This window comes from Prosthecobacter sp., assembly GCF_044227185.1.
GTDB lineage: Bacteria > Verrucomicrobiota > Verrucomicrobiia > Verrucomicrobiales > Verrucomicrobiaceae > Prosthecobacter.
Genome location: NZ_JBGAFO010000018.1, coordinates 57288 through 113766 on the forward strand (window position 1 = coordinate 57288; position 56479 = coordinate 113766).

Below are 56479 nucleotides of genomic sequence, written 5' to 3' on the forward strand. Positions count from 1 at the left end.
AGGCGCAGCAGGACGGATGACTGTGAAGAAAAGGCCAGCAGCGCCGCGGTGATGATTCCCGAGCCCAGCACCAGCAGCAGAAGCGCGACGGCTTCCCGCAGGATCTCCACGCCGCCGAAAAAGTAACGCGCCACCATGTAGGGCAGGATGGAGCCCGCCACCAGCAGCGACTGGCTGAAGAGGGCGAGCCACTTGCCATAAAGGATGCGGAAGGAGGCGATGGAGGTCAGCGTGAGCATGTCCAGCGTGCCATCGGCAGCCTCGCCATGCAGGGCGGAAAAACCGCGCAGGGGCAGGACCACCAGCAGCATGAGACCCGCGATGCCCCAGAAGATGCCGTTTACGACCTCCACGGGCGAGCCAAAGGTCACCGTGACGAGCAGGAGGATGATGAGCGTGTGAAAGAGGATGAGCGACGAAGTGAAAAAGCGGGTGCGCAGGCCCTGGCGCAGCTCCTTGACCACGATGGGGCTGAAGCGGTCGCTGAAATCACGCAGCATGGGCAGGGCGGCATTCATGTCAGGCGGCGGCGCCTCCTTTGGAATGGTGAGTGATGCGCCAGCCCTCCTGCCGTACCGCGCGTGCGCGGCGCCAGGCCGGGACAGCAGCGATCAGCAGCAGCACCGGCCAGACGCCGGCCGCGAGCATGCCGAACTCCAGCAGCGCGGCCTTGTCCCCCGGCGCGGCCGCGGCATATCCGGAAGGCAGGAGCTGCGGCAGCACACAGCTAAACCAGGCGGTGTCGTGCTTGAGAGTGAAGGGCATCAGCAGCAGGCTGCCAAGGACGCCGACAAGCACGTGGACGATGAGCCAGAAAATGATGAAGGGCGGCAGCAGATCCCGTGATCTGCGCGTGGAAAAGAGCTGCACCAGGACGGCGATCAGCCAGACTCCCGCGGCACTCACCAAGGCCAGCTCCGCCTCCTCCACGCTGCGGAACCATGCCACGTATGCCGCCGCCAGCCCCACGAGCAGCGCGGAATAAAGCAGCCCCGTGACCCAGCCCGGCGCCAGCAGCCACATGGCCAGGCGGCCGGGCCAGCCGCGCTGGTAAAATGCGGCATACACGGAAGGCACTTCGTTCACCCTCTCGGTGAGGCAGTCGATCATGAGCAGGAAGACCACACTGGGAATCGTCACCGCCATGGAGGCCCCCGAGCCCGTGAGCCAGCCCAGCAGCATCAACGCGACGAGGCCAGCCAGATGCACGGAACGTTTGACCACACTGAGGAGCGAGGCTGCGGGCGCGATGCGCGTGGCCGCCAGGCTGAGGAAGAAGAAAACGGCCCAGGCCGCCATGACCAAGGTCAGAAGGATGGAACCTCCGCCGGACGCCGCTGCCAGGCCATAGGACAGGACGCTGGAGGACGCGCCGCCGCTCACGCGTGCCATCATGAGGAAAGAGGCCGCGCCACAGCCGCCGATGAGGAGCGGCAGGAACACAAGAACGGCCCGCAGCCAGAACTGGCGCTGTGTGGAGAGCGCCACGATCACCGCCGCCAGGACCACCCCGAACAGCCATTTGTAGAACAGGGCCAGCACCTCGCCAAAGAGATCCAGCCCGCCAAAGACGAAACGCGCCACCACATACGGCAGCATGCTGAACATGAGCAGCAGCGACTGCGAGGCGATGGCGGCCCATTTGCCAAAGACGATGCGCCCGGCCGAAAGGCGGGTGAGCGCCAGCATGTCCAGCGTGCCGGACTTCAACTCGTCCGCCACGGCGGAGAACCCGCGCAAGGGCATGATGACGCAGAGCACGAGGGTGATGATGCCGTCAAACCATCCGCTGACCACCGCCGCATTTTCCGCGCCGCCGCTCATGAGCGTGAAGCCGACGAGCAGCAGATGCAGCACCAGCAGCACACCGGCGAAGAGCCGCGTGCGCAGCCCCTGCCGCAGCTCCTTCACCACCATGGGGGAGAGACGGTCGGGGAAATCCGTGATGGAGAAGGAGGAAGTCATGCGCACCGTCATTCGGCGTTTTTCGGCGGCGCAGCCTTGAGCGTGCCTTTGTCGATCTGCCCAAGCATGTCGATGAAGGCGTCTTCGAGGCGGCGTTCTTCGCGGTGGTAGTCCAGGACGGGCAGGCCGTCCTGGATCATGCGGCGGAGGACTCCGGAGAGAGTCTCTTCATCGGTGGCCTGGATGCGGAGGCGGGCGCCGCGCTTGGTTTCCTCCTCGATCTTGATCATGGGAGCGGTGAGCGCCCATTCGATGAGCCTGGAGGGCTCGCCGGCGAGCTGCACGTTCACAAGAGTCTCGCCCGCGGTCTCGGTGCCGCGCACCATGCTTTCAGCATCGCCATGATGAACGATGCGCCCTTTGTCGATGAAGAGGAGGCTGTCGCACATCTCGCCGAGTTCGCTGAGGATGTGGGAGCTGATGAGGATGGTCTTGCCTTCCTGCGCGAGAATGCGGATGAGGTTTTTTAATTCCACGCGCGCCTTGGGATCGAGACCCGCGGCAGGCTCGTCGAGAATCAGAATCTGCGGATCGTGCAGGAGCGCGCGGCCCAGGCAGAGGCGCTGGGTCTGTCCCTTGGACATCTTGTTGCTCATGCGGTCGGCCAGGGGCGTGAGATCGGTAAAGTCCATCACCTCCTGGATGCGGCGCACGCGGTCCGCGCCTTTGAATCCGAGCGCGCGCGCGTAGAAGTCGAGGTATTCGAGCACGGTCATGTGCTCATAGGTGCCGAAGCTGTCCGGCATCCAGCCGAGCAGGCGGCGCACCTTCGCGGGATGATGCACCACATTGTGCCCGCCGATGCGGACCTGGCCGCTGCCGGGAGAATCAAGCGTGGCCATGATGCGCATGGTGGTGGTCTTGCCCGCGCCGTTTGCGCCGACGAAGCCGACCACGCGACCGTGATCAATCTGGAAGGAGACGCCATCCACCGCCTTCAGGGCGCCGAAGCTGCGGTGCAGATCATCCACGACGACCGCGGGCTGGCTGCGGTCCATCTCGGGAAGGGCTGCGGATTTGGAAACGGACGATGACATGAAAATCGAAGGGCGGAGTTCAAGGCTGCGTCACCGGGCCGAAGACGACGATGCGATCATTCTCCCAGCGGATGGAGGACAGGGTGTCGAGGGTGAAATCCGGGGCCTGGCGGGCCTTTGCCACGAAAAACGGGCGCCGGTCGGTGGTGGCGCGGATGAGCGACGTCTTCAGTGAGCTCACGGCGGGATCGAAGGCCGCCTCCCGCCACAGGCGCTGAGCGCTGTCATCTGCTTTGAGAAGGGTGGCGCTCTGGCCGGTGCCCAGGGGTTTTTCCAGCCGCCAGTGCGCGCCGGCGGCATCGGTGTAGAAGAGTTCCTCCACCGTGAAACCGAGCGCGGAGATCAAGGTGGGCGGGGCATCCGGCGCGGCGCCCGCCTTGAGCTCCATGCGGGCGCGGGTGGAGACGGCGGCACGCAGCGCCTGGCCCTGCTCCGCGCGGCTCTGGAAGAAATTTCCGCGGCGTTCGCGTCCGTCCTGAGTCAGGTCCGCGGGCTGCACATTGACGGAGTTTTTCAGCTTGGCCCAGGGTGTGTCCGGCATGGACAGGGGCTCGATGAGCACGGGCTGCTTCATTTCAAAAGCGGCGCCGAGCAGCACGCCCGTGCGGGAGACCTGCTCCTGCGTGACGTAGGCCGCGGCTTCCTCAGGCTCCAGATTGATGGCGAGAAAACGCCTGCCCGTGCCGCCGGTGCCGTCTTGAAAGAGGATGAGCACCACCATCACGAGGCTGGCGCCGATGGAGAGCAGCGGCGTGGTGACGAAGAGCTTGTGCCGCCTGCCCGCGGGAGCCAGCACGAAGAGATTCACCGGGCCCACCAGCATGCCGAAGACGACGAGGAACACGATGACCTGCCATGAGGCAAAGCTGCGCGTGCCCAGCAGCGACAGCAACGGCCATGAGCCCGAGGCGGCATGATCAGTCCTGAGACTTTCCAGGCGCGGCCGTTCACCCCAGTAGCGGCTGATCGTCTCCCCCGCAGGCAGGGTCTTGCCATCCCAGCCAAAGAACGCGATTCGCCCCAGCGAGACCACCTTTGATCCCGCATCCGTCACCCCCGGCAGCCCCAGCGAAGCAGCCAGCGAACCCGGCGAAAGATAGACATGCAGCGTGCCGCCCAGCCGCACCCATTCCAGCAGCGCGCGCTTCACCCCCGGCTTCAGCTTCTGGCAGTCGGTGCTGCTGAGGAGAATGAAGTCAAAGCCGCTGTAGCCCAGCCAGGAGTCCGGGAGGTCCGACACGTCAAAGCGGCTGCCAAAGGCCACGGGGCCGCCGTAGTAGCCGCCGCTGCTGGAGCGGAGCCTGGACTCCATCTCCTTGTTAAGCTGGGTGATGCTGAATTCCGCCAGCGTCTCGCTCAGGGCGAGCGCCGCGCGATGAGTGACGCGGTTTTCATGCTCGTATTTTGACCCCACATCAAAACCCGTGCCTGAGAAATCCACGCGCAGCACGTGGCCGGACGTCCCCCCGGAGGTTCTGTCCCCGTAGTCCACGGCCAGCGGCACCATGAACAACGCCGACTGGGTGGAGCGCGCGGGCACATCGAGCGCAAAGCTGCTGCGGTGCTCGTTTTGCTGCCGGTAGTACTGGGTCTGCGAATGAAAATCAAAACCCCAGCGAGCGTTCCGACCCGTGCCGTTCGTGGCCACGACGCGCACCGGCGCATAGCCCGAAGGCGGCACCGGATCAAACACGCTGCGCACCTGCAGGCGGGTGCCAGAGGCCGGGTCCAGCTCTTCATTGGCGATGTTTTTCTGCGCGTGGGCCGTTGCCGCGCCCAGCAGTGCGATCCCCAGCAGCAGGCGGTGAAACGATTTCATGCCGCCTCCTTCAGGGTGCGGGGTGTGGCGAGATTTTGCACCGGCACCTCCGCCAGGATGGCGCGCACCACGCCGGCGCTGGTTTTGCCATCCATGCGGGCGGTGTAGTCCAGCAGCACGCGGTGATTGAGCACCGGCAGGGCCAGGGCCTGCACATCTTCAAAGCTCGCATTGGGGCGGCCATGCATCAGAGCGCGCGCCTTGGAAGCGGCGGCCAGGCTCAAGGCCGCGCGCGGGCTGGCGCCGAAGCGCACGCCCTGCGCCGCCTGCGACTGGCCGGGGTGCGTGGCATCCACGATGCGTGCGATGTAGTCCGCCACGATCTCGGGCAGGTAGATGCGCCGTGCGGTGGCCTGGATCTGCGCGAAGGCCTCGCGTGTGACCACCGAAGCCACCTGCGGCTCCACGCCGAGTTCCCGCTGGGTCACGATCTTGGCCAGCGTCTCGGCCGAATTGCGCAGCACTTCGAGCTTGAAGAGAAAGCGGTCCACCTGCGCCTCCGGCAGCGGGTAGGTGCCCTCAAGCTCGATGGGGTTCTGGGTGGCGAGCACGAAGAAGGGGTCTGGCAGCGAGTGGGTCTGCCCCAGCACCGTGACACGGCGCTCCTGCATGGCTTCCAGCAGTGCGGACTGCGTCTTCGGCGAGGCGCGGTTGATTTCGTCCGCCAGGAGGAGGTTTGTAAAAACGGGCCCGGGCTGAAACACGAACTCGCGCCTGCCATCCACCTCCTGCAGAACGGGATTGCCGGTGATGTCTCCAGGCAGCAGATCCGGGGTGAACTGCACGCGGCGCGTGGTGAGGCCGAGCGCCTTTGACAGGCCTTTGACCAGCTCCGTTTTGCCAAGCCCGGGCAGGCCCTCCAGCAGCACATGGCCGCGGGCGATGACGCCGCAAAGCACCAGTTCCACGAGCTCGGCCTGCCCAAAGAGCACCTCGTTCAACGTTCGTCGCAGATCAGCAACGGGTAGGGATGCCGACTGAATTTCTGAGGCGGAAGCGTAGGCGTCTGTCATTCATCCGACTAAAACAAGAACGAACGCGTGGTGTCGAGATGAAAACTTCACTTCACACACATTTCACAAAAACACGTGGAACAGGTGGCGGCGGCGATTACTTGAACACGCGTTTCAGCACGGCTTTTTCTTCAGGCGTCAATGATTCACGCCACACCTGCTCGCCGCCCTGACCGGCGTTTTGAATGGTGCCGGCGGCCTGGGGGCCTCTGGCGGTTTTGTCCACCTCGTGCCTGCCATTTTGCAGCGCCAGCATGTTGCCGACCTGGGCGCGGGACATGTCGGTGTTTGAAACGGCTTCGTTTTTGTTCGTGCCGAAGTCGTTTTCTTCGTCGGACAGCGTCAGCGGCGCCGTGCCCGGGCCGCGGGTGACGCCGCCATTTCCGGGCCCCTCTCCATCCAGGCCCAGGCCCTGACCTTGCTTTTTCAGCAGCCCCAAGGCCTCGGCCAGTTCATCGTCCTCGCCTTCGCCATCGCCGAGGAAGCCGGGATTTTTGCACATGCCATTGCAGGCGCCGGCTTTCTTTTTCATCGACTCGCGCAGTTGTTTCATCTGTTCCTTGGAGAGTCCCTGCAGGTTTTTGGGTTCGATGCCCTCAAGCGCCTTCAGCAGCGAGGGGTCCAGCTCAAGCGCGCTCGATTTCATGTCTGCGAGGGCCTGATCGAAGTCCTTGAGGAGCTGCTCCTTGGCCTCCACCGAAAGCTGGTCGGCATAGTTTTTCAGCGCGTTAAGACTGCGCTCGGCGGTGGTGAGGTTTTGCGCGAGCTGTTTGATGTCGCGCTGGAGCTGCTCCTTGAGCGTGTCTCCGGCGTTCAGGCTTTCATGGCTGAACCACTTCTCCGGCGGCTGCTCGCGCAGCTCCGAGATCTTCGCGAGCTGCTCTTGTTTTTCCTCTTCGGTGACGATCTGATCTTCCTTGAGCTTTTCCAGCCAGTCCTCCATCTGCGCCCAGGCCTGGGGCTCGACGGTGGGACCTTTCGCCTCGGCGTCCTGCGCGACTGGCAGCAGGATGGCGAGGGCGAGGCTGGCGGCAAACGCCACAACGGGACCGCCAACCGCGCGCCAGCGCCAGCGCCAGCCGTCATCGGCCGCAGAGACCAACGCCGGCCACACGCCGCGGCCTGCCGATGCTGTGGTGAGTGCGTTGTGCAAATGCAGCTCGGACTCCAGCCGGACCAGGGCCTGGGAGGTGGAAACGAACTGCTGCCGCGCGAGAAGCCAGCCTGTGATGAGCAAGAGCGCGAAGCCGGAGGCCACCCACGGCCAGACATGGTGCCAGCCGAGCTCCATGCCACGTGAACGCAGGACAAAAATGACGATGAAGCCGAGGACGCCGCCGATGACCAGAAGCGGCATGGCCCGCGCGAGCCACCAGCCGAGGTTCACCTTGCGCCGGGTGCGGCGCGCCTGCCTCAACCAGGCGGTGGAGAGCTGAACTTGGTCCGTCATGGCGGGAGTCATACGCGATCCCGCGGCAGATGACTAGGACAATAATTGGCGCAGGCCGGTCCAGCGCTTGCGGCTTTCCTGTTTGCTGACGGCGAGCGAGAGGGCGCGCTCATCGCCGACGAGGACGCAGAGTTTTTTGGCGCGGGTGATGGCGGTGTAGATGAGGCTGCGCTCCAGCAGGACGTAGTGCTGGGTGCTGACGGGGATGATGACGCAGGGGAACTCGCTGCCCTGGCTTTTGTGAATGCTGAGGGCGTAGGCGAGCTGGAGTTCATCGAGCTCTCCGGGCTCGTAAGCGACGAGGCGGTCGGCATCGTAGCGGACGTGGATTTTCACCGGGTCGGGATCGATGGTGACGATGTGGCCGATGTCGCCATTGAAGACTTCCTTGTCGTAGTTGTTGTGCGTCTGGATGACCTTGTCGCCAACGCGGAAGGTGATGCCGAAGCGCTCGATTTCGAACTTGAGTTCGTTGGGCGGATTCAGCGCGAGCTGCAGGGACTGATTGAGCGAGAGGGTGCCGAGGAGATTGCGGTTCATCGGCGTGAGCACCTGGATGTCGCGGATGGGATCAAGGCCGTACTTGGCGGCAAGGCGGGTGTGGGCGAGTTCGACGAGGGTGTGCTTGATCTCCTCGGGCTCGGATTCCTGGAGGAAGAAGAAGTCGCTGCTGCGTGAGGTTTTCAAGTCGGGGACCTGGCCGCGATTGATGGCGTGAGCGCTGGTGATGATGCGGCTGCTGGCGGCCTGGCGGAAGATCTCGGTGAGCTTGACGCAGGGGACCTTTTCGCTGGCGATGAGATCGTAGAGCACCATGCCGGGGCCGACGGAGGGGAGCTGATCAGCATCGCCGACAATGAGGAGGTGGGCGCCGTCTGGCAGGGCGGCGAGGAACTGCGCCATGAGCGGGGCATCGATCATGGAGGCTTCATCGACGACGAAGAGATCGCCCACGAGCGGCTTGCCGCGATGGCGGCCCCACTGGCCTTCGCCCTGATATTCGAGAAGGCGGTGCAGGGTCTTGGCTTCAAGGCCGGTGCTTTCGGTGAGGCGCTTTGCGGCGCGGCCGGTGGGTGCGGCGAGGACGAGCTTCACCTGCTTGCTCTGGAGAATGAGGAGGATGCTGCGGAGGATGGTGGTCTTGCCGACGCCGGGGCCGCCGGTGATGATGAGGAGACGATGACGCAGGGCCTCGCGCACGGCGCGCTGCTGGCTTTCGGCAAGCTCCTTGCCCGTCTTCTTCATCACCCAGGCGAGGGCGGCGTCTTCGTCGATAGCTGGGTAAGAGGAAGGGAGGGAGGCAAGGGAGCGGATGTTTGCGGCGATGCTTTGCTCTGCGGCGCGGAGATAGGGAAGATATAAAAACTCGGCGTGGCGCTCGACTTTGTCCCCGGTGATGAGGGCTTCGATTTGTGGGGCGATGAGGGTTTCGACGCCGAGGAGTTCGGCGGCCTTTTTGATCACTTCGGTTTCCGGCAGGCAGCAGTGGCCGCTGCCGGCGGCGGTTTCGAGGACGTGGAGGATGCCTGCCCTGATGCGCTCGGGTGCGTCTTCGGCGACGCCGAGCTGATAGGCGATATCGTCGGCGGTCTTGAAGCCGACGCCGCGGATGTCCTGCGCGAGGCGGTAGGGGTTCTCTTTGAGCACGGCCTGCGCTTCCTCGCCGTACGTTTTATAGATGCGCAGGGCGCGGGAGGAGCTGATGCCGTGCTGATGCAGGAAGAGCATGATGCCATGGATGGACTTCTGCTTCATCCATGACTCGCGGATTTCAGTGCGACGTTTTTTACCGACGCCCTCGACGTCCTCGAGTTTTTTGGATTCGTTTTCGATGATGTCGAAGATCTTGGGCCCGAATTTTTCGACCATGCGTTTGGCATACTTGGGCCCGATGCCCTCGATCAGGCCGCTGCCAAGATAACGCTCGATGCCGGCGAGAGAATCGGGGCGTTTCAGCTTTAACTCGTCTGCTTTGAACTGCGGGCCGAAGTCGCGGTTGGGCTCCCAGACGCCGCGGGCTTCGAACTCTTCGCCGGCGACGACGCGCGGCGCTTTGCCGATGAGGCTGACGACTTCCTGGCGGCCTGCGGGGACGATTTTCAGGATGCAGTAGCCGTTGTCCTCATTGTGGAACACCACGCGGTCCACGAGTCCGCGCAGGACTTCGGGTTTGGCGGTGGTGCGTGGCGGCGGCATGGGTGAGAAGGCTAGCACTGCGGAAATGTGATTGCCAACGGCGATGCTTGGACACGGCGCGGTCAATCATGTGTCACCAACAGGCGTTTGCTCACGTAACTGTTGGAATTTCATTCCCGTACCGATGCCTGCCTTGATGCCCAGTTACCGACTGCTGCTGCGCGATCAGCTTCCTGTGATCCTGCGCCCGCTGACGCCGGATGACCGGGAACGGATCACGGATGCCTTCAGGAGGCTCTCGCCGGAGTCCACGTATTTCAGGTTCTGGACGCGGGTGCAGGGGGCGAACCCGAAATTCATCGAGCGGCTGTGCACGGATGACGGCGGCCAGCACCGGACGTGGGTGATCGTGATCGAAAACAATGACGACATTCCGGGCCTGGGTGGCGGCTCCTACTGGCGCCTGGACCACCCTGCGGAGAGTGCGGAGGTCTCCTTTACGGTGGCGGATGAGTTTCAAGGGCAGGGCGTGGGCACGCTGCTGCTGGCAGTCTTGTGGGCGGAGGCGCGGGAGGCCGGCATCCGGCAGTTTGTGGCGAACGTGATGGATGAAAATCATGTGATGCTCACGTGGTGGGCCAGCCTGGGTGCGGAGCATGTGAGGCAGTCCCATGGCGGATGGGAGCTAACGCTGAAGCTGGATGAATCCCTGCTGCCAGAAACAACGGCCGCGGGCAGCCTGCGACGGAGGCTGGAATTGATCCGCGCGGGAAAATGAATGGCCTCAGCCGTGATGCCTGCGGCGAAACTCCCTGGGTGTCATGCCGGTGCGTTTGCGGAACTGCTGGGTGAAGGCGCTCTGATCGCAGAAGCCGTGATCGAGTGCGATCTGGATGATGGGCGTGGAGGTTTTCGCCAAAGCCTCGGCCGCTGACTGGATGCGGGTGCGCAACAGCAGCTCGTAGGGGCTGAGGCCGAGGGCGGCGCGGAGCTTGCGGTGGAGGTGGCGCTCTGAAACGCCAGCGGCGCGGGCGAGCTCGGCGGTGGTGGCGACTTCATGGCAGTGCTCACTGGCGTATTGCATAGCGGCGGCCACCTCCCGCACATCGTGCTGACGCATGCGGTCTTCATCGCGGCGGGTGATGCCCATGACGCCGATGACTTTGCCGCGGCTGTCGCGCACGGGGAGCTTGGTGCAGAGGAACCAGTTCAGATTGCGCTGCTCGTCATACCAGACTTCGAGGCGGTTGATGAGGGGCTTCCCGCTGCGGATGACTTTCTGGTCGTCTTCGCGGTAGGCTTTGGCGACTTCGGGCGGGAAGAATTTTTCATCCATGGCGCCGACGAGTTCGCGCTCACTTTTGATGCCGAAGCGTTCGAAGGTGGCGCTGTTCGCAGCGATGTGCCTGCCCTGCTCGTCCTTCATGAAGAAGAACACACCGGGCATGTGCTCGAAAACGGCGCGCACGCCCTGGGGATCGGCGATCCGGGAGAAAAACTCGGCCTGGAGACGTGGCAGCGGCATGGCCGGATTTTAACAAAGATTGGCGGTCTGTCACCAAAGGAGCGCAGAGCGGCGGAAGTATGTTAACATGCGATTTTACCAACTCCGTCCGTCATGCACCTCCGCCTCCTCCCCATCCTCGCGCTTGCAGGCTCCGCTGCGTTTGCGCAAACGAAGCCGACCTACACCTTTCCCATCAAGGCGCTGACCGCCGAGGAGGAGCTGAAGACGATCCAGCTGCCGAACGGCTACTCGCTGGAGCTGGTGCTGAGTGATCCGCTGATCAAGGAGCCGACGGCGATCGTCTTTGACGGCAACGGCAAGATGTACGTGGTGGAGATGCGGACCTACATGCAGGACATCGACGGCACGGATGAGCTGACGCCGAAGAGCCGCATCTCGCTGCATGAATCCACGAAGGGTGACGGCGTGTACGACAAGCACAGCGTGTATCTGGACAACATTTTGCTGCCGCGCATGGTGCTGCCACTGGATGACCGGGTGCTGGTGGGCATCACGGACACAAATGACATCACGATGCACCGCGATGCGAATGGTGACGGAGTGGCCGATGAGCAGTCCGCATGGTATGTGGGCGGGCCGCGCGGCGGCAACATGGAGCATCAGCCGAGCGGGCTGGTGTGGGGCCTGGACAACTGGATTTACACGACCTACAACAGCTACCGCCTGCGCTGGAACGGCAAGGATGCGCCGCTGAAGGAAAACACCGCTTCGAATGGCGGGCAGTGGGGGCTGGCGCAGGATGACTACGGCAAGATGTGGTGGAGCAATGCGGGCGGTGAGAAGGGCCTGTGGAACTACCAGGCGCCGATCCTCTACGCGGCGATCAATGTGCCGCAGCAGAAGAGCGAGAAGTTCGACACGGTGTGGCCGATCGTGGCGCTGGGAGATTTCCAAGGCGGGCCGGGGCGCTTTCATTCGCCAGAGGATCTGCGTTTGAACCACTTCACCGGCTGTGCCGGACAGACGATCTATCGTGGTGACCGCCTGCCGAAGGAGCTGTATGGCAATGTGTTTCTTCCCGAGCCGGTGGGCCGCCTGATCCGCCGTGCGATTGTGGATGTGAAGGACGGCATCACCACGGTGACGAATCCGTATGAGGCGGAGATGACCGAGTTCATCCGCAGCAGCGATCCCAACTTCCGCCCGCTGAACATGACGACGGGCCCCGACGGCTGCCTGTACATTGTGGACGCATATCGCGGCATCATTCAGGAAGGCAACTGGGTGAAGCCGGGCAGCTTTCTGCGCGGTGCCATCGAGCCCACCGGCATGCAGCACGTGACCGGCCACGGCCGTGTGTGGCGCCTGGTGCACAAGGACTTCAAGCCGGGGCCGCAGCCGAAGATGATCGGTGAGACCCCTGCGCAGCTCGTGGCGCATCTCACGCATCCGAACGGGTTCTGGCGTGATACCGCGCAGCGCATGCTGGTGGTGAAGAATGACAAGACCGTGGTGCCCGCGCTGATTGAGATGGCGGCGAAGAACGAAAACCACCTCGCGCGACTGCACGCTCTGTGGACGCTTGAGGGGCTGGATGCCGTGACGCCTGAAATCGTCCGCATGGCGATGAAGGATGAGCACCCGCAGCTCCGCGCGAATGCGATTCGTGTGGCGGAGAGCCTGCTGAAGAAAGGCGACACTGCGCTGATCGCGGACATCAAGGCCTTGCGTGCTGACAAGGACCCGACGGTGGTGCTGCAGACGCTCTACACCAGCCGCCTGTTCAACTGGCCGAACTGGAAGCTGGAAGCGCAGATGGCGCTCATGACCTCGCCCAGCATCGGCGTGAGGGAGATCGGCGCGCAGCTTCTGGTGGAGGCGCCGAAGATCAGCGGCAGCTTCAGCAAGGATGAGAAGAAGCAGTTGGAGCGCGGGCAGGAAATCTTCCGCTCGCTCTGCTTCGCCTGCCATGGCTTTGATGGCAACGGCATGCCCATCGCCGGACGTGAAGGGGCCACGCTGGCGCCGCCGCTCGCCGGATCCAAAACAGCGGTGCAGGGAGACGCAATCGTGCGCGTGATGATGAACGGCCTCGCTGGTCCGATCAACGGCAGGACCTACGAAGCACAAATGGTGCCGATGGCGACGAACAACGACCAGTGGATCGCCGATGTGACGAGCTACATCCGCAAGGCTTTTGGCAACAACGGCAAGCTGGTGCAGAAGAAGGAAGTGGAGAAGCTGCGCAAGGAACTCGCCAAGCGCACTACGCCCTGGACCATCGAAGAGCTGCAGGCGCTGTATCCGCAGCCGCTGAAGAACCGCAGTGCGTGGAAGCTCAGCGCGAGCCATGGCGCGAAGGAGGTTGGCAAAGCCGTCGATGGAGACATCGCAACGCGCTGGGACACCCACAAGCCGCAGACTCCGGACATGTGGTTTCAAATTGATCTGCCCGAAGCCACCGAAATCTCCGGCCTGATTCTCGACACCGGCAAGTCTCACAACGACTACCCGCGGCAGTACAAGATCGAGCTCTCACTCAACGGAACCGAATGGGAAAAGCCGGTACTGCAAGGGAAGGGCGAGGCTGGCGCTGTAGAATACCTTTTCCCCAAGCCAACGAAGGCCAGGGCGATCCGCATCTCGCAGACAGGCGAGGTGAAAGGGACCTACTGGTCCATTCATGAGCTGGAGGTGCTGGGGGTGGTGAAGAAGTGAGCCACTCTCAAGAAAAGAAGTGCCGGCCTGTGGAACCTGCCGCAGTAGCGCAATCGACCTCCCAGTAGATGTCGGTCATGATTGCGGCAGGGGGAAGGCGCGGGCTCGTCCTGGCAAACTCCGCCGCCGCCCGGGCTTCAGCGAAAGCTGCCGCTTTGATGCGCTTCAGGCCTTCTTGATCCATCAAATTTTCGCTCTCCAATTGTGCCGCCCATAGCCGCAACGGATCGTGATTCTGCTGCCTGTCTTCGACCTCCAACCTCGTGCGATACTTGAACTTGTTGGCATCGGCGATGGCGAACCCTTCGAACCGATAGGTGGAAAGCTCCAGCACGGTGGGGCGGTGCTCATGATAAGCACGCTCAATCGCGGGCTGCAGCTTGGCGCGGATTTCATAGACGCTGTCGCCATTGATGAGGTCCCAGTCGATCTTATAGCCCGCTGCACGCCGGGCCAGCGAGCCGTTGATGGCGGAAGAGCGCTTCACCGAGGTGCCCATGGCATAGCCGTTGTTTTCGATGAGATAGATCACCGGCAGGCTGAAGAGGGAGGCGAGATTGAGCGACTCGTGAAAAGTTCCCTGATTCACCGCTCCGTCGCCAAGAAAGCAGAACACCGCGCCGGTTTTGCCTTGGTACTTGAGTCCAAAGGCCAGTCCAGCGGCCAGAGCCGTCTGCGTGGCGGCATAGCCATGACCGCCCCAGTGGCGATGCTGAGGCGCATAGAAGCCGAATTGCCCTCCCTTGCCCTTGGAGCAGCCGGTCGCCTTGCCAAACAGCTCCGCCATTCCTTCGCGCATGCTCATTCCCGACACGATGGCGGTGCCCATGCCGCGCAGGCTGCAGATGCTGTGATCGTCCGGTCCCATCAGAGAACGTACGGCCACGGGAATGGCCTCCTGCCCAACCTGGAGAATGAGGAAGCCGCCCATGCGACCGGCCTGGTAATGTTGCACAGCCACGTTTTCGAAGGCCCGGATGCGGGCCATTTCTCGAAAGAGCTGGATTTTGTCCGCCGGAGTCAGCGCCGCATTGACTGCGGCAAGCGAGTAATCTGTCTCGTCCGAGGGGCTCATGGGCATGGTTGCGGAGAGTTTGGACAAGCGATGGGAGAAAGTCGAGCTTGAGGTTGGAGCGTGGCGTCCACATCTTGCAACCCATCCGTAACACGATAGCCGCTCTCCCTTCTCTCTCCCTCATGAAGCAGTTGTTCCATTCCATCAGCGCCGTGGTGCTGATTCTCGGGTTGTCGGGGTGTAAACGCCCGCCGTCCAATGTTTTGCAAGGGTATGTGGAGGGCGAGTTTGTGTATGTGTCTGCGCCGCAGGGCGGGAAGCTGACAAAGCTGAACGTGCTGCGCGGCGCGCAGGTGAAAGCCGGGGATGTGCTGTTTGAACTGGAGAACGTGGCGGAAACAGCGGCGCGGGATGAGGCGAGCCACCGGGTGCAGCAGGCGAAAAAAACGCTGGAGGATGCGCAGAAGGGCAAGCGGCCGACAGAGCTGGCGTCTCTGGAGGCGCAGCTCAAGCAGGCGCGGGAGGCGGCGGCGCTGTCGGAGATCGAGCTGGCGCGGCAGCTTGAGCTGACGAAATCCGGCGCGGTGGCGGTGGACAGCACGGACCAGGCGCGCAGCGCGAACATTCAGAACCACAAAAAGGTGGAGCAACTGGAGGCGGACCTGAAGACCGCAAACCTAGGCATGCGCAGCGATGCGGTGGCGGCGCTGGAAGCGGAGATGAAAGCGCGCGAGGCCTCGCTGGCGAAGGCGGCGTGGGATCTCTCCCAAAAGCAGCAGAGCGCTCCGCATGCGGGCGTGGTGGATGACACGCTGTACCGCGAAGGAGAGATCGTGAGCGCGGGGAAGCCGGTGATATCCCTGCTGCCGCCGGCCAACATCAAGGTGCGCACGTTTGTGCCGCAGACACGGCTGGCGAAGCTGAAGGTGGGAGATGCGGTGAAGGTGCATCTGGATGGCGCGGCCGGGGCGCTGAATGCGAAGGTGAGCTTCATCGCGGCGCAGGCGGAGTACACGCCGCCGGTGATCTACAGCCAGGAGAACCGCAGCAAGCTGGTGTTCATGATTGAGCTGCGGTTTGACGATGCCGTGGCCGCGAAGCTGCACCCGGGGCAGCCGGTGGATGTGGAATTTGCGCCTTGAAGCCGATGAGCGAGGACCTGGCCATCGACGTGCAAGGGATGACGAAGCGCTTCGGCACGCGCACGGTCGTGAACAAGATCGACCTGCAGGTGAAGAAGGGCGAGATCTACGGCTTTCTGGGCCCGAATGGCAGCGGCAAGACCACTTTCATCCGCATGCTTTGCGGCCTGCTGAAGGCGGACGAAGGCAGCGGCACCTGCCTGGGGTTTGATGTGATCAAGCAGAGCGAGGAGATCAAAAAGCAGGTGGGCTACATGACGCAGCGCTTCAGCTTTTACGAAGACCTTAGCATTCGGGAGAACCTGGACTTTGTGGCGCGCATGTACGGCATCAAGAACCGGGAGAAGACGGTGAGCGAATCCATCAAGCGGCTGGGCCTTGCAGGGCGTGAGCAGCAGCTAGCGGGGCAGCTCTCCGGCGGGTGGAAGCAGCGGCTGGCGCTGGCGGCCTGCTTGATTCACGAGCCGAAGCTGCTGCTGCTGGATGAGCCCACGGCGGGTGTGGACCCGAAGGCGCGGCGGGATTTTTGGGAGCAGATTCATCAACTGGCGGCCGAGGGTCTGACGTTTCTGATCACCACGCATTACATGGATGAGGCGGAGCGCTGCCACCGGCTGGCCTACATTGCGTATGGCGATCTGCTCACGCATGGGACCGTGCAGGAGGTGGTCGAGAGCGCGCACCTGACCACCTGGCAGGTGAAGGGCGGCGACCTGCTGAAGCTGGCGGGCGAGCTGCGGGGGAAGCCGGGCATTCATCAGGCGGTGGCGTTTGGCAGCAGCCTGCATGTGAGCGGTGGGGATGAGGCCGCGCTGGAGAAGGCCATCGAGCCGTACCGCAAGGATCATGAATGGACTCAAATTCGCTCCGGGCTGGAGGATGTGTTCATTCACCTGATGGACAAGTCGAAGGACAACTTTGCCGCTGCCGCATGAACCGCTACTTTTCCATCACCCGATTCCTGGCGATCATCATCAAGGAGTTCATCCAGATGCGGCGGGACCGTGTGACTTTTGGCATGATGATCGGGATTCCGATGCTGCAGCTTCTGCTGTTTGGCTTTGCGATCAACTCGGACCCCAAGCACCTGCCCGCAGCGGTGCTGATGAATGATGACGGGCCGCAGGCGCGCACGCTGCTGAGCGCCATCCGCAACAGCAGCTACTACGAGTTTGTGCGGCAGGTGCACAGCGAGGACGAAGCGCGCGAGGTGCTGGAGCATGGCGAGGTGCAGTTTGTCGTGACCATTCCGCAGGATTTCTCACGTGACTTGTTGCGAGGAGACAAGCCGACCGTGCTCATTGAAGCTGATGCCACTGATCCTGCGGCGACGAGCAATGCGATCAACATCATGCGCCCGCTGCTGACGACGGCGCTGCAGAATGACTTCAAGGGTCCGCTGGCCTATCTGGCGCAAAGCGCGGCGCCGATCGATCTGCGCATTCATGCGCTGTACAATCCGGAGGCGGTGACGCAGTACAACATTGTGCCCGGCCTGATGGGCGTGGTGCTGACGATGACGATGGTCATGATCACGGCGCTGGCGATCACGCGGGAGCGCGAGCGTGGCACGATGGAAAATCTGCTCTCCATGCCGACGCGGCCGTTTGAGGTGCTGCTGGGGAAGATCATTCCGTACATCTTTGTCGGGTACATTCAGATCACGCTGATCCTGCTGGCGGCGCATTTCCTGTTTCATGTGCCGATGATGGGAAGCCTGGGGCCGCTGTTTCTGGCGGCGTTTGTTTTCATCGCGGCGAATCTGGCGGTGGGGATCACGTTTTCCACGCTGGCGCAAAATCAGCTTCAGGCGGTGCAGGGTTCGTTCTTTTTCTTTCTGCCCTCGCTGCTGCTGTCGGGCTTCATGTTTCCGTTTCGCGGCATGCCGCAGTGGGCGCAGTACCTTGGCGAGGTGCTGCCGCTGACGCATTTTTTGCGGATCGTGCGCGGAGTGCTGCTGAAGGGGAACACGCTGATGGACATCTCGCTGCAGCTCTGGCAGATCGCGCTGTTTGCACTGGTGGCGTTGTTTATCGGCGTGATGCGGTACCGACAGACGCTGGATTGAGTACAGCAGCCATCTCGCTCCGTCGAGATGAGCTGAGCGTGTCCGCCCTCGCGGTGCGTTCACGTACCGTCACCATGCAGATGTTTGCGAAAGCGCTGGGCTCATCTCGCGGAGCGAGATGGCTACTGTACGGCGCTACAGCTTGTAAAAGCGCGTCGCATTGCCAGACCACAGCTTGCGCTGATCATCAAAAGGTCGTGACGCGACGATCTGTTTGAGCGCCTCCACCCAGCCGCGCACGCGGCTGCCGAGGAGGCAGACGGGCCAGTCGCCGCCGAAGAAGACGCGGTCGGGGCCGAAGGCATCGAGGCAATGGTTGACTACGGGGGCGAGGTCTTCGGCACGCCATTCTCCCGGAGGGACGAAGGCGACGATGCCGCTGATTTTGCACATGACACCGGGACAGGCGGCGACGGCGTCGATGCCGCGCTTCCAGCCGTCGGCGGTGCAGGTGCGCGGGAGGCCGGGGCCGAGTTTGGGATTGAAGGCCTTGGGGTCGCCATTGCCGCAGTGGTCGAGGACGAAGCGGGTTTCAGGGCACTGCTGGATGAGCTTCACGGCGTCGTGCAGTTCCGTGGGGCGCATGGTGAGTTCGAAATTGAGGCCGTGTCTGCCGAGAGTCTGCACGCCGCGCACGAACTCCGGGCGCAGGCAATAGCCGCGCGGGGTGGTGGGGCGATGCAGCACCTCCCGCAGGCCTTTGACGATGCCGGTGCCTGCATAGCGCTGCACGTAGCTTTCGAAGTCGGCGGAAGCGGGGCGGCCGCCGATGGTGGCGGCGATGGTGGGGGTATTGCGCGCACGGATTTGCGCTACGATGGCGTCGGCTTCTTTGACGTGATCTTTGGGAGCCACATCGACCTCCATGTAGATGGCCTTCACGTTGAGCCCGTGAGTGGCCTCTTGGTATTCCGGCGTGAGATAATTATGCCGCAACACTTCGGGCGCAGTTTTGAGCCAAGGAGGATTCACGAAGTCGCCGCCCCAGAGGTGCTGGTGGGTGTCGATGATCAGCTTGTCCGCACGCCGGGTGGTTGTGGTGCAGGAGGAAGCCGTGAGGGCGGCAGCAGAAGCGGAGGCGGTGTGAAGGAACTGGCGGCGGTTCATGGGTGGATGCTATACGTGATGCTGCAAGCCGACTTGCCGGGAATGCAGGTCGAACATCTTTCGATGGTTCAATGACTTTGCGAACTCCAAACGGCAAACCCGGCAAGGCAGATCACGACAAGCGACAGCAGAATCCCAAGCAGGCCGTAGATGACCTCCAGCGTCACCGGCAGCCATCCATTTTCCCGCCACTCGCGGTGCTTCTTAATCCGGCATGAACGTGAGAAGAGATAACTCCACCCGGCGAACATCGCTTTAAGCAATTCCATCCCTTGGATATGATACCCAAAGCGCATGAGGCCGGGGGGGGGAGAATTGACTCACACGTGAATCGGATGCCCCTTGGCGACTTCGGTGGCCTCCTTGACCATTTCCGACAGGGTCGGATGGGCGTGGATGGTGGCTTCGATTTCGTCCCAGGTGGCTTCGAGATTCATGGCGAGGCCGATCTCGGCGATCATCTCGGTGCTTTCGCTGCCGATCATGTGCGCGCCGATGATCTCGCCGTGAGGCTCGCCGTAGAGGATCTTGACGAAGCCTTCCGGCTCCGCTGCGGCGAGGGCCTTGCCGCTGGCCACGTAGGGGAACTTGCCGACCTTGAACTTGAGGCCCTTTTCCTTGGCCGCGCGCTCGGTGAGGCCGATGCTGGCCACCTGCGGGTGGCAGTAGGTGCAGCCGGGGAAGACGCCGACTTTCTTGGGCTTGTGCTTGGTAAAGAGACCCTCCACGCACTGCACGGCCTCATAGCTGGCCACGTGGGCGAGCCAGGGCGGCCCGATGATGTCGCCGGCACCGTAGATGCCTTTGACGGAGGTCTGATAGCGGTCGTCGGTCTGGAGCCAGCCGCGGTCGGAGAGCTTGAGCTCGATGCCGCCGGGAAGCACGGGGGCGACGCCGATAGCGACGAGGCAGACGTCCGCCTCAAGGGTTTCGTTGGCGGCGCCTTCGACGGTGATTTTCACGCCTTTTCCGTCTTCGGAAGTGCCGGTGACCTTGGTGTTGGTGAGGATGCGGATGCCGGCCTTGGTGAGGCTCTTTTCCAGGGTCTTGCTGACTTCGGTGTCTTCGACGGGGAGGATGTCCGGCAGCATTTCCACGACGGTCACTTTGGTGCCGTAGGCGTTGAAGAAGTAGGCAAACTCAATGCCGATGGCGCCGGCGCCGATGACGATGATGCTCTTCGGCTGTTTTTCGAGGGTCATGGCCTCCTTGCTGCCGATGACGGTCTTGCCATTGAAGGGGAAGCCGGGCATCGGACGGCTTTTCGCACCGGTGGCGATGAGGATGTTGGCGGCCTCGTGAGTTTCCTTTTTACCGTCTGCGGCGGTCACTTCCACCTTGCCTGCGGCAGGGATGCTGGCAGTGCCTTTGAGGTAGTCCACCTTGTTCTTCTTGAAGAGGAACTCGATGCCCTTGTTGAGCTTGTCGCTCACGCCGCGGCTGCGGCCGATGACCTTGGACCAGTCGTACTCGACGCTGCCGATCTTGAGGCCGAACTCCTCCGCGCGGTGGGTGAGGGTGTGGTAGAGCTCAGCGTTCTTCAGCAGGGCCTTGGTGGGAATGCAGCCCCAGTTCAGGCAGGTGCCCCCGGCGCGGTCGTTTTCGACGCAGGCCACTTTTTTGCCGAGTTGTGCTGCGCGAATGGCTCCGACGTAGCCCGCAGGCCCGCCGCCGATGACGATGAGGTCGTAGTTCATGTATTTTTGAGAGAGAAAGTGAGGGAGGGAGAGAAGCGCAGCCGGAAGGGATGTTCAACCAGTGAATCAGCCTTCCCGGGGCGGGACTTTTCCAGATGACGGCCAGGTAACATATGTTACGTTGGCAGCATGAAACCCAAGGCCGTCATCATCACGGACCCAAAAAAGCTACGGGCGATCTGCTCCAATCAGCCGCGCGTATCAGCGGAGCAGATGCGCAAATCCATTATGGCTGGAATTCGCAGCGGTCATACGCAAACGCCCGTGAAGGCGAGTTAAGGCAGCTTGCCGCAGAACCGAATGCGGCCGCTCCTCCTTCCGACACCATGGGTGTGGGTGGAGAACATGTGATATTTGGCTCCGAAGCCCTGGGCAAAGTCATCAAACACACCCTGCCCGGCTTCTACGGCCGGATCATGGACGAGACGAAGCTGCTGGACCCGCGCACTTTTCAGAACAAACCCCGGCTCATGATGCGGGCGGCGCTGCCTTCGGAGTATCTTCGCCGCTGGGCTGTCATGGATGATGTATTCGGCATGACCACCCACTACCTCGGCAAAGTGACCGGCTCCGACCGGGAGCCGCAGATGGCGGTGGAGCAGCCGTTCATCCCAGAAGATGAAAATCTGCCGGCCACACTGGAAGATGCCGCCGAGTTTTTCACCGCCCATGGATTCGAGCGGGTGGCCGATGAGCACATCATCAACCCCGAAGTTCATGGCGTGACGTGGTACCGCCAGCGGGATGGCATCCTGGTCACTGATGCGCATGCGCGGAATTTCCGTCGCGACCTTGATGGCGTGATCATCCCGGTGGATCTCGTCATCGCCCTGGTGCCGCCGGGTGCCTCGGTGCTGCTGCCTGAGACGGCCCGCCTGTGGGAACCAGCGGAAGAAGACTGAGACTTGGCTTGAACAGAGTGGCAAAATCGGGCAACTTTCCGGCCGTTGGGCCGTAGGTTCTGTCTGGTTGATTCAAACATGCGCACCACATTCCACTTTCTGCTGATCACGCTGCTGCTGGCCGGGCGGGCAGGCGCGGCAGAGCAGCAGCGCCAAGTCCAGGACAAGTCCCCGAAGACGGACGTTGCCGCGCTGCTGAAGATCCAGCATGACGTGCAGAAGCTGCTGCCCAAAGTCCGGCCTGCCCTGGTGGCCATCCAGACCGGGGGCGGCACGGCCAGCGGGGTCATCATTTCCGCCGACGGGCTGCTGCTCACCGCCGCCCATGTGCCCAACGGCCCCGGGAAAGACATGCGCGTCATTTTGGAAGATGGCACGGTCACCACGGCCAAGTCTCTGGGCCTGGACAAAACGACCGATGCCGCCCTGGCCAGGCTGAAGGACCGCGGCAAGCCCTGGCCCTTTGTGAACCTCAGCCGCGAGGTGGCCAAGGCGCAGCCCGGCGAATGGTGCTTTGCGCTGGGCCATCCCGGCGGCTTTGACAAGGCGCGCGGGCCGGTGCTGCGCGTGGGCAAGATCATCAAGCAGACCGCGAACAGCCTGCACAGTGACTGCGTGCTGATGGGCGGCGACTCCGGCGGCCCGCTCTTCAATTTCGACGGCGAGGTCATCGGCATCCACAGCCAGATCTGGGAGGGGCGGGATCAAAACGTGCATGTCTCCATGGCTCCCTTCCTCCGCTCCTGGGAGGCCATGCAGAAATCCCAGGTCATCAAGACCTGGGGCATCGGCGCCGGCGGCTATCTGGGAGTGGCCACGGTGATGAACGACAGCCTGGATCTGGAGGTGGCGGATGTGATCGAAGGCTCCCCCGCGCTGAAGGCGGGGATTCGCGCCGGGGATGTAATCCTCAGCGTCAATGGCGATGCCATGACCGACCAGCAGCAGTTCAGCGCCACCGTGCGCTCCCGGGCCGCCGGCGACACGCTCAAGCTCAAACTGCGAACGCATGGCAAGGAACGCGATGTGTCTGTCCAACTGGCGCAAAAGCCGCAGGAAGAAGGACAGTGAGGCCATGACAAATGTCGAATTCCGAATGACGAAGGAAAAGCCCAGTTTCACCGCCGCAAGCCTTCCCGCATCTCATGCGGAGTCCGCCGCGCCACTCAGACTTCATCTGTCATTCGGCATTCGCTCATTCGTCATTCGTCATTCCGCCTTTCTCTTCCTGCTCTCCGCTCTCTGCACCCAGGCGGACCCTCCCCGCCCCACCCTGCCGCCCGAGCAGCGGACCAATGGGAAACAAACCCTCGCCGCGGTGGAGAAGCTCCGGCCGCTCACCATCGCCTGCGCCGCGCGCATCGAAAGTCCGCTGGGCCGCGCCATCGGCACCGCCACCATTGTGGGAGAGGACGGCTATGTGCTGATGAAGGCCAGCGAAGTGCCCGACCTGCATAAAACCCGCATCAAATTCAGTGACGGACGCACGGCCGATTTGCGCGAAGTGCACCGTGACACGCGGCTGGACCTGCTGCTGGCCCAGGCCGTGGGCGTCACCGGCCTGCACGCTGTCTCCTTCGGCAGCGCCCGCCCGCTCGTCCTCGGTGACTGGCTCTGCAGCGTGGCGGACGCGGGCGCTGAGACACGCATCGGCATCATCAGCGCCAGGCATCGCCGCATTCCCGGCACAGGGGCCGCGATGGGCATCCGCATGGATGAAAAAGGGGCGAAAGACCTCAAAGGCGTCCGCATCATTGGCGTGGCCAGTGAAAGCCCCGCCGAGGCCGCCGGCCTGCAGGAGGGGGATGTGATCGTCTCCGTGGCAGGAGAAAAGGTGGCCGAGCTCACCCGCGTCTATGACATTGTGAAAAAACGGCAGCCCGGCGAGGTCATCGACGTGCACTACCTGCGCAAGGACAAGGAGGAGAGCTGCCGCGTGCGCCTGGCCAGCCGCACCAAGGTCCTGCAAAACTGGGAGGGCGAGGACTTTGCCAATGGCGGCGTTTCCCTGCGCAGCGACAACTTCCCCGACGTCCTCCAGCACGACATCCCGCTGCACCCCGCGGACATGGGAGGCCCCGTGACCACGCTGGAGGGCAAGGTGGTGGGCATCAACATCGCCCGCGTGGACCGCGTCACCACCTTTGCACTGCCCGTCGAAGCCTTCTGGACCGAGGCCCAGCAGTGGATCAAGGCGGACCGCCACCCGCCGAAGGCGGTGCTGGCGCAATAAGCAGCCACGCATGAAACAATTCGCAGCAAGAGCATTGGGGATGCTGCTGTGCCCGGTACTGCTGCATGCCCAAAGCGAAGACATCAGTCCGCTCGATTTCCAGCCGCTCACGAGCCTGCCGTGGAAGACGGATCCGGGTGACTCTTTCGATAAGCAGCTCAAGCGCATTTTCCTCGAGCCGGATCCCGACATCCGTTATCCGGTGCTGGCGGCCTACCTGCGCCAGATTCCCGCCACAGATCTCGAAGCCGCCTTTGATGCGTGCCTCCAGCTTGAAGGCACGCAGTGCCCGGAGGGCCTGGTCGCCTTCTTTCTCCCAATCTGGTCCGAGCGTGATCCGCACAAGGCCTGGAAGCGTGCGGATCCCCTTTTTCAGCTTCAAGAGCATCACTGGCTCAGCTTCGATCGGTGGGGCTGGGAGAAGATCGCGTTTCGCAACCTTAAAGCCATGCAGGAATCGAAGTTTTGGATGGATCCACGATGGCTGGAAAACTTTCTCGCCGGTCTCGATCGTTCCTCCATTCCCGCATCGGAAAAGGCAGTGTTGAAAGAGGCGTTCATGGCCCGGTGGTCGCCCATTTATGCTTCGGCACCGAGCACCTATCCGACTCAGGACGGGCTGGACCATGAGCTCGAAGTGTCAGGACTGCTCGAGGCATTCGAGATCGCTCCTGAGCGTATCTCCGCGGAGGTTCACCGCTCCATTCAGAAAAAGCAGGCCGCGGCCCTGAAGGTACTCATGCGCCGCTGGCTCGTGTGGAAGCCAGACAAGGCGGTTCTCATCGCCGCCATGGCTGAAAAACCGGAGGACCTGCCCGTCGAGTTTCTTTTGCTTTGGCTGCATCTCGCTCCGGAGACGCTCACCGAATGGGCTGAGACCCGGATGAATTTCAACCGGCCTGATCTTCGGGCCATGGGCATGATTTTGAGCCGCCTTGATGGAAAAAAGCGTGAGACCCGGCTGTCTCAAATCAAAGAAGCCGATCCTGATCTGTGGGAGAACTTGCTGTACCACTGGGCCCCTTGGGATCCCCAGGCCGCCATGGCGGCGGCTGTCGCTTCCAAAGAGCCTTCGATCATCTCCCAAATGCCCCATGCCATGGTTTTTGGCTTTGGCAGGGGCCTCCCGAATGCAAATCGCCATGGTCTGAGTGTGTTCCGAGACTTTGACCTCTCCTCACTGCCCAAAGCAGACAAGTATCGTATTTTCGAAGACTGGTACATTCTCATGGAGCACTGGGGCATCATCGACCTCGGCGAGTCCGCCCGCTATGGCCTTCATTTTCTGCTCACCACGGGCTACGCGCCGCGGGGGGATCTCATCAAGCTTTTCTCCGGGGACGACGCCTTCAGCAGCGACAGCGACATGATCGACCGCACCTTCTGCGCCCTGCGCATGTGGGCGGTCCTGCAGCCAGAGCCGATGAGAGCGTGGATCGCCACGCAGAAAGATGCGGACATGCGCAAAGCTCTGACCTGGCTGCTGGAGCACCCCTGGGGAACGGGCCAGCCTTAGCTCGGTCACATGCTCGACTTTCGGAGAAAGTCAGCCAAAGTCGCCCTCTCCTGCAAGCGGGACGCTTGCCCTACACCTATGCGCTACCAACCTCTGCCTGCCGAACTGTTTGTCTCAAATCGTGAGCACCTGTATGCGAAGCTGCCGCCGCAGTCGGTGGTGATCGTTCATGCCAATGACGTGCTGCCGACGAATGCGGACGGCTCACTGGGGTTCGTGCAGAACAGCGATCTGTTTTATCTGAGCGGGGTGGACCAGGAGGAGACGATTCTGGTGCTGTATCCGGATGCGGCCGACCCCAAGCAGCGGGAGATGCTTTTCGTGCGCGAGACGAACGAGCACATCGCCGTGTGGGAGGGTGAGAAGCTGACGAAGGCGCAGGCGAAGGAGCGCAGCGGCATCGAGCGCGTGCACTGGCTGGAAGATTTCGAGGCGCAGTTCCGCAGCGTGATGTGCCAGGTGGATCATGTGTTCCTCAACTCGAACGAGCACATCCGCGCCACCATTCCCACGGAGACGCGGGAGACGCGCTTCACGCGGCGCTGCCAGCATGAGTACCCGCTGCATGACTACCGCCGGCTGGCGCAGCTCATGCACGAGCTGCGCGTGATCAAGAGCCCGCACGAGATCACCGCGCTGAACGAGGCCATCCGCATCACGGGAGACGGCTTCAACCGCCTGCTGAAATTTGTGAAACCCGGCGTGCATGAGTTTGAGATCGAGGCGGAGCTCTGCCATGAGTTCATCCGCCAGCGCGGGCGCGGGTTTGCCTACACGCCCATCATCGCCACCGGGGCCAATGCCTGCGTGCTGCACTACATCACCAACCACTGCCAGTGCCAGGATGGCGAGCTGCTGCTGCTGGATGTGGCGGCGAACTACGGCAACTACAACGCCGACCTGACGCGCACGATCCCGGTGAACGGCAAGTTCACCCCGCGCCAGCGCCAGGTGTATGATGCGGTGCTGCGTGTGTTCAAGCAGTGCTGCAAGATCCTGCGGCCGGGCATCATCATCCGGGAGTACCAGGAGCAGGTGGGCAAAATGATGGAGAAGGAGCTGCTGGGACTCGGCTTGATCACTGAAGACGACATCGCCAAACAGGATCCCGACAAGCCGGCCTATAAAAAATATTTCCCTCACGGCACCTCCCATCCGCTGGGCATCGACGTCCATGACGTGGGCCACATGTGGAAGCCCGTGCAGCCCGGCATGGTCTTCACCGTGGAGCCCGGCATTTACATCCGTGAGGAAAAACTCGGCGTGCGCCTGGAAAACAACATCTTCATCGGCGAGAAGGAAAACATCGACCTCATGGCGCACATCCCGATCGAGGCGGATGAGATTGAAGCGCTGATGAACCGCTGACATGTCGCTGCCGCGCTTTCATCTCCCTGCCTCCTCATGGGCTGCGCCGCACCTCACGCTGACCGGCGATGAGGCGCAGCATTGCAGCCGCGTGATGCGCAAGCAGGCCGGAGACAGCATTGAGGTCTTTGACGGTGCAGGACGCGTGGCGGTGTGCGAGATCACGCATGTTTCCAAAACGGAGGTGCAGGTGCGCATCATCTCGGAGTCGTGCGTCGAGCCTTTTCAAACTTCGATTCATCTGCTGCCCGCGCTGATCAAGGGCGAGCCCTTTGAGTGGCTGCTGGAGAAGGCGGTGGAGCTGGGTGCGGGGAGCATTCAGCCCGTCGTCACAGAGCGCACGGTGATTCATTTGGATGCGGCGCAGGCGGACAAGAAGCTGGTCAAATGGCGGCGGCACATGATCGAGAGCGCGAAGCAGTGCCACACGCCGTTTGTTCCGGAGCTGCATCCGCCCGTCCCCTTTGCGTCTGCGGTGAAGTTTCAGGCCGGGCTCAAGCTCATCCCCGCGCTCAGCGAGCACAGCCGCACGCTCAAGCAGGCGCTGCCGGCGTCCAAACCGCAGAGCGTGGCGGTGTTGATCGGGCCTGAGGGAGACTTCACGCCCGAGGAAGAAACGCAGGCTTTTGCGGCGGGCTTTGTGCCAGTCACCCTGGGGCCGCTGGTGCTGCGCGCAGAAACCGCCGGGATCGCGACGCTGGCTGTTTTGGGGCACGAACTACGCTAAATCCGGACGTCGGCACGGGAACGATTCATCCATACCACCATGACACCAAAACTCCTCCTCCACCTTCTGCTTCTCCTCGGTTTGTTCGGCACCCTGCCCGCGGCGGAGACCGCGCCGGCGGCGGAAAAGGCGAAGATCGAGGCGCTGATCTCGCACATCCAGGGGCTGGAAGGCGCCACCTTCATCCGCAATGGCAGCGACTACAGCGCGGCAAACGCGGCGAAGTTTCTGCGCGCCAAATGGGAACGAAATGACAAGGAGATCAAAAGCGCGGAGGACTTCATCGCAAAGGCGGCCTCCACCTCAGGCACCTCCGGCAAGCCCTACATAATCCGCTTCAAAGACGGCAAGGAGACCCCCTGCGGGGAATATCTCACGGCGCAGCTCAAAAAACAGTGAGCCGGCGCGATTTGATCACGCGCGCCTCGTTGATTTGAGCTCCGCGTTGAGTTTAGTGCGGCATGCGCTTTTACCACCACCTCCTCTTCGCGGTCTTTGCAGCACTGTCGCTTCCGGCTCTGGGGGCAGAGCCGCCCGGCGAAGAAGCCGTCCTCAAAAAAGGCGGGGCGGAAGCCGCGGCGCTCATCAGCAAAGCGCGCGACATTCTCAGCACCGCCGAGGTGTTCGCCACACGCGTCGTCAACGAGCCCGCCGTGCCCACGTCATCGTGCTGGGCTCTGACCGTGATCGTCCGCTACGACCCCAAGGCCAGGGAGTTCTTGAACGCCTTGTTTGAATCTCCGAAGGCGCCTGAACAGCGGCTGTATGCCATCGCCGGTCTTGTGACCCTGGATGCCGCCGAGAAGAAACGCTTTGGCCCGGCAGAAATCGGCGCGGTCTCCAGCCCGCCCGTGCAGACACAGTTCGGCAAGATGAAAAACACCACCGATCTGCCCACGGCGACCTACATGCTGCTGCAGCAGGGCACGCCGTATTATTTTTTCCCGCAGTTGCCGCCGCTGTCTTCCACCGTCAACGTGACGCGTGAACCAGAGGCGAAGAAGTAGGCCGCCATTAAAACCTCACCTCATGCGCTCCCCACCTTCGCCTTCTGTCGGCATTCGCGTTCCTGGCACTTTCGGTTCTGCGTGCAGAACTGCCGGGTGAAGAACCAGTCTTGAAAAAAGGAGGCCCGGACGCAGCGAAGCTCATCGCCAAAGCCAGGGACATCCTTTGCAACACCCAGGTCTTTGCCTCGCGTGGCTTTGGTGAAGGCGGCACTCCCACCGATGCCTGCTGGGCGCTCACGGTGATCGTCCGGTACGACCCTGAAGCGAAGTGGTTGTTGAACGAGCTGTTTGAGCGGGCCGAGTTCCCGGAGCAGCGGCTGTATGGAATAGCAGGTCTGATCGCCCTGGATCCAAAGGAAAAGAACCGCTTTACCGAAGAGAAGCTGAAGAAGTTCTCTGAGGAGAGGGTGTACACGCAGTTTGGCTGTGTTGGCGAGGCGAGCACCTTTGGAATGCAATGCTATCTGCTGCTCCAGGACAACTACACGGGTTATTATCTCTTCAAGGAACTGCCATCATTGTATTCCACCGCGACGGTGCCCCGGCCCAAGGAATCAGCCAAATAACCCCATGCACCCGGCGGGAAGCGGCAAGTTACTTCAAATCCGCCGGCGTGTTCACATTGTGGAAAAACGGCATCTGCTCGTCTCCCAGCGCGTGGGTGATGGCCAGCCCGGTGTGCACCGCCGCCTCGATGATGTGCTGCAGCTTGTAGTCCTTCCTGGCCAGCGCCTCCTGCATGAGCGGCAGCATGGCGGGGACGTAGAGACCTGAGAGGGCCTCGTCCCCGTGCGGGCCGCGGAAGAACCAGCCCTTGTCCGGGCTCTCGTGCTTGCGCAGTTGCTCGCGCAGAAAGGCGGCCGTCATCCAGGGCATGTCCACCGCCAGCACCAGCAGCGGCATCTGCACCTCCTCCAGGCAGCGGGTGATGGCACCCAGCGGGCCGTCGTCCGCGCCTTCGGGATCATGCATCAGCTCCACGCCTTCGCTGGGGCTCACATACAGGGGCTGCTCGCTGCGGCAGGAGAGCAGCACACGCTCGGCTCCCAGCGACTGCAGTTTGTGAAGCTGCGCCTGCCAGAGGTCCTGGCCGTGCCAGTGCAGGAGGGCTTTGTCCTGTTTCATCCGGCTGGAGCGGCCACCGGCGAGCAATACGGCTGCAAAAGGAGTGTTCATGATTGGGAGCGAAGAATGCCGTCGGTCAAAATTTTGGCGCGCAGGCCACCGTGGCCCTTGAGCGCGGCTTCGGCGCCTTCGGCGAAGGCCTGGTTCATCCAGTGGCAGGGTGCGGCCTCCTGCGTGCCGAGAAAACGCACCCCCTGCACTTCAAACTCGGTGCCGATGAGGGTGTTGAGGTCGATGCCCTTGGTGATGATGTTGCGGCGGAAGGTGGAGGGCGGCGTGCCCATGACGCTGAATTGCTCGCAGAGCCGTTCATACTGCTCGTGCTCAAAGAAGGTCACCTGCCCCTTGTAGTCCTCCTTCCAGCCGCAGTACCGGTCGCCCCGCAGCCCTTTGCCGGCCACGCATTCCACCTCCGGCACCTCGACCATGGGCGTGGTGCCGGGCGGCAGGCCGTGGTGACCCACGTAAATGTGCTCGGGAGAAATGAAGATGTGCAGGATTCGCATGCGGGGCTTGGATCTTGGGTCCAACGTGCTCTTCATCCATACGTCTATGAACGCAACAGAGCAACCCATCCGCATCGGCATCATTGGCGCCGGCGGCATCGTCAAATCCCGCCACATGCCCGGCCTGCGGGCCCTCCCAAACGCGCAGATCGTGCAGGTGACGAACCGCTCCCTGGCCAGCGCCGAGGCTTTTTGCCAGGAATTTGCCCCGGAGGCCCGGCCTGTGGAGCGCTGGGAGGAGGTGGCCTCCTCCCGCGACGTGGATGTGGTGTGGATCGGCACCCACCCCTACATGCATGCGGAAATGACCTGCTACGCCCTGCAGCATGGGAAGCACGTCTTCACCCAGGCGCGCATGGCCGCCTCCCTGGCGGAGGCAAACCAGATGTGGGAGGCCTCCATGCGCTATCCGGAGCTGGTCACCGCCATCTGCCCGGCCCCGCAGGGCTTGCACGGCGGGGAGATGGTGAAAAAACTGCTCGCGGAAGGGGCGATCGGCACGCCGCACCAGGTGCTGCTGCACAGTTTTAACGATGCCTGGCTGGACGCCTCCAAGCCCGCGCACTGGCGGCAGCAGTCAGAGCTCAGCGGCATACAGATTCTCACGCTGGGCATTTACACGGAGGTGCTGCAGCACTGGCTGGGCCACATCGTCGAGGTGGAGGCCCGGGGCAATGTGGTGATCCCAGAACGCGCGGGCGTAGAGGTGGACATTCCAGATTTCGTCCACGTGATGGCAAAATTCCGCAGCGGCATCGAGGCCACCATGCTCTTCAGCGGCGTGGCCGCGCATGCGCCCACGGACAAGCTGTGGATCTTCGGCTCCGAAGGCACCCTGAGCTATGATTTTGCCACGGACGACCTTCAGCTCGGAAAACGCGGCGGCAAAATGGAATCGCTCTCAGTGCCCACCGAGCTGCAGCGCACCTGGACGGTGGAGCGCGACTTCATCGCCGCCGTCCGCGATCCCCAGGCACCGCGCCCGCGGCCCACCTTTGTCGAAGGCATGAACTACATGCGCGTGGTGCACGCCGTATGGCAGGCCATGGACTCCCAGGCGGCGGCACGCGTGGTGTGACATCTAGAATAGATAGATGCAGTGAACGACATTCACGGGGCGTCGCGAAGGCGCCAGCAAAGGGGTTCGCTCAGTCCCCTGAGCGATGTCCGGGCTTTCGTGCATGCTGGGAACCGCACAGCGGACTGTGCGGACTACTTTGTGCGCCAGCCTTCGGCTTGCGAAACCCGTGCAGTTCCAGGTGAAAATGAAACTCTAACTTAAACCGTCCGCCGCCGGCCCACGGCCAGCGCTCCATTCACGATCTGCAGCAGTCCTTCCACCTGGTAGGGCTTTGGCAATGCGGCGGCAAAACCATACGCGGCGCAGTCCTTCATCACGGCATCATCGCGGTAGCCGGAGGAGACGATGGCGAGGATCTGAGGATCGATGCGCCGCAGGTAGAGCATGGTTTCCCGGCCGCACATGCCGTCCGGAATGGTGAGATCGAGAATGGCCAGGTCGTAGGGTCGGCCCTGCTGCATGGCCTCCTGGTACAGACGCAGGGTTTCCTTGCCGTCTCCGGTTTCCACGACTTCAAAGGAGGCCTTTTCCAAAGCGCGGCGCATGAGGTCGCGGACCATCAGATCGTCCTCCAGGAGCAGGATGCGCCCGGCGCGGGGTTTGGCGACGGGCAGGGGCCGGCTGGGCGTGTGCGCCACCGGCGCCAGTGCGGACTCAATCACACGGCGCATGTCACCCATGGACTGGTAGCGGTGCTCGCGGTCCGTCATCAGTGCGCGGATGATCACGGCGTCCAGGCGGGGATCCAGGCCATGCAGCAGCGTGGAGGGCGGCTGCCAGGAGCCACGCGGCAGTGCGCCGGTGAGCATCTGGTACATCAGCACACCGAAGGAATAAATATCGGCGCGGTGATCCACCTCCCGGTGCGCGTTGAACTGCTCCGGCGCGGCGTACTCCGGCGTGCCCATCACCATGTGGGTCTCCGTGACCATGGAGGGCGAACGCATCACGTCCTTGGCCAGACCGAAGTCCGTGATCTTCACCTCCCCCTGGCGCGTGAGCATGATGTTCGCGGGCTTGATGTCCCGGTGAACGATGCCTTTGGAATGCGCGTATTCGAGCCCGGCGCAGATCTGCGGGAGGAGTTGCAGCGCGAGTTCGCGCGTCATCCGTCCGGTGCGCATGATTTCGCCCAGGTCAGTGCCATCGACGAACTCCATGACGAAGAAAAGGAAGTCTGTGCCGATGTGCCCGTAGTCGTAAATGGCAACGATGTTCGGGTGGTTCAGCGTGGCCATGGCCCGCGCCTCCCGGCGAAATCGGTCTTCAAAGGCAAAGTCATACCCGTCGCTCACGCGCAGCACCTTGATGGCCACCGGGCGGCCCAGGCTGAGCTGGGTGCCGCGGTACACGGTGCCCATGCCGCCGATGCCCACCTGCGCCTGCACCGAGTAACGCCCGAAGGGCATCATGGCGGAGAGTTCCTGCGGCGAAGGCGGCGCGGAACGAGTCACGAGTGGAGCGGCGGTGCTGGAGCTGCTGGTAAGTCGCATCAGTCCGGTACTGTGGCACACCCGTGAAGAGGAGCAACAACCATAAACCTCAGAATATATTTAGGCTTCCCTTTTTATGCGGCGGCGGGCTTGCTCGCGGCCGCCAGCTTGCGCGTGTAGATGAAGGCACCCACGGCCAGCACCAGCAGGGCGATGCCCAGCACTGGACGGACCGCGATCCAGGCGATGGCGATGACCAGAACGGAGATGGTTCCTGCCAGAGCAAAGGAAATGAGGCCCGTGCCCATGCCGATGAGGTTGCCAATGAAGGGGATCACGCTGCCCAGGACGCTGAGCGGGCGCATGATGGCCATGAAACCGAAGGCCATGAAGAGGAAGCCCAGGAAGCGGAAGATCCAGGTCTCCACCGTATTTGCGGTGGCGGCGTGCTTGAACATGGCCTCGCTGCTCACGGTTCCTTCTTCGATGAAGTGGATGGGGGCCCCAGCCTTGGTCTGGTAGGGCTCAAAGGTGTCTTCAATCTGGGCGGCCAGGATGCTAAAGGTTCCGGGTTTCACGATCTCAAACGAAATGCGCACGTCCCCGACAGCAGGCTCCTTGGGATTGGCTCCAATGTAGAAGGCGCCGTCCTGGATTTTCGTGCCTTGTTTCAGGTCTGCGGGAAGCTTGGCCAGGTCGCCATCGGTGACCGCCAGCTTGATCGGGTTGCCCATGCGCTCCACAAAGCCTTGAGGCACCTTGAAGGCCCCCAGGGTGACCTTTTCCGCGCTGATGTTTTTGTTTTCAGGGACGAAGTCGCCCGAGTTGGTGTGGCCCTCGGGTTTTTTAAATTCGGAGGATTTCACCGGCTCATTCACCCACTTCTTTTCATAGGTGTAGGTGGTCGTGGTCTCCTCGCCGCCGCCCACCTTCTGCTTCTTTTCCGTCTTCTTGTCCTCCACCCACTGGTAGATCTTTTCGGTGCGCACCAGGCGCAGCGCCGGCACGGTGACTCCGTAGTCGGTGTCTTCCACCAGGGCGTCGGTTTTGACTTCGCCGCTCACATGCACCAGCTTTTTGTTGTTGGCCGGGTCCACTTTGTCCGTTTCCACATGCACCACGGCCGCGGCGCCTTCCTTGAGGCTGTTGGCCGTGGTCACGGCGCGGCCTTCATTCCACCACAGGACGACAATGGTGATGGGAATGATGATGATGCCAAACAGGATGCCCTTGATGGATTCGCCGATGCGGCTGAACCAGTTTTGTGAAGTCACTTCGGTGTAGGAGTCAGCCATGGGATGAGATTGGGTGAATGGCGTAAATTGGAGCGGAAATCACGCCGCACGCCACTTTTTTCTGCCTCACGAAAATACCGAAACCCGTGACAAGGCGGCAAGAAACGGCCGCTGATCCGTTTGTTAATCTCTTCCACATGAACACGCGCCTTCTTTTCCTCCTGCTCGGCAGTGCTGCGCTCGCCGCCGACCCCAAGAACGTCAAGCCGGACGACGTCGCCGGCAATGAGGCGGTGAAAAAGATCATGGAAACCCGCGCCGGACGCGGCGTGATGCGCGACGACACCCCGCCCACGCCCCCCGAGGAGGCGCTGAAGAAATTCAAAACGCGCAGCGATGTGGCCATCGACCTCATGGCCTCCGAGCCCGTGGTGGAGCAGCCGCTGTATGCCAGCTGGGATTCCAAAGGCCGCATGTGGGTCACGCAGTACCGCCAGTATCAGTTTCCCGCCGGTCTGAAGATCATCAGCTACGACCAGCACCTGCGCGCCAAATTTGACAAAGTGCCGCTGCCGCCACCCCGCGGTGAGAAGGGCGCGGACAAGATCACCGTCTTTGAAGACACAGACGGAGACGGCTTTTTTGACAAGCATGAGGACGTCATCACCGGCCTGAATATCGCCAGCGCCGCGCTGCATGGCATGGGGCGCATCTGGGTGCTGAATCCCCCTTACCTGCTGAGCTATGCTGACGCGGACTTTGACGCGAAGCCGGACAACGACACGCCCGAGGTGGAGCTCAGCGGCTTTGGCCTGGAGGACACCCACAGCGTGGCCACGAACCTGCAATGGGGCATGGACGGCTGGCTCTACGGCGCCAACGGCAGCACCACCACCGGCAATGTCAGCAGTGCGAACACCAAGAACGTGAAGTGGGAGGGCCAGTGCATCTGGCGCTACCATCCCATCAAGAAGACCTTTGAAATCTACGCCGAGGGCGGCGGCAACACCTTCAGCCTCGACATCGACAGCAAGGGCCGCCTCTTCTCCGGCACCAATGGAGCCACGCGTGGCATGCACTACGAGCAGGGCAGCTACGGCATCAAAGGCTGGGGCAAGCACGGCCCGCTGACCAATCCCTATGCCTTCGGCTGGTTTGAACACATGCGCCATGAGGGGGACAACAAGCGCTTCCCGCAGGCCTTCACCGTGTATGAAGGCGGCCTGCTGGGCAGCGCGTATGAGGGCAAGATCATCGCCCCGAATGCGCTGCAAAACCTCGTGTATGTGAGCGAGCGCATCCCGGACGGCTCCACCTTCCGCACCAAGGACGAAGAGAACCTGCTCAGCACGCCGGACCGCTGGTTCCGCCCCGTGTGGGCGGGTGTGGGGCCGGATGGCGGCTTCTACATGGCCGACTGGTATGACACCCGCCTCAGCCACGTGAGCCCCATCGACGACTGGCACAAAACCAGCGGCCGCATCTACCGCGTGCGTCCCGCCGCGGGAGCGCCCAAGCTGAAGCCGTTTGATTTGAGCAAGGCGGGTGGGGATGAGCTGCTCGGCTACCTGAGCCATCCGAACGAGTGGTTCCGCAAGCAGGCCATTCACGAAATCGCCTGGCGTCACCTCACCGACCTCGCCCCCAAGCTCAAGGCCATGCCGCAGACGCTCGAAACCTTGTGGGCGTTGGATGCGATCGGCGCCGCGGATGATCTGCCCTTCACCAGCAGCGATCCCTACATCCGCCGCTGGTGTGTGAAGATGGTGGGTGAAGAACAAAACCGCAGCACGGACGACCTGCTCAAGCTGGTGAAGACCGAGAAGCACCCTGAAGTCCGCGCGCAGATTCTCGCCACGGCCAAGAAACTTCCCGCCAAAGCAGCCCTGCCTCTTCTTTGGGCTGGCGACGCCGAAGACGAGAGCGGCCACCTCGCGCTGCTCGCCTGGTGGGCGCTGGAGTCCAAAGCAGAGAAGGAACGCGCCGCTGTCTTCGCCTTCCTCAAATCCGACCCCGCTTTTCTCAAGACCACGCTCTTCCGCGACAACCTCGCCGAGAAGCTTTCCAAACGCTACGCCCTGGCCGGTGGCGAGGAGAACCTGCAGTCCTGCGCCGACCTGCTGGCGCTGACGAATGACGAGACGCTGCGTGGCAAGTTCATCGCCGGCCTCGCTTCCGCCTTTGAAGGCGCGGAAATGCCGAAGCTGCCGGATTCACTCAGCAAGGCGCTCAACGACTACATCGCCAAGCAAAGCGGTGGCGACCTCACCCTGGCGCTGCGCAGCGGCAATGCGGATGCACTGAAGAGCGCACTGAAGCTGCTCGAAGACAAGAAGGCCAGCAGCACCGCCCGCATCGCCATTGCGAAGACGCTGGCGGAACTGGGCAAACAGGAGGCCGTGATGCCGATGGTGAACATTTTGAAAAGCACCAACCCGCCCACCCTCAAGCGCGGCATCCTGCAGGCCGCCGCCAAGTTTGACGACAAGCGCATCCCCGAAGCCCTGCTGCTCAACTGGGAAGGCCAGATCGCCGGAGACAAAGCCCTGCGCGAAGACGCCCTGCGCGTGATGGCGGGCCGCAAGGAGTGGGCGCAGATTCTCATGAACTTCGTCAACGACTGGAAGATTCCCGCCAAGCACTTCACGGTGGACATCGTGCGCCAGCTCAGCCTGCACAAGGATGCCGACATCGACGCAGGCATCGAGAAACACTGGAAAGGCCTGCTGGCCACCGGCCCCACCCCGGAGAAAAAGAAGGAGGCGGAGCGCATCAAGGCCGTGCTGAAAACCGGGCTGGGCGATGCCGCCAAAGGCAAGATCCAGTTCATGGCCCGCTGCTTTGTCTGCCACAAGCTCTTTGGCGAAGGCGGCCAGATCGGCCCCGAGCTCACCGGCTACGACCGCAGCAACGCCGACTTCTGGCTGGACAATCTTTTCATGCCCAGCATGGAAATCCGCGAGGGCTTCGGCGCCTACATCGTGAAAACCAAAGGCGGCCAGATCCTCACCGGCCTCATGGACGCGCAGGACGCCAGCGGCATCGTCATCAAGGACATGGCCGGCAACAAAACCGCGCTCAAGCAGACCGACATCGAATCCATGAACGCCTCCCCCGTCTCCCTCATGCCCGAAGGCCTCACCACCGGCATGAGCGACGCGGATCTGAAGGACTTCTTTGCGTATCTGATGAAGAAGTAGGGCGCGTTTAGAATGCTTTAAACAACTATAGCGCAGACTCGAGGTGTCGCGCGAGCGCCAGCAAAGTGGTCCGCACAGTCCTCTGTGGGGTGCACCGAAGGCCAGAACGTTGTCATGTGCCGCGCGAGCGCCGAAGTCCTGAGCACAAGGCGAAAGACAGCAGGCGAGTGGCCTCACCGGAGCGGAGCACCGCACAGGGGACTGTGCGGACCACTATCTGCGCCAGCCTTCGGCTTGCGCATTCAGCGCTCGGAGCTGCCGCGCCTTGTCGCAAGGAATCATGCGACCTCTTCTCCACCCGCGAGCCACCGGTCCAATCCTGCAGTCTCTTCCACGGTCCACGCAGGCATGCCGAGCGCGTGAAGACGCCGCCAATGAGCCGGAAAGTCTGGGACCTGCATGCAAGCAGAGGAAGCTTGGAGGTCCATATCAAAATCCATCATCGCATCCATGAAGCGTCTCTGCTCGTCAGAAGTCAGAGCTTTGACTTGTTGGAGTAGGTCTCGGGCTCTCACGCCTCAAAAATACCACGTCAAAGGTGCCTAACAACCAGCTCTTCCATGCGTGAGGCCGTCCACCTCACCGGTACCACACCCCAAACCCGCGCATCCAGGTGGTGATGGCGCCAAGCAGGATGGCCAGCGCGCCGAGTTCTCCGGCCAAGGGGAGCCCTGGCGCCGCCATGAAGGCGTCCAGGATGACGTAGCCTGCGATGGCCCCGGCCAGCGCGGCGGCGGTGCCATAGACGTAGCGGCCCAGCCAGTGGTCATTGGTAAACGCGGCGGCATTCACCACGGCGGCCAGGATGCAGACGAGGGCGGCAAAGCCACCGTCCACCTCCACATGCCAGGCGAAGCCAAGGATCAGGCAGGAGATGGAGGCAAAGATGAGCCCGCCCACGACCACCCCCTCCCAGTATTCCCGCGGCCGCAGCGCCTGCCGCGCAAACCTGTCCATCACAATGAAGGTGGAGCTGAAGCCGCGCGCCAGGTGCGCCCACAGCACAAACAGCAGCCACGCGCCCACCACCACCGCGGCCAGCAGAGGCGAGACGGTCCTGAGCCAGGCGCTGAGAATCCTGTAACACAAAAACCCGCCGAGCATGATGGCGGTCTGCCGCCCCTCGGTGAACTGGTTCATGAAATGCGCAAACTTCAACTGCAGCCGGTAGGGCCATGAGCGGGCGCGAAAGGACTCGATGAGGCCCATGCGCGCGCTTTCGCTCATGGGGTTCAGCCGCAGGGCTTCGAGGAAATGCTGGTTGGCCTTCTTGTGGTCTCCCTGCATGATGGCCATCCAGCCGGCGCTGGTGTGGGCGCTGTCGTCCTCCGCATTGCGCTGGAGCTGGTAGGCGATGAGATCCTGGTTGTCCGCGTCCTTCTTCTGCAGCAGCAGCGCGGCGGAGAGCACCTCCGCGGCCATGGTGTTTTCGGTGTCCAGAGCGAGAGCGGCACGGGCGGAGATCTCCGCCTTCGGGTAATCCCGCTGGCGCAGGTGCAGGCGTGCGAGCACGGCGTGGCTGAAATCGCTGTCGGGATCCAGTTTCACCGCCTCCTCCGCCTGCTGCAGCGCGGCTTTGATCGCAGCAGTCTGGCCGTCCCTGGCGTTCGCGTTCAGCGCCAGCGCCAGCACGCTGCGGGCGAAGGCGTTTTCCGGCTCCAGCGCCACGGCGCGCTGGGCTGCATCCACGGATTTCGCGGCAGTGTCGTCCTCCTGCATCCAGCACAGCGCCAGCATGATGAAGCTGGGCGTGTGGTGCGCATCCAGCGCCAGCACCTGCTGGTAGCAGGCGATGGCGTCCTGCAGCCGGTGCTGGCTCTGCAGCAGCCGGCCACGCGCAAACGCAGCGTCAGGCGAAGGATGAAAATCGTCAGACATGCTCCCCGGGAGTTCAGCGCTTCATCAGGCCGAGATGCTTCAGCACGTCATCGTAGAAACCGCTCTGATTGGAATACATGGCGTAGTTCTTCGCGCTCTCAAACCAGGCCTTCGTGGTGGCCTTGTGCCGGCCGGCCGCCTTGATGAGATCCTTCGTGGTCAGCGGGATGACCTTGCCGCTGCGCATGACCTCGTTCATCACGTCTTCCGTGGCGATGTCAAAGACCGCCTTGAGGTCCGCGCCGGAAAAGCCTTCGGTTTTTTTGGCGAGCGCCCGCGGATCCAGCTCGCCGATGGGTTTCTTCTGCGCCATGACCTCAATGATGGCGGCGCGTCCCGCTTCATCTGGCGGCGGCACAAACAGGGTGCGGTCAAACCGGCCCGGACGCCGGAAGGCGGGGTCGATGTGCCACGGCGCATTGGTGGCGCCAAGAATGAGCACGCCGTCGTTGTTGGACTCGGCACCATCCATCTCCGAAAGGAAGGCGTTGATGAGATTGCGCCCCGCACTCTGGCGCAGGTCGCGGCGGTCCGCCGCCAGGGCGTCCACTTCATCGAAGAAAAGAATGCTGGGTGCATTCTGCCGGGCCAGCTCGAAGACCTCGTGCATGTTCTTCTCCGAGTTGCCGATCCACATGTCCAGAATCTGGTGCAGGCCCAGGGCGATGAAGTTGGCCTTGATCTCGCCCGCGGTGGCCTTGCTGATGAGGGTCTTGCCCACACCAGGCGGGCCGTAGAGCAGCACGCCCCCGCCCACCTTCTTGTCGTAGGCCTTGAACAGCTCCGCGTGCTGCAGCGGATAGATGATCTTCATGCGGATCTCCTCCTTCAGCGCCTCCATGCCGCCGACACCGGCAAAAGTGAGCTGCGGTTTTTCAAAGTCCGCCAGACCGAGGTCATAAGCCGCACCGCCACGCGGATGGCCGTCATCGTCGTCCTTGTCTTTGTCCTCCTTCGCCGACTCGATGTAGGCGCCGCTGGAGGTCATGGCGCCGCGTTTGCGACCAGAGGCATCATCGCCGGAGGCTTTGATGCCATGAAGATCTTTCTCAATGCCGGGGTCCGCCAGGGAACGGTTCAAGGCGATGCCCTTGTCATACATCATCTTCGCCTTCGGCAGATCCCCCTCAGTGATGTGAATGCGTGCCAGCAGCAGGTAGGCCGCCGCGCAGGAGGGCGTGTCTGACACGATCTGCTCCGCACGCACGGCCGCCTGGGAGGTCTTGCCTTGCAGCAAGGCCACACGGGCGAGGCCGAGGCGAGCCTCCGCATGGGCGGGGTCATTCTTCAGCACCCGCTGAAAGCTCTGCTCCGCCTCATCCAGGCAGCCTTCATCCAGGCAGGCGTCTGCAAAAAGCATCAGCAGCGGCGCATTGTCAGGCGAATGCTGGAGGGCGAGACGAAGAGCGTCGAGGTTTTGAGGCATGCGTGGAACTCCAGCGTGGGCTGGCTGAAGTGGCAAGGCATTTTAATTTCACATTGAACGCCGGTACGCCGCGATCCGGTTCAGAAACGCCTGCCACTTCGCGCCGGGGCGGCCCCTCTCCATCAGAAAGTGCGGACAGTTTTTGTGGCCCAGATTCCGGTGGTCGTCATGGCGCACCATGAGCCAGTGCTGGTGTGGCACCACGTGGCTCAGCGGAATGTCGTACTCCTTCATGAGCCAGGCGGCGAGCCGCGCGGTCTTGTCCAGGGTGCGGGCGCGGTCATTGCCCCGATTTTCGCACATTTCGATGCCGATGGAGGTGCGGTTGCCGGGGCCGTCATAGTCGGCGTGCTCGCCACGTTCATTGGTGGGCATGCTCTGGTAGATGGAGTGATCATCCACGGTGAAATGCCAGCCGATGTACCCGATGGCGTTGTGCCGCCCCTTGATCGAGCCCGTTTTCAGCATCTGCGCATGGGCATAGGCATTCCCACCCCGTGAAAAATTCTCCGTGGCATGGATGGTGATGTAAGTCGGCCGCATGGGCCGGTACACCCGCCGCGCATAGCGGCCTTTTGGTACCAGATCCACCGTCACCCCCGGTGGCGCGGTGCCTGCCGACGGCGGCAGAACGGTACAGGAACTGATGAGGGAGACCGCGAGGATGCAGCAGACGATGTGGTGGAAATTCATAGGGTCAGGATAAGCAGATAACGTGACAGAGCCCAGCGTCAGATGGGTGGTCTTGGCGGCATTCTAGGTATTTTTTGGTCTTCTGCTCGTTTGACCACCTTTCGGCACGCCTGAAAAGATTCTCAAATTCGCTCTTCAGGGGCGGCATTTTGACGCCGAAAAAATTTTTTCGGCGTGGAACCCTTGAATCTACGATGTGAAACGCATTTTTGCACAATGGCTGGGAAAAAAACCTCGCCAGCACACAATATCTTGTGCATGATCCGCCTCGGTCTCCGCAACATCTAGTATTTATAACACTAGCGGATTCCTTTTTCAATTTCGAGAAAAATCAAGACAAACACCCTTCACTCTGCAACGAATTCGTCATGGAAAAGATCTACAAAATTGGCAACCGCGAGTTCCCGCTCGACCAGGACAAAGCTGAAGCCGCCTTTGCCGCCAAGAAGGTGATCAATGGTCGGAAGAGCATGACCTTTAATCTTCTTCCCCTGAAATATCAGTGGGCATACGATCTTTACCGCATCATGAAGGCCAACCACTGGGAGCCTGAAGATATTCAGATGCAGAAGGATGTGGAACAATGGCGCTCCAACGACGTCTCGCAGAACGAGCGCTGGATCATCATGATGGGCATCGGCTACTTCAGCGCCGCCGAAGGTATCGTGGGTGACAACGTGCAGCACGTCGTGCGCGAGTTGGTGACGGCCCCTGAACTGAAGCTCGTCCTCGGCCGCCATGCGCATGAGGAAAACATCCACGCGGATTCTTTGCTGTACATGATTTCTTCCCTCGGCATCAACCCGCATGAGTGCGAGGCCATGTTTGAGCAGATCCCCACGATCGTGAAGAAAAACGAATTCGTCACCAAGCACTCGAACAACCTGCGCCGCGATCTCGATCTCACCAAGCTGGAAAACAAGCAGCTCCTGGCCAAGAACATTTTCGTCTTCGGCCAGTGCATGGAGGGCACCCAGTTCTACGGCCTCTTCGGCATGATCCTGAGCCTGTACCGCCAGAACAAGTTCCCCGGCATCGGCCAGATGTTCCGCTACACCCTGCGCGACGAGTCCAACCACATCGAAGTCTTCCGCAACCTCTTCATGGACCTCATCGAGGAGAACCCCGACATCTGGACCGCTGAATTCCGCGAGGAGCTCGTCAACATCATGCGTGAAGGCGTGGCATTGGAAAAAGAATTCATCCGCGACTGCCTGCCGGTGAACGCCGTGGGCCTGAGCGCCGAGGAATTTGAGCGCTACACCGACTACATCGCCGACCGGCGGCTGGACGGCTGCGGCCTGCCCGTGCTGAACCCGGGCATCACCAATCCGCTGCCCTGGCTGGCGGAGCTGATGGACATCAAGAAGGAGCAAAATTTCTTCGAAGGCAAGGTGACCGACTACCAGAAGTCCTCCGCGCTGACCGCCTGCTCCGACGACGATCTTTAATATCCCGAGACCTTTATTTTTCATTTGCTGGCCGACTTCTCGCTGGAGCCTCCTCCGGTGGAACTTTTCATCCGCTTTTTTCGCTTACCTCCCTTAACCAACTGCTCAGTTTAACCTCAAGCCTGGACCTCCCGCCATGACCCACGCCCACGACCTCCTCAAAGAAGACAAGGCGCTTAAAAACGTCGCCCACAACACTCCAAAGCACGAAAAACCCCAGTTTGAGTGGAGTGCGCTGGCCGCCAGCGTCATCGGGCTCCCCTCGTCGCTAAACACCAAGGTGCGCGTGGGCAGCAGCGAGCGTGATTTCGATGTGGGCGAAATCGCCGACACCGTCGGAAATGCCATCACAGACCTGCTCCTGGCACGCCAGCGCCAGAGCGAGATCTTCAATGACTCCAACCGCCAGCTGGTGCAGGCCATTTCACGTGCGGTGGCCGAGGAGGTCGCCCAGCGCACGGCGGACAATGGCAGCGAGGCGCCCATGCTGAGCACCAAGGAGATTTATCAGGTCATTGAGAAGGCTCTGGTGCGCCACAATGCCCACGACGTGGCGCGCAGTCTGGCGGAGCGCCGCAAACGTACTGAAACTTTGGCCAACTCCGACGCCAATGACGCCGCCTCGCTCCAACCCATCATGGTCACCACCAAAGTCATCCGCCGCAACGGCCAGCTCGTCCCCTGGAACCACAACAAGATCGAGATCGCCGTGCGCAAGGCCTTCCTCTCCATGGAGATGGACTCCTCCCCCGCCGTGCTCATCGCCGAGGCCGTGAGCCGCTCCATCATCAATGACGGCAAGCAGTTCATGCACATCGAAGACGTGCAGAATCTCGTGGAAGAGGAGCTCATGAAGCAGGGCTACTTCAAGGTGGCCCGCTCCTACATCCAGTACCGCGCCCTGCGCTCCACCATGCGCACCAGCGAGGAGCAGGCCGCCGCCATCGCGGACGAGCAGGAGTCCGACCAGCAGCAGACGCTCATCCTCGTGCGCGTGTCCCCCACGGAGACCTTCCTCTGGGACGGCCAGGACCTCAAGCGCCGCATCGACTTTGCCAGCCTGGGCCTCGACCTCTGCATCAGCCGTGGCGAGATCGAAATGGAGCTGCGCCGCTCCATCTTCAGCGAGATCACTGTGGACGCGCTGAAGACCACCATCATCCTCAATGCGCGCACCCTGATGGAGAAGGACGCCGACTTCGCCAAGTTCGCCGGCCGCATGCTCCTCACCTACATCTATGAAGAAGTGCTCGGCTGGAGCATCGTGGATCACGGCATCGAGCAGCTTCCGAATTTCCACCGCCGCGGCTTCCGCAAGAACCTGGCGCGCGGCATCGAGATCGAGCGCCTCCACCCGCAGCTCCTCAAGTATGACCTGGACAAAATCGCCGATGCGCTGGATCCGGCCGCCGACCTGGACTTCGACTTCCTCGGCATCCAGACGCTGTATGACCGCTACCTGATCGTCGATAAAAAGACCAAGCCTTCGAAGCGCCTGGAAACCCCGCAGCTCTTCTGGATGCGCGTGGCCATGGGCCTCTGCGTTCAAGAAAAGGAAAACGCGGAGGAGAAAATCATCGCCCTGTACCGCCTGTACAAAGGCCGGCGCTTCTGCTCCAGCACGCCCACGCTCTTCAACAGCGGCACGCTGCACAGCCAGCTCTCCTCCTGCTACCTCTACAAAGTGGACGACAGCATCGAGTCCATCATGCAGCGCGGCATCGCGGACAATGCCTACCTTTCCAAGTGGGCGGGCGGCCTGGGCGGCTCGTGGACGGCGGTGCGCGGCACCGGCGGCTACATCAAGGGCACGAATGGCGAGAGCCAGGGCGTCATCCCCTTCCTCAAGCTGCACAATGACCAGCTCATCGCCGTGAACCAGGGCGGCAAGCGCCGCGGCTCCGGCTGCGCCTATCTGGAAATCTGGCACAACGACATCGAAGACTTCCTCCAGCTCCGCGTGAACACCGGCGACGAACGCCGCCGCACCCACGACCTGAACACCGCCAACTGGATTCCCGACCTCTTCATGAAGCGCATGGAGAACCGCCAGCAGTGGACCCTTTTCCGCGCCAACGAAACCCCCGACCTCCACGAGCTCTACGGCAGCGCCTTTGAAAAGCGCTACCTCGAGTACGAAGAAATGGCCGCCAAGGGCAAGGTCTTTGGCCGCACCATCGAGGCGCTGGACCTGTGGAAGAAGATGCTCAAGTCCATCTTCGAAACCGGCCACCCCTGGATCACCTTCAAGGACCCCTGCAACGTCCGCAGCCCGCAGGACCACGTGGGCGTCATCCACAGCTCGAACCTCTGCACCGAGATCACGCTGAACACCAGCTTTGAAGAAACCGCCGTGTGCAACCTGGGCTCCGTCCTCATCGACAACCACCTCGACGACCAGGGCAACATCGACCACTCCAAACTTCGCGAGACCATCCGCGTCGCCGTGCGCATGCTCGACAACGTCATCGACATCAACTACTACCCCACCGAAGCCGCGAAGACCGCCAACAGTCGCCACCGCCCCATCGGTCTCGGCGTCATGGGCCTCGGCTACGCCCTCTACCGCAAAGGCCTGCCCTTTGCCTCCAAGGAAGCCGTCGAGTTCAATGACGAGTTCATGGAAGCCGTCGCCTACTACGCCTATGAGGCCAGCAGCGATCTCGCCGGCGAAAAAGGCACCTACTCCACCTACAAAGGCAGCAAGTGGGACCGCGGCCTCCTCCCGCAGGACACCGTCGATCTCCTCGCCAAAGAGCGCGGCCTGGAAGTGGATGTTCCCCGCGGCGGCAAGATGGACTGGTCCGGCCTCCGCGCCAAGATCGCCAAGAACGGCATGCGCAACAGCAACGTGCTCGCCATCGCGCCCACGGCCACCATCTCGAACATCATGGGCTCCAGCCCCTGCATCGAGCCGCTGTTCACGAACTTCTACACCAAGAGCAACCTCTCCGGCGACTTCATGGTGCTGAACCCCTACCTGGTGAAGGACCTCAAGAAGCGCGGCCTCTGGAACCCCGAGATCCAGGCCAAGATCAAGTACACCGACGGCGAACTCGAAAGCATCGAGGAAGTCCCCGTGGACCTGAAGCGCAAGTACGCCACCGCCTTCGGCATCGACTGGGCCTGGCTCATCGACGCCGCCGCCCGCCGTCAGAAGTGGATCGACCAGTCTCAGAGCGTGAACCTCTTCTGCGGAGAGAGCGCCATGCAGACCCTCTCCCACATGTACCGCGCCGCCTGGCGCAAGGGCCTCAAGACCACCTACTACCTCCGCACCCGCAGCGCCTCCAACATCGAAAAAGCCACCAGCGAAGTCGAGAAGGAAAAGCGCGGCGTCGTCGGCACCCACGCAGCCTCCGTGGCCGCCACCGCTGCTGCTGCCAAGCAGTACACCGCCGAGGAAGTCATGGCCTGCTCGATTGAGGCCATGCGGAATGGTGGGACGTGTGAGGCGTGTCAGTGAGAATGTCTTTAGTAATCTATCCATCAGAGTAGATTCCTACATACCTCCCCCAGAGAAGCCATGAGCGTTGACATTGAAACTCTCAACTCTTCTCTGAGGGGGTTAATCGACAGAATCGGAAAATTTCCATCTGTATCTGCGCCAAACATAGATATAAGCGAGCGCTTTGATGCGACGGCTCACTCTAAGACAAAAGATGCCAAATCTTCGCTCGACGCTCTTGCCACTCGTTTAAAAAAACTGGGGGAATTTGATTCCAATTCAGAAGTTCCTTCGGCGATTGTCAGCAAAATCAATAAGCTGATTAAATCTGTCCAGAATATACTAGATGAGATAGAGCGTAATATTCGTAAACCTCAAGGCAATGAAACTGTTCAACGCGTGGGCGACGAATGGTATACGGAACTGACCGCTCGAATTCAGCACTGTGAAGGCGAATTACTTCAAATTCTCCTTCCATGGAAGCAAGTAGCCAATGCAGATATTGTTACCTCATTGGAAGCTGCGTCTCAAAAGGCCAAAGATACAGAGAGCAAGCTCGCGCATGTTGAAGATACAGCATTGCGAGTTCAGAAACAGTTAGAAGAAAGAACGAGAGAGGCGGCTGCAACTGTCCTCAGTGAGGCCAATCTCAAAGAGATAGACGAATCTATCCTCACACATGAACAATCGGCACGCCAATGGCTGATAGCTTTTGGCTGCGCAGGATTATTAGCACTCAGACTCATGATCTGGATATTTTCTGAGGGAGATAATCTTGCTTGGCCTTTCCCATGCCTTGTGCAATTCCGAGCCGCCCCTGTAGATCCCACTTTAGCGCAAGCTCTGATGTCTTCGATTGGCAAAATCATTGTCGCATCGTTTGGTTTTGGCCTTCTTGTGCTGACCTCAAGAGTCTATCAAACACACTCTCATAATGCGATCGTGAACAGGCATCGTCGGGCGGCTTTTGTCTCATACCAAAGGCTTTATACAATCATCAAAGACGATGAGGACAGTCGCAAAATTGTCGTACAACAAGCTGCAGCTGCAATCTTTGGTCATACGGCGACCGGCTTTCTACAGAAAGGATCTTCAGAATTTGCTATGGGATCATTGATGATCCAAGAAGCATTAAAAGCTGTGCGTCCTTCGAAAGGATTATTGCCTGAATAGTTTTATCCAAGGCTAATATTTCCATGCCTGACACTGAAGACAACCAAAACGACTCCTCTTTGACGTCATTCCAGCTAGAAATGGCGGCTTATCGTCGAACATTGCTGGGTCATGAATCAGTAATGCAAAGTGAGTTTGATAAGTACATTCTCACGCTCAGCAGCGGTGCTTTAACGCTTTCCATCGCCCTTTTGAAAGAGGTTCTAAATCAACACTGGGTAGCTTCGAATTGGTTAATCTCAGCTTGGATCGCCTGGTCAGCATCAATTTGCTGCATGGTTATTTCATTTCTCACCAGTGCAAAAGCGATGAGAACAACAGTCAGCCAAACCGATGACATGCTACTTTATAAAGAGGTAAATGACGGGAACCTCGGGGGAAAATGGAACAAAGCGACAAAAGCTCTAAACCTCATCGGTGGCATTGCTTTCCTCCTCGGGGTTGTTTTCATGGTGGTGTTCACTGCCAAAAATCTCAAAAACAAGCCCCTCACTTCTTTAGACTCTCGAGAGGGTAATTCTCCACGTCCAAATGAAGTCAAATAATGTTCGTACTCAGAAGCCTGTAACCGCAATCAATGCTCTACTGGTTCCCCCACCTCCTCCGCCTTTCCGGCCACCACACTTAGTTCAAGCCGTTGCTAAGGGTTCACCGATAAAAAGATGCCAGGCATTATGTACGCAACTCAAGCTCACAAGGTTGATCCCCAATGGGTTGCATCTGCCGTTGGCGGCCAATCCTTGGCGCGTGATCGCGCGGAAGATGTCAGGAAACGAGGTCAAGGTGCAAATAATCAAAAATTGTTTCCGAGCTTAATCTCTCTCGATCACGCCCCCAAAGCCCAACGGGCCTTCGTCATGCAGCCCAGGAGTGCCGAGCGATAGCGAGTGCTCTCCTGGGAACCGCTCCAGCCACGATCCCCGCAGGAGCATGAACCTCAACGAGGTTCCGTCACCCCGAGGTTCCGTCACCCGAACGACCCGGCGACACTGCAGTATCGATGCCGCCCCCCCGTCGCGATCCGGTTATAGCGAAGTTCCCTCGGCATCATGATCTCCCAGCCCCATACTTCGGATGCCTCTTCTCATGCCTCAGGCAGAGGAGGCGAATCCGTCCCCGCCGAATTTCATACAGCACATCGTACGGAAAACGCCTCAGCTTCACCCGTCGGACAGAGGCTGAAGCCAGCCAAAAACTGAAGCCCTCTGGGTTTGCCTCAATCTGCGCCAGAGCTTCCTTCAACTTGGTGAAGAAGTCATCTCCAGTCCCGGGCTTTGCTCCTCATACCAGTCCACGGCTTCATTGACCTCGGCCTGAACCCGCAGGTGGTAGCTAAGCTTCATCACCGACCACGATTGATCTTGATCCCGGCCATAAACTCCTCATGCGAGAGTTCCAGACTCGGATCAGCATCCATTTCCTCAGATCGCCGCGTCGCCTCTTTCAGCCGGGCTTGATCGGCAGCCTTCTGCCAGTCCTCCGGCACGCTGGCATAAAGCCTGTCGGCCAACGCCACACGTTCAGCCACGGGCAGGGAGAGCAATGATTGAGTCAGAGCAGCCGTACTCATGACACGATTGTCCACCCTTCAGCGCGAAAATCCACCACTCTTTACCCCAATGGCTACGCAGAGGACACGGCTGGAGGGCCCTTCAAGCGCTTGATTCACGGCGGCTTGCGAGGACCTTGAGTGCAATGAAGGCCGTCGCTCCCCTCTCCATCGCCGAACAGATGAAGGTGCTGCAATCCCGCGAAGACATCGCCACCTGGTCCCTCGCCCACCTCGGCCTGCCCTCCGCATGGCGGGACACGAATGAAGAAGGCAACACCGGGCACTGCCAGAACGCCGTCAATCAGCTCTTCACCCTCACGCGTGCCGACATCGAGGCCAGCCTCGCCGCACAGGGCCTCCAGCCCGAAGATCTTCCTCCCACGCTCACCAAGCCCGGCTCCCGCGACGGCTCCTACTTCATCACCAAAGGCAAAACCCAATGGGAGTACTACTTCCAGGAACGCGAGTGCCGCTGGCCCAGCGCCACCTTCACCGACCTCGGCGAAGCGAGGAAACTCCTCCTCAACGAATGGATTCCCATCTGGCTGGATCACCTGCGTGTTCCCTGCCGGACGAAGGATGGGAAGGTCATTGAGTCGCTATAGATAGAACGTGGGACTGGCTTCTGGCCAGTCTATCGTTGGAAGTCAGGACACGGAGTCTTCCAAAGGAGATCATGGGCTCCGGCGCGGTGGGCTGGGACAGCCCGCCCTGCCTGCGCCGGACATGCGCATGCCCAGCGCGGGTAGGGCGCCTGGTCCTCCAGGCGCCGCCGAGCGGCTTCACGCTCCCTTTGCGAAAAGAAGTTTCGAATGTTGTACCCATTCAACCCATTCACTTTCCCCCGCAATCCCCCAGCACCACCTTCGCCGCATTGTACCCGCATAGCCCTGTCACATTCCCTCCAGGATGGGTGGAACCGCCGCAAAGATAAAGACCCTCAATCCCGCTGCGGTAATTCCCTGCGCCCGGGAAAGGCCGATGATAACCAATCTGGTCATTCGCAAACGATCCCACCAGCAAATCCCCGCGCATCATGTTCGGCAGCAGGCGCTCAGTATCCAGCGCACTGCGCGTGAAGGAGTCCAGCACCGCCCCCTCCAGGTTCGGCGCATACGTTTTCCACAGCGTCAGCATCTCACGGCCATGCGCGTCCTTTTCAGCGTCCCAGTTGCGCGCATCACCACGCAGCGCATACGGCAGCTTTTCCCACATGAAGGCCGTGTGACATCCCGCGGGCGCCTGGGACGGATCAAACTGGGTGGGACACGCGCCCCACATCACCGTACGTGGAATCTCGCCGCGCTCATGCGCGGCGACGATGTCATGAAACTGCGCCACGTCATCAAGACCGAGGATGGTCATGAAAGCCTGGCTCAGGTGCGGATGTTTTTCGGCCGCGGTGTAGCGCGGCGGCTCGCGCAGGTTCAGATTCAGCGCGAACAAAGGAGCGAGCAGGTTGTATTCAAACGCAGCGGCCTTTTCACGCAGATGCGAAGGCGCGACGTCCGCGGGAATGAGATCCAGAAAGGTCTGCTGCGGGTTCAGCCCGCTGGCCACAAACTGCGCTGCCTCGATGCGGTCTCCATTCATGGACTCCACCCCGCACGCACGACCGCCGCGCATGAGAATGGAGCGCGGCTGCCACTGCGTGAAAATCTCGCCGCCGTGCTCGCGCAGATCCGCGCACAGCGCCTCCGCGAGCCTCCGTGAACCGCCAAGGCACATCTGCGCCTTGCGCGGACTGGCGAGCAGCGCGGGGATGGAATGCCCGAAACCTTTCTGCCGCAGGTCCACCTCCCGCAGGCCGTTGAAGAACAGCAGGCCCGCGCGCACGGCAGGATGCTCAAACTCGCGCATCACGAACTCGATGGGAGACGATTCCTGCACCTCCAGCAGCGTGCGCCCCAGCGCACTCTGCTGCAGCCGCGCCACACGCTCGGCCGGCGGCAGCGGTGCGTTCTGCGCCTCCGGGATCAGGATCTGCTCCACGATCGGCCGGAAGCGTTCCGTCCACTCCCGCAGCCGCTCCGCATCACGCCGCGAGATCGCCGCAAAGGAGGCGAACGTCTTGTCAAAGTCCGTCCACCACTCCAGCACCCGGTTGTCCGAAAGGACCATGGCCACATTGAGCTCCGGCTCGATGTAGCGCACTCCATGGCGCTCCAGCTCCAGTTCCCGATACCACGGCATGGCAGTGATGCCACGGTGGAAGAAGGAGTGCGTGTTGTGTAGGAAGCCCGAGCCCTGCGGATGCTCCACCGTGGCCAGGCCGCCGCCTGCGACGTCATTTTTTTCCACCACGGCCACCTTGAGCCCGGCACGCGCTGCATAGCAGGCAAGCACCAGCGCATTGTGCCCGGAACCGAGAATGAGGCCGTCGTAAGTCATGGTCACGAGATCAAACGTGACCACGCCCCCGGTTTCATGCGTTATAGCGTTTTCCAAAACGGATTTCCGGCAAGCGAGCGTCTGGCGACGTTCGATGGCGCTTGGAGGACCAAGCGCCCTACCTGCGCCGGGCATGCGCAGGCCCGGCGCAGGTAGGGCGTGGCTGTCCTCAGCCCGCCGCCGCCGAAGCCGAAGATCACCAAGCAACGACAGCCTCTCTGGCCGGAAATCAGTTTCGCCAATCGCTATATATAGCATTTTCCAAAACAGATTCCCGAAAAAATGGGTCGGGCGACGGCACCAAGCCGCCTTGAGTTCAGGTGCTCTGCGGCAAACCGAACCTCCAGAGACTCGCCTTACCGGAAATGAGTTTCGCGAATCGCTTTAGATCGCCACTTCCGCATCTTCATCCCCCGCGTCCACCAGCGGCTTCAGGATCATGCCGGCGGCCACCGTGTTGTTCGTCTGCTCGTCGACGAGGACGAAGCTGCCGGTGGTGCGGTTCTTGGAATAAGAGTCAAAGAAGATCGGCGCGGAGCAGCGCAGACGGATGCAGCCGATGTCATTCAGCGCGAACTCCTTGTTCGCGGCGCTCTTTTCCAGCGTGCTGATGTTCACCTTGTAGAGCACATCCGTGACCACGGCGCGCACGTCATTGGTGGTGTGGCGCAGGTGGAAGCGGCTGCGCGGCTTGAGCGTCTTCTTGTCGGCAAACCAGCAGATCATGGCGTCAAACTCCTGGCTGGTCTGCGTGGGCTCGCCGGCCTTCACGATCATGCCGCCGCGGCTGGTGTCGATCTCATCCGCCACGGTGATGCTGTAGCTGAGCTGCGGGATGGCCTCCGGCTGCGGGCCTTCAAAGGTGTGGATGCCCGTGATCTTCGTCTTCATCTCGGAAGGATAGACGAGCACATCATCGCCCACCTTGAAGGTGCCGCTGGCCACACGGCCGGCAAAGCCGCGGTAGTCGTGCAGATTGCCCAGCTTGGCGTCTTCACGGTCAGAAATCGGGCGAATGACCCACTGCACCGGAAAGCGTGCTTCATCGACAGCGGTCTCCGTGTGCACCTGCGCCGTTTCGAGATGCTGCAGAAGTGAGGGACCGGTGTACCACGGCGTGTTCTCAGACTTGTCCACGACGTTGTCGCCATTGAGCGCGCTCATGGGAATCGGCGTCACATGCGGCAGATTCTCCAGGCCTTTGGCGAAGGCCATGTACTCGGCCACGATCTTGTCATAGACCGCCTGATCAAAGTCCACGAGGTCCATCTTGTTCACCGCCAGCACGATGTGGCCAATGCGCAGCAGCGACGCGAGATACGTGTGGCGCATCGTCTGCTCAATGACGCCCAGTCGCGCATCGATCAAGATAATCGCGAGATCCGCCGTGGACGCCCCCGTGACCATGTTGCGCGTGTACTGAATGTGCCCCGGCGTATCCGCGATGATGAACTTCCGCTTCGGCGTCGCGAAGTAGCGGTAGGCCACATCAATCGTGATCCCCTGCTCACGCTCGGCACGCAGCCCATCAGTGAGAAGCGCCAGATTCACATGCGCATCGCCCCGACGCTTGGAAGATTCTTCCACGGCAAGAAGCTGGTCCTCGAAGATCGACTTCGAGTCATACAGCAAACGGCCGATGAGCGTGCTTTTGCCATCGTCCACACTGCCGGCAGTGGTGAAACGAAGAAGAGAGGATTCGGTGGGATTAACGAGAACGTCCATGATGAAAGCGGGGTGGGAAATGTCTATTCGATTGGAATACAGAAGTTTTCGATGCAGTCGCGGTAACCTTGGATCAATGCGTGGTTGGGGCGGTCGCACTTGAGCAGGTCGGCGATGGCAGTTTCACAGGCCGCTCGAATAGCTTCGAACTCAGGCTGTGTGGCCTCACGCACGATGGCAGCAATGCATTCAAGTGCTTCGCAGTCGCGGTCTGAAGCATCATCATCATTGCGCTCCACAGCGGCCAGAAAAGCCACAGAGTATGAGAGTGCTTCAGCCAATGATTTCATCAAGCAGCGGTTCTATGATTACCATTCATCTCCGGCATCAGGAGGATTGTTCGGGACTTTGGACAGGATGCGGAGAAACTCCTCCTGCGCAGGCGCCTGGGAGGCGTGCTGTTCAAGAAAATCAATGCCATACATCGCGGAAATTTTCTCGGCGGCGGCCGTGGCAAAAAGGCTGTCCACAGGAACGCCTTCTCGCTTGGATAGAGCCATCATGGCAGCGAAGACGGAATCAGGCAGTTGAATGGTGAGTGCGCTCATGGGAGTCCTCCGATCAGTTTGATGAAGTCTGCAGGATTGATGGCGGTGACGCCAAAAGTTTGTGCCGGGCCGAAATCCTTCAGGTTTCGTGTCACTATGTAACGCGCCCCTGCCGCAACCGCCAGTTCCAAAACAAGGTCATCCTTGGGATCTGAAAGGATGGTGCGCCAGAGAAAATGAATTTTGTGCCGCCGAGAGTGCTTCGCCAGGTAGTCGCAGATGGCTTCCTTGTCCTGTGTGGTGACGCTGGCCGGAATCAGCCCAGGGCGGCTGATCACATCCAGGTATTCATTAAACAAGGGCACCGACAGCGCAGAAGTGAATTTATGCGAAGGGATCGCCTGCAACAATGCATGACACGGCCCGGACTGGCTCCGCAGGCCACTGACAAGGATGTTGGTGTCCAGGACGATGGTCATAACCAAGCGAAATCAGAAATACCCTTCCTTCTTGCGGTCCTCCATCGCGGTCTCGCTGCGCTTGTCATCCGCACGCGTACCACGCTCGGTCTGTCTCGCTGCGGCCACTTCGGCAACAATCTCATCAATCGTGCTAGCCGTGGATTCCACCGCGCCGGTGCAGGTGGCGTCGCCGACGGTGCGGAAGCGGATGGTCATTTCCTTCACGCGGGGCTTTTCTTCATCCAGCAGCGGGATGATGCCGGTGCTGGCATCCAGAAGCTGGCCATGCCGCTCGATGATCTTGCGCTGATGGCTGAAGTAGAGGCTCGGCAGCGGGATGTTTTCCTGGCGGATGTACTGCCAGATGTCCATCTCGGTCCAGTTGCTCAGCGGGAACACACGGAAATGCTCGCCGAAGTGCTTGCGGCCGTTGAAGATGTTCCAGAGCTCCGGGCGCTGGTTCTTCGGGTCCCACTGGCCAAACTCATCGCGGTGGCTGAAGAAACGCTCCTTCGCACGGGCCTTCTCTTCATCACGACGTCCGCCGCCAAGGCAGGCGTCAAACTGATGCTCTTCGATGGTGTCCAGCAGCGTCACAGTCTGCAGCTTGTTGCGGCTGGCGGTGTGGCCCTTTTCCTCCTGCACGCGGCCTTCGTCGATGGACTTCTGCACCAGGCCCACGGTCAGCGTGGCGCCGATCTCCTGCACGAACCAGTCACGGTACTCCATGGCCTCGGGGAAGTTGTGGCCGGTGTCCACATGCAGCAGCGGGAAGGGCAGCTTCGAGGGGTAGAACGCCTTGCGTGCCAGCCAGGCCATCACGATGGAGTCTTTGCCACCGGAGAAAAGCAGCGCCGGCTTCTGAAACTGCGCGGCGGTTTCCCGCAGAATGTAAATGGCCTCGGATTCGAGGAACTGGAGATGAGTGATCGCGGACATGAGACGGGATGAATTAAAGGATCTTGAAAATGCGCAGTGAGTTGATGACAACAATCAGCAGGCCCACCAGCACCATAAACGGCTTGTGCGGGATGTGCTTCGCAGCCCACGCCGCCAGCGGCGCGGCGATGACACCACCGATGGCAAGCGCGACGATGATGTTCCAGTGCGTAAGGCCGATGGTGAGGAAGAAAGTGATGGAAGCCGAAAGCGTGACGAAAAACTCCACGGCATTCACGCTGCCCACGGTCACACGCGTGTCATTGCCCCGGATGATGAGATTGGAAGCCACAATCGGCCCCCAGCCGCCACCGCACATGGCATCCACCAGCGCGCCGAAGAAGCCCAGCGGCGCCAGATGCGTCGTGACCTTTTTTGGCGGCACCCGCGTGAAGGCCTTGGCCACGATCACCACGCCCATGATCACAAGGTAGACGGAAATGTAAGGCTTGAGCACCTTGCCATCGATGTGGGTAAGCACATACGCACCGATCACCGCACCGATCACGGCAGGGATGAGCAGACGGCGAAACAACGTGCGGTCCACATTGCCAAACGCATGATGCGAGAGCCCCGAAGCCCCCGTGGTGAAACACTCCGCCGCGTGCACCGTGGCGCTGACCACCCGCGGCTCCACGCCGAAGACGGAAAGCAGCGATGACGCGCTCACGCCATAGGCCATGCCCAGCGCACCGTCGATCAACTGCGCGACGAAGCCAGCCAGCACATAGAGTCCAAATTCAGGAGTCAGAAAATCCATGGACAGACGCTTACGCTTTGTCGGTGACCAGCTTGGCGTGCAGACCGCACTCATGCTTTTCATCACCCTTGGCCGGATCGTAATACGTCCGCTCGTTCGGCAGCTTGTGCTCGCCCAGGTAGGCATCCATCTCCACCGGCGTCCAGTCGAGGATCGGGTTCACCTTCAGGCAGTTGAATTTCGCATCCCACATGAAGGGCTGCAGCGTCGCCGAGCGCTGCGGGTTCTGCTCCTTGCGCAGTGCAGTGATCCACACCTTCGGAGCCAGCTCCCGCATGCCACGCTCAAAGGGCTCCAGCTTCATGATGCGGCTGAAGGATTCCACACGCTCCACCTCATCCGGCATCGGCACCTGCCCCCCGTTCAGCGCCAGCCAGTGGGCCGCCGTCATCTTGGGCAGGTAAGGCTTCAAATTGAGCGCCAGTTGCTCCCGGCACTTCTCCGCGAAAACATAAGTCTCAGGAAGATTCGTCCCATGATCCACCCACAGCACCGGCACATCGCCCTGCTGCTCAGCCACCAGATGCAGGATCACCGCTTCATAAGGGCGAAAATTCGTGGTGACGACAGCCCCGCCTGCGGCCTGAGCGAGAGCCGTTTGGATGATGGCCTGCGGCGACTGGCCACGAGCAGCGTCATTGAGAGCTTGGATTTGGTCGGGATTCATGGAAGGGGGGAGCGATTATTCACCCAATTCCCGATGTGTAAAGTAGGAAATTAAACAAAATTGCCGAATCCGACACAAACAAATACACGCAAAAAGGGCGCGGAGATCATCCGCGCCCTTCAAAAAATGACTGGTCTGCTGATTAAGCCTGGAGGGCCGGCTCGATATTCACACGAGTGCCGTCCTTGTCGAAAAGCACTTTGCCGTCCACGAGGGCGAAGATGGTGTGGTCACGGCCAATGCCGACATTGCGGCCGGGGACCCACTTGGTGCCGCGCTGGCGGAGGATGATGTTGCCTGCGATGACGGCCTCACCGCCGAATTTCTTGACGCCAAGACGCTTGCTCTGGCTGTCGCGACCGTTTTTGACGGAACCTTGTCCTTTTTTATGGGCCATAAGAAGAGGGTGTTAAAAGATTAGGCGTTGATGGCGGTGATCTGCACGAGGGTCAGCGG

At 61.3% G+C, this 56479-nt stretch carries 51 protein-coding genes (2 of these 51 only partly in view); 21 read left to right on the plus strand and 30 right to left on the minus strand.

The window, feature by feature from the left end; translation table 11 throughout:
* From ACILSQ_RS29210 to ACILSQ_RS29240, 7 genes are all read right to left on the minus strand, one after another.
* On the minus strand, positions 1–518 hold the 5' portion of the coding sequence (locus ACILSQ_RS29210) for a hypothetical protein (protein WP_395747237.1). 961 nt of this gene lie to the left of the window's left edge; only the first 518 of its 1479 coding nucleotides appear in the window; the start codon lies at positions 516–518; its stop codon lies beyond the left edge, outside the window.
* Between the two features lies 1 nt (position 519).
* On the minus strand, positions 520–1965 hold the full coding sequence (locus ACILSQ_RS29215; protein ID WP_395747238.1) for a hypothetical protein: 1446 nt from the start codon (positions 1963–1965) through the stop codon (positions 520–522).
* 8 nt (positions 1966–1973) lie between these two features.
* Entirely contained in the window at positions 1974–3002 is a 1029-nt protein-coding gene (locus ACILSQ_RS29220; protein ID WP_395747239.1) for an ABC transporter ATP-binding protein, read from the minus strand.
* A 19-nt stretch (positions 3003–3021) separates the two neighbouring features.
* On the minus strand, positions 3022–4821 hold the full coding sequence (locus ACILSQ_RS29225; RefSeq protein WP_395747240.1) for a hypothetical protein: 1800 nt from the start codon (positions 4819–4821) through the stop codon (positions 3022–3024).
* Positions 4818–5834 (minus strand): AAA family ATPase, encoded by a 1017-nt coding sequence (locus ACILSQ_RS29230; RefSeq protein WP_395747241.1) that lies wholly within the window; start codon positions 5832–5834, stop codon positions 4818–4820. Before ACILSQ_RS29230 ends, ACILSQ_RS29225 begins: the two co-directional genes overlap by 4 nt.
* Positions 5835–5931: 97 nt before the next feature.
* Positions 5932–7284, minus strand: coding sequence for a hypothetical protein (locus ACILSQ_RS29235; protein WP_395747242.1), 1353 nt, complete (start codon positions 7282–7284; stop codon positions 5932–5934).
* A gap of 33 nt (positions 7285–7317) precedes the next feature.
* A complete protein-coding gene (locus ACILSQ_RS29240) occupies positions 7318–9480 on the minus strand; it encodes an ATP-dependent RecD-like DNA helicase (protein WP_395747243.1) in 2163 nt (720 codons plus the stop codon).
* A 136-nt stretch (positions 9481–9616) separates the two neighbouring features.
* Here ACILSQ_RS29240 and ACILSQ_RS29245 point away from each other — a divergent pair, with 136 nt between their 5' ends.
* Positions 9617–10198: a GNAT family N-acetyltransferase gene (locus ACILSQ_RS29245; RefSeq protein WP_395747244.1), complete on the plus strand. Its 582-nt coding sequence runs from the start codon at positions 9617–9619 to the stop codon at positions 10196–10198.
* A gap of 6 nt (positions 10199–10204) precedes the next feature.
* Here ACILSQ_RS29245 and ACILSQ_RS29250 read toward each other — a convergent pair whose 3' ends face one another.
* Positions 10205–10945: a helix-turn-helix domain-containing protein gene (locus ACILSQ_RS29250; RefSeq protein ID WP_395747245.1), complete on the minus strand. Its 741-nt coding sequence runs from the start codon at positions 10943–10945 to the stop codon at positions 10205–10207.
* Between the two features lie 93 nt (positions 10946–11038).
* Between ACILSQ_RS29250 and ACILSQ_RS29255 the strand changes: the two genes are divergently transcribed.
* Positions 11039–13606, plus strand: coding sequence for a discoidin domain-containing protein (locus ACILSQ_RS29255; RefSeq protein ID WP_395747246.1), 2568 nt, complete (start codon positions 11039–11041; stop codon positions 13604–13606).
* A gap of 7 nt (positions 13607–13613) precedes the next feature.
* Here the strand turns inward: ACILSQ_RS29255 and ACILSQ_RS29260 are convergent, their stop codons facing one another.
* Positions 13614–14681 (minus strand): thiamine pyrophosphate-dependent enzyme, encoded by a 1068-nt coding sequence (locus ACILSQ_RS29260; RefSeq protein ID WP_395747247.1) that lies wholly within the window; start codon positions 14679–14681, stop codon positions 13614–13616.
* Positions 14682–14803: 122 nt separating this feature from the next.
* Here ACILSQ_RS29260 and ACILSQ_RS29265 point away from each other — a divergent pair, with 122 nt between their 5' ends.
* Genes ACILSQ_RS29265 through ACILSQ_RS29275 form a run of 3 tightly spaced genes read left to right on the plus strand, consistent with a single transcriptional unit; the run spans position 14804 to position 17831 of the window.
* Positions 14804–15763: an HlyD family secretion protein gene (locus ACILSQ_RS29265; RefSeq protein ID WP_395747248.1), complete on the plus strand. Its 960-nt coding sequence runs from the start codon at positions 14804–14806 to the stop codon at positions 15761–15763.
* A gap of 5 nt (positions 15764–15768) precedes the next feature.
* Positions 15769–16698 carry an ABC transporter ATP-binding protein gene (locus tag ACILSQ_RS29270; RefSeq protein ID WP_395747249.1) on the plus strand — a complete coding sequence of 310 codons (930 nt, stop codon included), beginning with the start codon at positions 15769–15771 and terminating at the stop codon, positions 16696–16698.
* Positions 16695–17831, plus strand: a complete 1137-nt coding sequence (locus tag ACILSQ_RS29275) for an ABC transporter permease (RefSeq protein ID WP_395747250.1) — start codon at positions 16695–16697, stop codon at positions 17829–17831. The genes ACILSQ_RS29270 and ACILSQ_RS29275 overlap by 4 nt, the downstream gene beginning before the upstream one ends.
* A gap of 135 nt (positions 17832–17966) precedes the next feature.
* On the opposite strand, the gene ACILSQ_RS29280 is transcribed toward ACILSQ_RS29275, so the two are convergent.
* The 3 genes from ACILSQ_RS29280 to lpdA all read right to left on the minus strand — a co-directional run bounded on the left by ACILSQ_RS29280 (position 17967) and on the right by lpdA (position 20635).
* Complete coding sequence (locus ACILSQ_RS29280) at positions 17967–18938, minus strand: amidohydrolase family protein (RefSeq protein WP_395747251.1); 972 nt, start codon at positions 18936–18938, stop codon at positions 17967–17969.
* A 68-nt stretch (positions 18939–19006) separates the two neighbouring features.
* On the minus strand, positions 19007–19207 hold the full coding sequence (locus ACILSQ_RS29285; RefSeq protein WP_395747252.1) for a hypothetical protein: 201 nt from the start codon (positions 19205–19207) through the stop codon (positions 19007–19009).
* Between the two features lie 51 nt (positions 19208–19258).
* Positions 19259–20635: a dihydrolipoyl dehydrogenase gene (lpdA, locus tag ACILSQ_RS29290; protein ID WP_395747253.1), complete on the minus strand. Its 1377-nt coding sequence runs from the start codon at positions 20633–20635 to the stop codon at positions 19259–19261.
* 326 nt (positions 20636–20961) lie between these two features.
* Between lpdA and ACILSQ_RS29295 the strand changes: the two genes are divergently transcribed.
* From ACILSQ_RS29295 to ACILSQ_RS29335, 9 genes are all read left to right on the plus strand, one after another.
* Positions 20962–21537: a hypothetical protein gene (locus ACILSQ_RS29295; protein ID WP_395747254.1), complete on the plus strand. Its 576-nt coding sequence runs from the start codon at positions 20962–20964 to the stop codon at positions 21535–21537.
* A 78-nt stretch (positions 21538–21615) separates the two neighbouring features.
* Positions 21616–22608, plus strand: a complete 993-nt coding sequence (locus ACILSQ_RS29300; RefSeq protein ID WP_395747255.1) for a S1C family serine protease — start codon at positions 21616–21618, stop codon at positions 22606–22608.
* A gap of 4 nt (positions 22609–22612) precedes the next feature.
* The gene (locus ACILSQ_RS29305; RefSeq protein WP_395747256.1) at positions 22613–23770 is read left to right on the plus strand and encodes a PDZ domain-containing protein; all 1158 of its coding nucleotides are present in this window, start codon (positions 22613–22615) and stop codon (positions 23768–23770) included.
* Between the two features lie 10 nt (positions 23771–23780).
* Complete coding sequence (locus ACILSQ_RS29310; RefSeq protein ID WP_395747257.1) at positions 23781–25286, plus strand: hypothetical protein; 1506 nt, start codon at positions 23781–23783, stop codon at positions 25284–25286.
* Between the two features lie 78 nt (positions 25287–25364).
* Complete coding sequence (locus ACILSQ_RS29315; protein WP_395747258.1) at positions 25365–26654, plus strand: aminopeptidase P N-terminal domain-containing protein; 1290 nt, start codon at positions 25365–25367, stop codon at positions 26652–26654.
* A 1-nt stretch (position 26655) separates the two neighbouring features.
* Positions 26656–27381 (plus strand): 16S rRNA (uracil(1498)-N(3))-methyltransferase, encoded by a 726-nt coding sequence (locus tag ACILSQ_RS29320; protein ID WP_395747259.1) that lies wholly within the window; start codon positions 26656–26658, stop codon positions 27379–27381.
* A 39-nt stretch (positions 27382–27420) separates the two neighbouring features.
* Positions 27421–27780, plus strand: coding sequence for a DUF5329 family protein (locus ACILSQ_RS29325; RefSeq protein WP_395747260.1), 360 nt, complete (start codon positions 27421–27423; stop codon positions 27778–27780).
* 62 nt (positions 27781–27842) lie between these two features.
* Positions 27843–28388, plus strand: coding sequence for a hypothetical protein (locus ACILSQ_RS29330; protein ID WP_395747261.1), 546 nt, complete (start codon positions 27843–27845; stop codon positions 28386–28388).
* Positions 28389–28498: 110 nt separating this feature from the next.
* The gene (locus tag ACILSQ_RS29335) at positions 28499–28957 is read left to right on the plus strand and encodes a hypothetical protein (RefSeq protein ID WP_395747262.1); all 459 of its coding nucleotides are present in this window, start codon (positions 28499–28501) and stop codon (positions 28955–28957) included.
* Positions 28958–28985: 28 nt separating this feature from the next.
* Here the strand turns inward: ACILSQ_RS29335 and ACILSQ_RS29340 are convergent, their stop codons facing one another.
* Together ACILSQ_RS29340 and ACILSQ_RS29345 are read right to left on the minus strand one after the other, a co-directional pair.
* Positions 28986–29567, minus strand: coding sequence for a molybdenum cofactor guanylyltransferase (locus ACILSQ_RS29340; protein WP_395747263.1), 582 nt, complete (start codon positions 29565–29567; stop codon positions 28986–28988).
* On the minus strand, positions 29564–30022 hold the full coding sequence (locus ACILSQ_RS29345; protein WP_395747264.1) for an MOSC domain-containing protein: 459 nt from the start codon (positions 30020–30022) through the stop codon (positions 29564–29566). The genes ACILSQ_RS29340 and ACILSQ_RS29345 overlap by 4 nt, the downstream gene beginning before the upstream one ends.
* A gap of 46 nt (positions 30023–30068) precedes the next feature.
* On the opposite strand from ACILSQ_RS29345, the gene ACILSQ_RS29350 reads away from it, so the two are divergent.
* On the plus strand, positions 30069–31100 hold the full coding sequence (locus ACILSQ_RS29350) for a Gfo/Idh/MocA family protein (RefSeq protein WP_395747265.1): 1032 nt from the start codon (positions 30069–30071) through the stop codon (positions 31098–31100).
* Positions 31101–31300: 200 nt separating this feature from the next.
* On the opposite strand, the gene ACILSQ_RS29355 is transcribed toward ACILSQ_RS29350, so the two are convergent.
* Positions 31301–32557, minus strand: coding sequence for a protein kinase domain-containing protein (locus ACILSQ_RS29355; RefSeq protein WP_395747266.1), 1257 nt, complete (start codon positions 32555–32557; stop codon positions 31301–31303).
* Between the two features lie 113 nt (positions 32558–32670).
* Entirely contained in the window at positions 32671–33831 is a 1161-nt protein-coding gene (locus ACILSQ_RS29360; RefSeq protein ID WP_395747267.1) for a TMEM43 family protein, read from the minus strand.
* 137 nt (positions 33832–33968) lie between these two features.
* Between ACILSQ_RS29360 and ACILSQ_RS29365 the strand changes: the two genes are divergently transcribed.
* Entirely contained in the window at positions 33969–36971 is a 3003-nt protein-coding gene (locus ACILSQ_RS29365) for a c-type cytochrome (RefSeq protein WP_395747268.1), read from the plus strand.
* Between the two features lie 579 nt (positions 36972–37550).
* Here the strand turns inward: ACILSQ_RS29365 and ACILSQ_RS29370 are convergent.
* The 3 genes from ACILSQ_RS29370 to ACILSQ_RS29380 are packed head-to-tail and all read right to left on the minus strand — an operon-like array spanning position 37551 to position 40968.
* Entirely contained in the window at positions 37551–38849 is a 1299-nt protein-coding gene (locus ACILSQ_RS29370) for a tetratricopeptide repeat protein (RefSeq protein WP_395747269.1), read from the minus strand.
* 13 nt (positions 38850–38862) lie between these two features.
* A complete protein-coding gene (locus tag ACILSQ_RS29375; RefSeq protein ID WP_395747270.1) occupies positions 38863–40275 on the minus strand; it encodes an AAA family ATPase in 1413 nt (470 codons plus the stop codon).
* 48 nt (positions 40276–40323) lie between these two features.
* Positions 40324–40968, minus strand: coding sequence for an N-acetylmuramoyl-L-alanine amidase family protein (locus ACILSQ_RS29380; RefSeq protein WP_395747271.1), 645 nt, complete (start codon positions 40966–40968; stop codon positions 40324–40326).
* Positions 40969–41336: 368 nt separating this feature from the next.
* Between ACILSQ_RS29380 and ACILSQ_RS29385 the strand changes: the two genes are divergently transcribed.
* The 4 genes from ACILSQ_RS29385 (at position 41337) to ACILSQ_RS29400 (ending at position 47585) form a co-directional block, all read left to right on the plus strand.
* Complete coding sequence (locus ACILSQ_RS29385) at positions 41337–42419, plus strand: ribonucleotide-diphosphate reductase subunit beta (protein ID WP_395747272.1); 1083 nt, start codon at positions 41337–41339, stop codon at positions 42417–42419.
* Between the two features lie 136 nt (positions 42420–42555).
* Positions 42556–45885, plus strand: a complete 3330-nt coding sequence (locus tag ACILSQ_RS29390; protein ID WP_395747273.1) for a ribonucleoside-diphosphate reductase subunit alpha — start codon at positions 42556–42558, stop codon at positions 45883–45885.
* A gap of 60 nt (positions 45886–45945) precedes the next feature.
* The gene (locus tag ACILSQ_RS29395) at positions 45946–47040 is read left to right on the plus strand and encodes a hypothetical protein (RefSeq protein WP_395747274.1); all 1095 of its coding nucleotides are present in this window, start codon (positions 45946–45948) and stop codon (positions 47038–47040) included.
* Between the two features lie 23 nt (positions 47041–47063).
* Positions 47064–47585, plus strand: coding sequence for a hypothetical protein (locus ACILSQ_RS29400; RefSeq protein ID WP_395747275.1), 522 nt, complete (start codon positions 47064–47066; stop codon positions 47583–47585).
* A gap of 797 nt (positions 47586–48382) precedes the next feature.
* Here ACILSQ_RS29400 and ACILSQ_RS29405 read toward each other — a convergent pair.
* The gene (locus tag ACILSQ_RS29405; protein WP_395747276.1) at positions 48383–48610 is read right to left on the minus strand and encodes an addiction module protein; all 228 of its coding nucleotides are present in this window, start codon (positions 48608–48610) and stop codon (positions 48383–48385) included.
* 125 nt (positions 48611–48735) lie between these two features.
* Between ACILSQ_RS29405 and ACILSQ_RS29410 the strand changes: the two genes are divergently transcribed.
* Positions 48736–49197, plus strand: a complete 462-nt coding sequence (locus ACILSQ_RS29410) for a hypothetical protein (protein ID WP_395747277.1) — start codon at positions 48736–48738, stop codon at positions 49195–49197.
* 229 nt (positions 49198–49426) lie between these two features.
* On the opposite strand, the gene ACILSQ_RS29415 is transcribed toward ACILSQ_RS29410, so the two are convergent.
* The 10 genes from ACILSQ_RS29415 to rplU all read right to left on the minus strand — a co-directional run.
* A complete protein-coding gene (locus ACILSQ_RS29415) occupies positions 49427–50983 on the minus strand; it encodes a phytoene desaturase family protein (RefSeq protein ID WP_395747278.1) in 1557 nt (518 codons plus the stop codon).
* Between the two features lie 384 nt (positions 50984–51367).
* Positions 51368–52708: a sulfate adenylyltransferase subunit 1 gene (locus tag ACILSQ_RS29420; protein ID WP_395747279.1), complete on the minus strand. Its 1341-nt coding sequence runs from the start codon at positions 52706–52708 to the stop codon at positions 51368–51370.
* Positions 52709–52731: 23 nt separating this feature from the next.
* Positions 52732–52998: a hypothetical protein gene (locus tag ACILSQ_RS29425; RefSeq protein WP_395747280.1), complete on the minus strand. Its 267-nt coding sequence runs from the start codon at positions 52996–52998 to the stop codon at positions 52732–52734.
* An 18-nt stretch (positions 52999–53016) separates the two neighbouring features.
* A complete protein-coding gene (locus ACILSQ_RS29430) occupies positions 53017–53256 on the minus strand; it encodes a toxin-antitoxin system HicB family antitoxin (protein WP_395747281.1) in 240 nt (79 codons plus the stop codon).
* Positions 53253–53675, minus strand: a complete 423-nt coding sequence (locus ACILSQ_RS29435) for a putative toxin-antitoxin system toxin component, PIN family (RefSeq protein WP_395747282.1) — start codon at positions 53673–53675, stop codon at positions 53253–53255. The genes ACILSQ_RS29430 and ACILSQ_RS29435 overlap by 4 nt, the downstream gene beginning before the upstream one ends.
* Before the next feature lie 12 nt (positions 53676–53687).
* Complete coding sequence (gene cysD / locus ACILSQ_RS29440; protein ID WP_184340766.1) at positions 53688–54596, minus strand: sulfate adenylyltransferase subunit CysD; 909 nt, start codon at positions 54594–54596, stop codon at positions 53688–53690.
* Positions 54597–54609: 13 nt separating this feature from the next.
* Complete coding sequence (locus ACILSQ_RS29445) at positions 54610–55356, minus strand: sulfite exporter TauE/SafE family protein (protein ID WP_395747283.1); 747 nt, start codon at positions 55354–55356, stop codon at positions 54610–54612.
* 10 nt (positions 55357–55366) lie between these two features.
* Complete coding sequence (locus ACILSQ_RS29450; RefSeq protein ID WP_395747284.1) at positions 55367–56023, minus strand: phosphoadenosine phosphosulfate reductase family protein; 657 nt, start codon at positions 56021–56023, stop codon at positions 55367–55369.
* A 142-nt stretch (positions 56024–56165) separates the two neighbouring features.
* Positions 56166–56420, minus strand: a complete 255-nt coding sequence (gene rpmA, locus ACILSQ_RS29455) for a 50S ribosomal protein L27 (RefSeq protein ID WP_184340760.1) — start codon at positions 56418–56420, stop codon at positions 56166–56168.
* A gap of 20 nt (positions 56421–56440) precedes the next feature.
* Positions 56441–56479: the 3' portion of a 50S ribosomal protein L21 gene (rplU, locus tag ACILSQ_RS29460; protein WP_395747285.1), read on the minus strand. It continues 276 nt past the right edge of the window; the window shows 39 of its 315 coding nt (coding positions 277–315); its start codon lies off the right edge, out of view; the stop codon is at positions 56441–56443.

What these genes read in the sequence shown, in the direction of transcription:
- ACILSQ_RS29215 (WP_395747238.1), bottom strand. Translation starts at nt 1,965, where the DNA reads ATGACTTCCTCCTTCTCCATCACGGATTTCCCCGACCGTCTCTCCCCC.
- ACILSQ_RS29220 (WP_395747239.1), bottom strand. Translation starts at nt 3,002, where the DNA reads ATGTCATCGTCCGTTTCCAAATCCGCAGCCCTTCCCGAGATGGACCGC.
- ACILSQ_RS29225 (WP_395747240.1), bottom strand. Translation starts at nt 4,821, where the DNA reads ATGAAATCGTTTCACCGCCTGCTGCTGGGGATCGCACTGCTGGGCGCG.
- ACILSQ_RS29230 (WP_395747241.1), bottom strand. Translation starts at nt 5,834, where the DNA reads ATGACAGACGCCTACGCTTCCGCCTCAGAAATTCAGTCGGCATCCCTA.
- ACILSQ_RS29235 (WP_395747242.1), bottom strand. Translation starts at nt 7,284, where the DNA reads ATGACGGACCAAGTTCAGCTCTCCACCGCCTGGTTGAGGCAGGCGCGC.
- ACILSQ_RS29240 (WP_395747243.1), bottom strand. Translation starts at nt 9,480, where the DNA reads ATGCCGCCGCCACGCACCACCGCCAAACCCGAAGTCCTGCGCGGACTC.
- ACILSQ_RS29245 (WP_395747244.1), top strand. Translation starts at nt 9,617, where the DNA reads ATGCCCAGTTACCGACTGCTGCTGCGCGATCAGCTTCCTGTGATCCTG.
- ACILSQ_RS29250 (WP_395747245.1), bottom strand. Translation starts at nt 10,945, where the DNA reads ATGCCGCTGCCACGTCTCCAGGCCGAGTTTTTCTCCCGGATCGCCGAT.
- ACILSQ_RS29255 (WP_395747246.1), top strand. Translation starts at nt 11,039, where the DNA reads ATGCACCTCCGCCTCCTCCCCATCCTCGCGCTTGCAGGCTCCGCTGCG.
- ACILSQ_RS29260 (WP_395747247.1), bottom strand. Translation starts at nt 14,681, where the DNA reads ATGAGCCCCTCGGACGAGACAGATTACTCGCTTGCCGCAGTCAATGCG.
- ACILSQ_RS29265 (WP_395747248.1), top strand. Translation starts at nt 14,804, where the DNA reads ATGAAGCAGTTGTTCCATTCCATCAGCGCCGTGGTGCTGATTCTCGGG.
- ACILSQ_RS29270 (WP_395747249.1), top strand. Translation starts at nt 15,769, where the DNA reads ATGAGCGAGGACCTGGCCATCGACGTGCAAGGGATGACGAAGCGCTTC.
- ACILSQ_RS29275 (WP_395747250.1), top strand. Translation starts at nt 16,695, where the DNA reads ATGAACCGCTACTTTTCCATCACCCGATTCCTGGCGATCATCATCAAG.
- ACILSQ_RS29280 (WP_395747251.1), bottom strand. Translation starts at nt 18,938, where the DNA reads ATGAACCGCCGCCAGTTCCTTCACACCGCCTCCGCTTCTGCTGCCGCC.
- ACILSQ_RS29285 (WP_395747252.1), bottom strand. Translation starts at nt 19,207, where the DNA reads ATGGAATTGCTTAAAGCGATGTTCGCCGGGTGGAGTTATCTCTTCTCA.
- lpdA (WP_395747253.1), bottom strand. Translation starts at nt 20,635, where the DNA reads ATGAACTACGACCTCATCGTCATCGGCGGCGGGCCTGCGGGCTACGTC.
- ACILSQ_RS29295 (WP_395747254.1), top strand. Translation starts at nt 20,962, where the DNA reads ATGGGTGTGGGTGGAGAACATGTGATATTTGGCTCCGAAGCCCTGGGC.
- ACILSQ_RS29300 (WP_395747255.1), top strand. Translation starts at nt 21,616, where the DNA reads ATGCGCACCACATTCCACTTTCTGCTGATCACGCTGCTGCTGGCCGGG.
- ACILSQ_RS29305 (WP_395747256.1), top strand. Translation starts at nt 22,613, where the DNA reads ATGACAAATGTCGAATTCCGAATGACGAAGGAAAAGCCCAGTTTCACC.
- ACILSQ_RS29310 (WP_395747257.1), top strand. Translation starts at nt 23,781, where the DNA reads ATGAAACAATTCGCAGCAAGAGCATTGGGGATGCTGCTGTGCCCGGTA.
- ACILSQ_RS29315 (WP_395747258.1), top strand. Translation starts at nt 25,365, where the DNA reads ATGCGCTACCAACCTCTGCCTGCCGAACTGTTTGTCTCAAATCGTGAG.
- ACILSQ_RS29320 (WP_395747259.1), top strand. Translation starts at nt 26,656, where the DNA reads ATGTCGCTGCCGCGCTTTCATCTCCCTGCCTCCTCATGGGCTGCGCCG.
- ACILSQ_RS29325 (WP_395747260.1), top strand. Translation starts at nt 27,421, where the DNA reads ATGACACCAAAACTCCTCCTCCACCTTCTGCTTCTCCTCGGTTTGTTC.
- ACILSQ_RS29330 (WP_395747261.1), top strand. Translation starts at nt 27,843, where the DNA reads ATGCGCTTTTACCACCACCTCCTCTTCGCGGTCTTTGCAGCACTGTCG.
- ACILSQ_RS29340 (WP_395747263.1), bottom strand. Translation starts at nt 29,567, where the DNA reads ATGAACACTCCTTTTGCAGCCGTATTGCTCGCCGGTGGCCGCTCCAGC.
- ACILSQ_RS29345 (WP_395747264.1), bottom strand. Translation starts at nt 30,022, where the DNA reads ATGCGAATCCTGCACATCTTCATTTCTCCCGAGCACATTTACGTGGGT.
- ACILSQ_RS29350 (WP_395747265.1), top strand. Translation starts at nt 30,069, where the DNA reads ATGAACGCAACAGAGCAACCCATCCGCATCGGCATCATTGGCGCCGGC.
- ACILSQ_RS29360 (WP_395747267.1), bottom strand. Translation starts at nt 33,831, where the DNA reads ATGGCTGACTCCTACACCGAAGTGACTTCACAAAACTGGTTCAGCCGC.
- ACILSQ_RS29365 (WP_395747268.1), top strand. Translation starts at nt 33,969, where the DNA reads ATGAACACGCGCCTTCTTTTCCTCCTGCTCGGCAGTGCTGCGCTCGCC.
- ACILSQ_RS29370 (WP_395747269.1), bottom strand. Translation starts at nt 38,849, where the DNA reads ATGTCTGACGATTTTCATCCTTCGCCTGACGCTGCGTTTGCGCGTGGC.
- ACILSQ_RS29375 (WP_395747270.1), bottom strand. Translation starts at nt 40,275, where the DNA reads ATGCCTCAAAACCTCGACGCTCTTCGTCTCGCCCTCCAGCATTCGCCT.
- ACILSQ_RS29380 (WP_395747271.1), bottom strand. Translation starts at nt 40,968, where the DNA reads ATGAATTTCCACCACATCGTCTGCTGCATCCTCGCGGTCTCCCTCATC.
- ACILSQ_RS29385 (WP_395747272.1), top strand. Translation starts at nt 41,337, where the DNA reads ATGGAAAAGATCTACAAAATTGGCAACCGCGAGTTCCCGCTCGACCAG.
- ACILSQ_RS29390 (WP_395747273.1), top strand. Translation starts at nt 42,556, where the DNA reads ATGACCCACGCCCACGACCTCCTCAAAGAAGACAAGGCGCTTAAAAAC.
- ACILSQ_RS29395 (WP_395747274.1), top strand. Translation starts at nt 45,946, where the DNA reads ATGAGCGTTGACATTGAAACTCTCAACTCTTCTCTGAGGGGGTTAATC.
- ACILSQ_RS29400 (WP_395747275.1), top strand. Translation starts at nt 47,064, where the DNA reads ATGCCTGACACTGAAGACAACCAAAACGACTCCTCTTTGACGTCATTC.
- ACILSQ_RS29405 (WP_395747276.1), bottom strand. Translation starts at nt 48,610, where the DNA reads ATGAGTACGGCTGCTCTGACTCAATCATTGCTCTCCCTGCCCGTGGCT.
- ACILSQ_RS29410 (WP_395747277.1), top strand. Translation starts at nt 48,736, where the DNA reads ATGAAGGCCGTCGCTCCCCTCTCCATCGCCGAACAGATGAAGGTGCTG.
- ACILSQ_RS29415 (WP_395747278.1), bottom strand. Translation starts at nt 50,983, where the DNA reads ATGACTTACGACGGCCTCATTCTCGGTTCCGGGCACAATGCGCTGGTG.
- ACILSQ_RS29420 (WP_395747279.1), bottom strand. Translation starts at nt 52,708, where the DNA reads ATGGACGTTCTCGTTAATCCCACCGAATCCTCTCTTCTTCGTTTCACC.
- ACILSQ_RS29425 (WP_395747280.1), bottom strand. Translation starts at nt 52,998, where the DNA reads ATGAAATCATTGGCTGAAGCACTCTCATACTCTGTGGCTTTTCTGGCC.
- ACILSQ_RS29430 (WP_395747281.1), bottom strand. Translation starts at nt 53,256, where the DNA reads ATGAGCGCACTCACCATTCAACTGCCTGATTCCGTCTTCGCTGCCATG.
- ACILSQ_RS29435 (WP_395747282.1), bottom strand. Translation starts at nt 53,675, where the DNA reads ATGACCATCGTCCTGGACACCAACATCCTTGTCAGTGGCCTGCGGAGC.
- cysD (WP_184340766.1), bottom strand. Translation starts at nt 54,596, where the DNA reads ATGTCCGCGATCACTCATCTCCAGTTCCTCGAATCCGAGGCCATTTAC.
- ACILSQ_RS29445 (WP_395747283.1), bottom strand. Translation starts at nt 55,356, where the DNA reads ATGGATTTTCTGACTCCTGAATTTGGACTCTATGTGCTGGCTGGCTTC.
- ACILSQ_RS29450 (WP_395747284.1), bottom strand. Translation starts at nt 56,023, where the DNA reads ATGAATCCCGACCAAATCCAAGCTCTCAATGACGCTGCTCGTGGCCAG.
- rpmA (WP_184340760.1), bottom strand. Translation starts at nt 56,420, where the DNA reads ATGGCCCATAAAAAAGGACAAGGTTCCGTCAAAAACGGTCGCGACAGC.